The following is a 57,066-nucleotide window of genomic DNA, read 5'->3' on the forward strand; positions in this document are numbered from 1 at the left end:
AAATAAGGACCCGTTTCAGAAAACTCCGGAAGTTAGGGATGCCGGAAGCACAAGCCTTCACTTTCGCCAACACCCGTAAAGGGTACTGGCGGACGGCGCATAGCAAGACGCTCTGTTACACCCTGACGAATGAAAAGCTGGAGCATCTTGGACTGGTTAATCTTTCCAAGACACTCCAGCATATTCAGAGTGCTTAAGTTGTTGAACCGCCGTATACGGATCCGTACGTACGGTGGTGTGAGAGGTCGGAAATCGAAGATTTCCTCCTACTCGATTTGGTTTCAAGTAGCTGATGGGCAGTCCTGGGCACAAACCATCTGTTCGAAATTGAGCACGCCTTATATTAAGGGGACTGAATTCAACGCAAAATTGCGTTCGTTAACGGGCTCAAATCTGAGCCGCCAGATGCTATAATCAACAAAGGCGATAGATGAAGCATATGAGCGGACAGCGACACCCTTATAGATTGGGGGTGGCGCCAATGACAGTATTTCAAGCCTTAACACTGATGATTTCTTTCAGTGTGCTGGTACTCATGCTGTCAGACAGAAAAAAGAAATGATCCGCTTCATATGCCATCGCACTGGCTGAAGCGGATCGGGTAAAAACTATTCGACTGTGAAGCGCTGTTCCGCTCTGTGCGGATATTGCCATTCCGTCAGTGTTCACGCGCTGGCGGTTTTATTTTACGTTCCCTTTGTCTTTATTATACCCGGATTCGATGAAAAGATACAATGATCAGGGCTGCAGGGCTCAAGATTGAGCTGGTCGCTGGTTCAAATCTAGTTGGAAGCTTTTGTACAAAGCGTCGATGCATCAAGATCTTTAGATTATTGCTGACCTTGATGCATGTTATAGATGAAGCATATGAGCGGTCGCCCCCTTCCTTACCATGGAAGTGCTATGTTTTCAGACAGAAAGAAGAAATGATCCGCCTCATATGCCATCGCACTGGTTTTGATTGAAGCAGACCATTTCCCGAAAATGTAAGTCTTTAATTGAAGCGCTGTTCCGCTCTGCACGGATATTGCCATTTTCGTCTTTCCGCACCCGGCGTGCTGCCAGCAGATTGCTTCCGCGGGCAGATCATTTTAAACGGTCAATGCGCCGCGCCTTTTGTCTGTAATTCCTTAAATGTCCGCGCATACTTTGAAAAATTAGAAAAGCATTTTTCCAGCAGCTGGATTTCCTTTTGTCCTTTTAATCGCCCTTTGTCGTCAAAGGCCTACTGAACATTACCGAGCAAAAATTCGTTGCCACGCAATAAATTGGCCGTGACATCGGGGGACTCCAGGATTAGGATAGCCATTCAATGGTGCTTTTTAACACGGCAGGGATTGAATGATCACATTCCGGACAGCCGATAATCACGCCGTCTGACGCTTCGATCTTATGTGCCAGCTCCTGAACACGATCCTGATCAATGACCGATAAATCTTCATTAAAGGCCGGAATATCTTTGATCTCGCAGACGTCAATGTCTGCATCGCCGGCAAAATGTTTCTTGATATACTGCAAAAGAATCAGGTTATAGGAAAAGTCGGCATTCGTACCGACCATGGCACCATTTTTCGCCCGAATGTTGCGCAATACGTTTTCCCTTTCGATTTGAACCCCGCTAATTGTCTTGGTCCGGCTGTTCTGGATGAGATGACGTGCCGGTGAACGAAACCAGACGTCAATCTTGTTGGCACGATCCGTCACCTGTTTCCGGAGAATTTTCCACAGAGCAGTGTCATAGGGTACCGTCATGGACCGTCGTGAAGTCATAGGTCTTTGCCCCTTCGTATTCCGGGTATTCACAGAGATCTCTTTTAAATGGGATCTCCGAGCGGTGATTTAAATCATGTTTGACGCTGAGCGGGGGGTCACCTGCTGATAGTATTTCTTCAACTCATCGAAATCATCTCCACTGCCGATCATCTGCGCAGCATACCGTGTATTCCCGCCTTCGTGTTCTTCCGGAGCGGAGTCAACCAATAAGACCCTTCCTGTACGTGCTGCTCTTCTTTATGGCCTTTGAATTGATCCACGTACGCTAAGAAATCGGCGAAACATTTCTCCAGGAAAGCGATCGTTTGCTTGCCCTTTCTTGTCAGACGAGGATATGGCGGCTATTTATGCGTTAAATCAGGATCATCGCACAGGTCCGAATCCTGATCATTTTGATTTCTAATAGTTCCTCGTCTGCAAAATAAAAAATGTCTTCATTCTGACACAGCGAAGAATGAGGACATTTTTTTACCCGGAAGAAATTAGATCATTCATACGGATACTAGAAGTAAATGTGCACGGAAAGGAGCATGATCGCGAAAAAACAGAGCGCATTGATGATTTCAATGATGCCGATCTGAAGAATTTTTAATGGCTTTCGATAGGCGGCAATGGTGCGCACCAGCCCGGGCAGAAAGGCAACGCCGACGAGCGGATACCCGGCAATGATAAAGGCGACGACGGCCAGTGCGTGAAACAGCCATGAGTAATAATGAAAGAAGGTATTCTGTCGTTCACGGATCATCATCTTGACGTGCAGGGCAGCCCCCATGAAAAAGAGGACAGAAATGAAGGCAATCAGCAGAGCCGTCCTGTCAATCTGCCCCTGACCGACGATCGTTGCGGCGAGACCGCCAATCGAAAAGATGCAGACAGCGGCGAGATCATTGACCAGACTGCGTTCGTTTTTCGTCTTCACATAATATATCGAGATCAGGAATAAAGGAGATATAGCCAGTCCGACCAGTAGAATGGCCGGATAGAGGATCACCGTCCAGATCGCCAGAACCGCACAAATACCGGTGTACAGGGAAAAGCTGGCAAAAAGTGACCTTCTTCTCCGATGACGTTTAAATTTCCAGGCACTAATTCCTGTATAGACAGAAAGATACATCGCTGTCCAGGTAAGGAATACGACGATGTGCATCCAGGATATGCCGGATGCTGCGGCTTCCAGCCAGTAAGGGACAATTAGCATAGCCCATGCACCGTGCTGCTTTGGGACGACAAGTTTCATTTTACAATCGCTGCTTCTTTCATCAATAATAATTCCGGTTACACTTTGTTAGGATCAAAATCAGACTTAAGGCGTAGTGGTGCTTCAAGCTCAGGTACGATGGCATCAGGCACCTTATCTGATACAATCATACCATGAACTCATGGATCTCCCCCATTGAGGCTGTAATTGAAGCCTCTTTTTAATCGGTTATTTTTTTGCATGAAAAAAGAGCACCCGTCTCCGGTATGCTCTTCTGTAAATTTTTCAGCTTGTGTTTGGCTTATCTTGTGACGTGTACGCCACTGTGAAGAGCAGTACGCTCAGCCACTTTCTGTCGGGCTTCAAGCTTAGCTTCATGATTGTCGGACAGAAACTCGACAGTTGAACCTGCCAGAATCAGGGCAATGCCCCACAGCACATTCGGAGTGATGGCTTCGCCGAGAATGAACAGGGCAAAGACCGGAGCAAGTGCCGGTTTAATGAAGAAGACCATCGACGCGGTTGACGCGGACGTCTCCTCCATCGCAAGAAAATAGAAGCTGAAACCAAGTCCGGTAACAAATACGCCCAGATAAATGAGGATCGGCAATGTGCCCCATGAAATACCCTGAAGAATCGGCACATTGCTGAATGTTCCCAGTCCGACGCTCTTTAGCCAGACGGCAACCGGACCGATCTTCGTGATCAGGATCAGAACCAGCAGCTCGAGACTGCCTGTCAGGAAACTGAAGCTGCTCTGCGTAATCCCGTCATAACCGAATTTCAGGCTCCCCTTGCGGCCGACAATGCCATAGAGAGCAAAAGTGATTGCCGCAATCAGTGAAAGGGCGATTCCTGTCACATTGGTCAGATTCTCCGGATTAACAATAAACATCATACCGGCGAGGCTTACAACCAGCGAGATCAGTGACAGTTTCGTCAGCTTCTCCTTCAGGAAGAAATGCGCGAATGGAATGACGAAGACGGCATTGCAGCTGAAGAGAATAGCTACGATGGACGCCCTGGCATAGACAATCGCCAGCTGGAAGAAGGTCATGCTGACAACCACACACATAAACCCTGAGAACAGGAAGTAGAGCAGGTTGCTTCTGTTGATGCTGAATCCGCTGCCCTTCAAATGGCGGATCGCAAGTGGTGCGAGCATGATTGAACCAATCAGAAAGCGCAGGAAATTCAATTGAAGCGGATTGAACTCAGAAGCCACAAGTTTGATGGCAATTTCCATAGTACTGAAAAATAGTGCCGAAAAGGCGATAAATACGTACCCTTTCTTCATAAAAACAAAACCTCGATTTTTAAACGGATTCAGGTGATCTGATCGCTATTAAAAATGTTGGCCGCGAAAGACCGGCTTAACAAAATCAATGAAAACGTTACCAATTAATATCTTCAACGTTTTTTAGTTGCTTTATTAATATAACGCAGATATTAATAAAAGGTAAGTGACTTTCGTCAAAAACAAGTGACGAATGGGCTTTCAGCCAAAAAAAGTCATATTTTTGACGCAAAAATCCTTTTCCAGCCAATGGTAAGGCTTTCATAATTGCCGGCTCTGCGATAAAATAAATTTAATGAAGTATTGATGCTGATGTCGATTTTTCTGTGATGTCGGCGACCTTCGAAGTCATTTTTTATCCTGCATCGCGGATTTCTGCAGAAACTTGTATGCCGGCCGGCAGCAAGTCTGAAGATCCGATCGAGCAAAGTGAGGCGACTGGTGATGCTGTTTTCAAAAATTTTGATTTCCTATGATGATTCAGACCTGTCCAAAAAGGCGCTCCGGAAGGCGATTGAACTGGCAGAGCTGGATGAGCGGACGGTTCTGGACGTGCTCAATGTGGTCACGGTACCGACCAACCAGTTCATTGTCGGAGACGTCTATCGTGAAGTCCGCGAATCCACATTCAGATATGGAAATGAAGTTGTTGCCAAAACCAATGAATGGCTGGATAAGATTCCGAATTCAACGCACACCTTTGTTGAAGAAGGCCAGCCGGTCCGCACTATTCTGGAATTTGCCGAATCCGGCGGCTACGATCTGATCATTATCGGCAGTCGCGGACTAAGCGGTGTCAAGGAATTTCTGGGAAGCGTCAGCCATGGTGTTGTCCAGCGCTCAAAAATCCCTGTACTGATCGTTAAATAAGACAGAACCTGTTTATGTCTGTAAAGGGGCACCCGAGAAACCGCGGCGTGCCCCTTTTGCTGTTTAACGGCTGGATTTTCAAAAGATACACTTCTGCAGGACGGAACTGTTTGTGAATAAGTTTCCTGCCGAGTGGAGAAGATGAATGGGAAGAGGCAGATGTTCTTTACATAAACCTAAAATGATGATAACGGTGTCTCAACATTTTCAGATTAAAATAAAATCATGAAGGAAATGAAAAGGACAACGGACTTCGACACGAAGAAAGTTTTCATTGATAAAATCTAATCCTGCAGGAGGAAGAGAAGAATGGAACTGAGAGAGCATCGTCGGTTTGACATGGACAGTGAAGAAACCGGAAGTCAGGACACGGCGGATCAGATTGCAGTACGTCTGAACCGAAAATTGCTTGTTACCAATTTCATTCTTGCGATTTCGATTATTATTAATGTTAAATTGTTCTTTGGCTGATTTGCGATAAAAATTGATTGAAATGGATGGAGATGGCATAAAAACCATCTTTTTTTATGTCTTTTTTTATCGTTTTTTGAAATAATAAGAGTTAGTCAAATAAAGTAAGAGGGTATGAATATCGTTATGAAGTTTCGATTCAGCGGGTACTTGATCGTCATGTTGTTGATTTTTGTCGCATTGGCCGGGTGTTCGTTCCAGACGCCTGCAAAACAGGACAGCCGGTCGCACTCATTGTCACAGCCGCTTCATAAGACGCAAAGTAAAAAAGTAACCGTCCCGACTGTATCGTCAATGAACCGGAAAAGTATCCACACCGTTGCCAATCCGGACAGCACACTGGTTCTTGTCAATAAATTTTTTAAACTGCCGGACCATTATGTGCCGAGACACCTTGTTACTGCCGATGTTCGTTTCATCGACGGCGGGAAATCGGAAAAGGATAAAATGCAGCGGGTCGCAGCTTCGGCACTGAAAAGGATGTTCGATGCCGCCAAGAAGGATCATGTTCCGCTGGCCGGTGTTTCAGCCTATCGCTCATTTAAGATGCAGACGCGTCTTTTTGATTATTATTCCGATATTGATGGTAAGAAACAGGCCCTGAAGTACAGTGCCCTTCCTGGGACAAGCGAACATGAGACCGGACTCGCTATTGATGTATCCGGAATCAGCGGGGCTTATGCAGCCTCAACAGCATTCAATACGACACCCGAAGCCCGGTGGCTTGCGCGACATGCGCGCGATTTTGGCTTTATCGTTCGTTATCCTGAAGGAAAAGAACAGGTAACAGGGTATGAATATGAGGCGTGGCATATCCGTTACGTCGGTGTGAAGGCAGCACGTACGATTGCCGGCAGAGGAATGACACTTGAGGAATATCTGGGCAAAGTACCCGTTAAAAATAATTACCAGTGGCTGACATTGATTGTTTGAAACCGGAGCGGGCATGATAATATCGTTCACGCTTCGGTGTGAGCAGATCTGATGATGGTGGTGAACAGATCCGATGAGGAAAAGAACAGGCATGATGTCTCTGATTGCGTCGATCGGTGTCGGCGCAGCGGCTTACCAGTTGATGAAACCGAACAGCCGCTGGGGACAGGCGATCCGGGGAAGAATGAATAAGATGGCCGAGCAGAAAGAACTTTTCCCTGAGAGTTGACTGAAAAGCGGGAATCCGAAACGGGGGTTCCCGCTTTTCAGGTGCCGGGGGACAGGCGATGATGGATCGATCCGGCAGCGATTTGTTGGGATGAATGATTGTCCGGCAAAGGGGAAATAATTATCAGAAAATAAAGGTTTTTAATCAGCCCTTTACAAGCCTGTCCATTCTGTATATAATAAAAAGCGTCGATTGCGACGAACATGAAAATGGCCCGTTCGTCAAGTGGTTAAGACACCACCCTTTCACGGTGGGTTCGTGGGTTCAAATCCCGCACGGGTCACTGCGGAGGATTAGCTCAGCTGGGAGAGCGTCTGCCTTACAAGCAGAGGGTCATAGGTTCGAGCCCTATATCCTCCACCATAAGCCGACCTAGCTCAACAGGCAGAGCAGCTGATTCAGTCAGCAGGTTGGGGGTTCGAAGCCTCCGGTTGGCGCCGTCAATGCTTCGCCGTTATGGAGGGATAGCGAAGAGGCTAAACGCGGCGGACTGTAAATCCGCTCCCTTAGGGTTCGAAGGTTCGAAACCTTCTCCCTCCACCAATAATTATTATTTTTTAAATGTGGGCTATTAGCTCAGTTGGCAGAGCATCTGACTCTTAATCAGAGGGTCGAAGGTTCGAGGCCTTCATAGCCCACCATATGCGGGTGTGGCGGAATTGGCAGACGCGCTAGATTCAGGTTCTAGTGCCCTTTACCGGGCGTGGAGGTTCAAGTCCTCTCATCCGCATTATTTTTTTCTGTTTCATCCCGGAAAATATTCACTGTGCGGTTTTCTTATGCTGCCGGTGAGATATTTTTCTGTGCGGAAGTAGTTCAGTGGTAGAACATCACCTTGCCATGGTGGGGGTCGCGGGTTCGAATCCCGTCTTCCGCTCCACTATGGGGCCTTAGCTCAGCTGGGAGAGCGCCTGCTTTGCACGCAGGAGGTCAGGAGTTCGATCCTCCTAGGCTCCACTATATGATCAGCTGCAGACGGCATAAAGGCGGGACGCAATGACGCGTCCCGCCTTTATGCCGTTCGTTTGCCGGTTAATATGATCCGTGATTCAGCCGGACGAGCAGTTTATGGTATAATTTTTATATCTTTAAAGAACGGACCGATTTGTCGGCTTCCACGATCTTCCGACCATTCGCTCATACTTGTTCAGAAGACTGTCCAGACACCGGCTGATTCGCTGCATTCGGTTGGAAGACAGTGATTCATGTTCTGCAGCAAGGACAAGTTGTCGTCTGACATATTCAATTTTTTCGATAAGTTGTTGCTTGTTCATGAAACCACCTCCGAATTTTATGATTGACCGAAGAGACAGGTGTGACCGGTCATGTATCCATACCCTGTTTTTATCACAAACAAACATTGAATCATAGGAAAGCTCGTCATGCTCCGCCATTTGTAATGAGAATTCCGCAGCAACAGTCGGCACATCTTCTCTCAGGGTGATGCAGAGCCTTTTTACCGTCGTTTCACCGGTTTCCCGGCTGTTTGAAACTCGATCCTTGCTTTTGCCGTATAAATTATTGCAACAGAAGAGGAATGTTATGGATCAGAAAGAAAAACGACTGATCAAAAAAGTCAAAAAGGGCGACCATCAGGCGTTCGCAGATCTTGTCGATCGCTATAAAAACAGTGTTTGCTCCATCTGTCTGAGAATGGTGGGCAACCGCGAAGAGGCTGAGGATCTTTCTCAGGAGGCTTTTATTCGGGCGTACAATAATATTTCCAAATTTGACAGCGACCGTAAGTTCTCTACATGGCTCTTTCGGATTGCAACCAATCTGTCCATAGATTCTCTACGCCGCAAGAAGCCGAGTGTCTCGCTTGATGCGGAGATACCCGGAACGGAGGGGCTGGCGCTGAATACGCTTCTTCCTGGAAACACCGTGCCGCCCGATGAACAGATCGTCATGGCCGAGACAGAACAGTGGATCCAGAAGGAGATCGGGGCACTGCCGGACAAATATCGCTCTGCAGTGATTCTAAAATATGTGGAGGATCTCAGTCTGAAGGAGATCAGCGAGATCATGAGACTTCCGGTGGGCACAGTAAAGACCCGGGTACACCGCGGGCGGGAAATGCTGCGCAAAAACATGAAAGAATCAAGGGGTGGAAGAAATGACATGCCTGAATAAACGCTATGCATCTCTGATGAATAAAGTACTCGACGGTGATGCGACCGTGAAAGAACGTAATGAATTGTTTGCACATCTGGCGACATGCGACAGCTGCGACCGGCACTTTAAGGAATTAAAACGTTCGACAGAAATATTAAATCATCTGGCGCACCCACAATTATCCGCCGATTTTACGAAAAATGTCCTCGAACAGCTTCCTGCTGAAAAGCAGCATGTGCTCAGAGAATGGACAGCCCGCCATCCGGTGATTGCCACTGCGGCGATCTGTGTCGTCCCGATGTCGCTCCTGTTTGTCGCCGCAGGGCGTCAGAACAGTATGCCGAAGAGACATGGGGAAGACAGTTATATTCTCGTTAATCAGACGGGAAGCAGGAATTGATCGTTGCCTGCCTGCGGACATCTGAGCTATCTAAATGAAGACGGTCTTTTGGCGCATGCCGAGCAGTATGTTAGAATTTATTTTAGGGCAATCTTTAAATGCAATACCCAGTCTTCTGGGATTAAGATGAATGAATTGAAACACATGTCCGGGTACTGACGGAAAGATTACGGACCGGAGGGGGGTGACCCCCGTTCGCGTCGTTCTGAAATCCCGGACAAACTGTTTTTTCAGATAGAATCAACTGCTGGAGGCCGGCAAGCGGGCAGCTGATTTGGAGGATGAAAGCGATGCCTGTCTGGGCACATTTCAACGTTCTGAACTACTTAACGGATATTATTGATATTCTGATTGTTACTTATCTTATATATAAAGTCATCCTGATCATCCGCGGAACAAAAGCGGTGCAGCTGGCCAAAGGGATTTTGCTGATCGTTGCTGTCTGGTTTCTCAGCAGTCTGTTCCAGTTAAAGACACTGGAATGGATCCTGAATAACCTGATTACATATGGTCTTTTTGCAATCATTGTAATCTTTCAGCCGGAATTGCGCCGTGTGCTGGAACAGCTGGGACGCGGCCGGATCTTTTCGAGAGGTGCGGTGGTCGAAGAAGAGCATAAGCAGATTGTCGATGCCATCGTGAAAGCCTCAGTGTATATGTCCAAGCGGCGTATCGGTGCGCTGATGTCGATTGAACGGAAAACCGGTTTGAATGATTACGTTGAAACCGGCATTCCGATCAACGGGCATCTGACGTTCCAGTTGCTCGTGAATATTTTTATCCCTAATACACCGCTTCATGATGGCGCCGTTGTGATTCGTGGCAATGAGATTGCTGCTGCGGCCTGCTATCTGCCGCTGTCGGAAAGCCCGTTTATCTCGAAGGAACTGGGTACGCGGCACAGGGCGGCAATGGGCGTGAGTGAAGTGACTGATGCACTGACCGTTGTTGTGTCCGAGGAAACAGGGGGCATCACGGTGACGAAAAATGGCGAACTGTTCCGCGATGTGTCAGTGGAACATCTGACAGGCATGCTGCAGCATGAGCTGAAGGAACCGGAGAGTGCGGCGTCTTCGTTACGATGGAACTGGAGAGGTAAGCGCAATGGATAAGCTGCTACATAAGAACTGGCTGGTGAAGATCATCTCGTTTCTGACCGCACTGATGCTCTATACCATTGTTTCGGCAGGGCAGGAGCCTTCTCCGAGCCCATCGAGCATCGTCGTCAATCCGTCGCAGCAGGCGACAATCACAGAAAAACTGAACGTGAAATATAATGCCGATAAATACATCGTCGGCGGAGCGCCGAAGACGGTCAGCATCCGGATGACCGGGTCGAATAATGTCATTCTAAAAGCCCGGCTGATGGCTTCGAAAAGCGCCTATATTGATTTGAATGGAATGCAACCGGGAACCTATGACGTCCGTGTTCAGACCGCGGGTTTCCCTAGCGGACTGAAGATTAAATCTGTACCGCAGACGGTTCAGGTAACGCTTCAGGAGAAGACAAGCAAAGAATTCCCTGTGGCAATTGACATTTTGAATAAACAATCCGTAAGCAAGGGCTATACTGTAGGAAAGCCGGAAATTAATCCATCAACGATAACGGTCACCGGAGGGAAAGATGCAATTGATTCAGTGGCGTTTATCAAAGGTGTGATTGATATCAAGGGGGCGGACGCAACCGTCGACCGGATGATCACGTTGCATGCCTACGACAGCCGGGGAAATCAGCAGAACCTGACCATCAACCCGCAGTCTGTCGATGTGGTTGTCCCAATTGCCAAAGCGTCAAAACAGGTCGCCGTACAGGCGCTGACGTCAGGATCACCTGCCAGCGGCTATACGGTCAAGTCGGTTGATGTCTCCGATCCTAATGTCACGATTTCTGCACAGGGCAACAACATGCTCGGCGGCATCCCCGATTCGATCCCGGTAACGGTGCCGGTGGGCGGATTGAAAAAGGATAAGACGTTCCACGTAGCTGTTCCACTTCCGGCGGGAGCGACGCAGATATCGCCGGCAAAGGTCTCCGTAACGGTTCACATCGTGCCGGATCATTCCGGCGGGAGCAGCAGCAGTAGTTCCAGCAGTTCCGAGAGCAGCTCATCGGCAGTGTCAGGATCGACGTCCGGTGTGTCTTCAAAAACGTTTAATAATGTACCTGTATCTGTCAAAGGTCTGAATAATGGAGAAACGGCTAAGCTGGGTAACGGCGGCCGGGTGAGCGTCCTGATCACAGGCAAGACTGCGGATCTAAATCATCTGAGCAGGAGTGATATATCGGCGCAGGTTAACCTGACGGGACTCGGAACCGGAAATTACAAACGATCCATTGCCCTATCGGTTCCGAATGGCCTGGATGCTTCAGCATCGCCGGGATCACTGGACGTGACAATCAGCTGATCAGATACATGACACCAGACTTTACAAAAGCGCGGTATTGTCGTTTTGACAGATATAATGTCTCAGTTTACAATAAAACGGCGAGCTTTGATGAGTGGAAAGATAGGAGCGAGAAGAAATGGCAAAGTATTTTGGTACCGATGGCGTCAGAGGAATCGCCAACAGTGGACTGACTCCGGAGCTGGCCTTCAGGCTGGGCCGGGCCGGCGGCTATGTCCTGACCCGGATGACAGAGCATCCGAAGGTACTCGTCGGACGCGACACACGGATATCGGGAAATATGCTGGAGGATGCGCTGAATGCGGGCTTACTGTCTATCGGTGTTGAAATCATGCGTCTTGGCGTCATTTCGACACCGGGCGTCGCCTATCTGACAAAAGCGATGGATGCCAGTGCAGGAATTATGATTTCTGCGTCACATAATCCTTTCTCCGATAACGGGATTAAGTTTATCGGCAGCGACGGCTTTAAACTCAGTGATGAAGCTGAGGATAATATTGAAGCCCTGCTGGCCAAGGATGAGGATCATCTGCCGCGGCCTGTCGGCAGTGATCTCGGCACATCAAGCGACTATTTTGAAGGCAGCCAGAAATATCTTCAGTATCTGAAACAGACGATTCAGGACGACGATTTTTCTTCACTCAGCATTGCACTGGATTGTGCCAATGGGTCGACGAGTGCGCTTGCACCGCATCTTTTTGCAGATCTTGAAGCAGATATTGCCACAATCGGCACCTCGCCGAATGGGAAAAACATCAATGATGATGTCGGATCGACCCATCCGGAAGCTCTGGCAGCATTCGTCCTGGAAAAAGGTGCGGACTGCGGCCTGGCTTTTGATGGTGACGGCGACCGTCTGATCGCTGTTGATGAACAGGGTCATATTATTGACGGCGACAAAATCATGTATATTTGCGCCACTTATATGAAATCCAAGGGCTTGCTGAATAAAAACACACTGGTGACGACGGTGATGAGCAATCTCGGTCTCTATAAGGCGCTGAAAGCAGCCCAGATTGAGACGAAGCAGACGACCGTCGGCGACCGTTATGTCATGGAAGAGATGCGTGCCGGGGGCTATTCTCTCGGCGGCGAACAATCCGGACACATCATTTTTCTGGATCATGCAACGACTGGCGACGGTATGCTGACGGCACTGCAGCTGGTCAGCATCATGAAAGCGACGGGAAAGAAATTATCGGAACTTGCCGCGGGTGTGAAGACTTATCCGCAGAAACTGGTTAATATCCGTGTTGCCGATAAATTTCATGTTACCGATCATCCAGCCGTAGCCGAAGCAATCAAACAGGCTGAAGACGAAATGGCCGGGGATGGCCGTATTCTGGTCCGCCCGTCGGGTACGGAAGCGCTGATCCGGGTAATGGCTGAAGCGCCGACGGATGAAGCGTGTGAAAATTATGTGGATCGGATTGCACAGACCGTGGTTAAAGAGGTCGGCGGACAGATTCAGGAATAAGAAACGATAGGTATACATTGAGGAGAGGTTTCTCCTGTGGACTCATGTTCTTTTTTTCACAGGTCAGGCCTGCGTTGCATATAAATGATTTTATGAGAGAATCAGATTGACAGGACAGAGGATTCTAAAGTAAAATTGAGCGAAATCAGAAACCGGTACCTTTACTCAAATAGAGAAAAGAGGGCAGACTAACTGAATATGAAGCGCCTGGACTATTCCGGATGACGGAGAAAGACGGGAATAGTTGACGAGGAAGAGGTTCATCGAAAGATTCGGCGGATACCTCTCGGATCACCTGCAACCGTAAGTCCGCGTACAAAACGGGGAGGCAACTTTCCGGACAGAAACCGGACAGCGGGCAACTAAAAACAAGTGGGGCAAGAACTTGTCCCGACGGCTCTCTTGCCTCACAGGGAGGAATTCCAATGTGTGGTATTGTAGGCTATATCGGCAATGAGGATGCACGTGACATTTTACTGAACGGGTTAAGCAATCTTGAGTATCGTGGCTATGACTCAGCGGGTATTGCGCTGGTTAACAGCGAGGGCGTTCACGTTTTTAAGGAAAAAGGACGGATTGATGTTCTCCGTAAGAGCGTTGATCCTGCGGTGAAGTCGACACTCGGGATCGGGCACACACGCTGGGCGACGCATGGCGAACCAAGCAAACGCAATGCCCATCCGCATCAGAGTGCGTCAGGACGGTTCACAATCGTTCATAACGGGGTCATTGAAAATTTCAGTCAGCTGAAAGCAACCTACGTTCCGGACGTGGCCATGAAGAGTGACACCGACACGGAAGTTGTCGTTCAGGTGATTGAGCGCTTTGTCAAAGACGGGCTGGATGTCGAAGCGGCGCTGCGCAAGACACTGAAACTGGTCGAAGGATCGTATGCGATTGCGCTGCTTGATGCTGAAAATCCGGATATGATCTATGTTGCGAAGAACAAAAGCCCGCTCCTGATCGGGATCGGTGACGGTTTCAACGTAGTTGCCAGTGATGCGACGGCGATGATTGATCAGACTCGTCACTATGTCGAATTGCTGGATGAAGAAATTGTCGAATTGACGCGCGACAGTTATACGATCAAAGATCTTGACGGCAATGTCAGGGAACGGAAACCTTATACCGTTTCGTTTGATGCCGGAGATACGAAAAAGGGTGCCTATCCGACCTATATGCTTAAGGAAATCGATGAGCAGCCGGCCGTGATCCGCAGACTGCTGCAGAAGTATCGCGGCAGTGACGGTATGATTACTGTTGATCCGGCCATCGTTAAAGCGGTAGCCGATTGTGACCGCCTGTACATCATTGCCTGCGGCACAAGCTACCATGCCGGACTGGTCGGCCAGCAGTTGATTGAAAAGATCGCCGGAATTCCGACAGAAGTGCATATTTCCAGTGAATTCTCCTACAACATGCCGCTCCTGTCCAAGAAACCGCTGTTCTTCTTCCTGTCTCAGAGTGGTGAGACGGCGGACAGCCGCGCTGTTCTGGTAAAAGTGAAGAAGCTCGGCTATCCGACCCTGACGATGACCAATGTCGAAGGTTCCACTCTGTACCGGGAAGCAGATTACAAGATGCTGCTCTATGCAGGACCCGAGATTGCCGTTGCATCGACGAAAGCTTATACGGCTCAGATGGCCGTACTTGCATTCGTTGCGATCACCGTTGCTCAGAAAAAGGGCATCAAACTGGACTTTGATCCGGTTCATGAACTCAGCATTGCCGCTCAGGGCATGGAACAGATGGTCGACGACAAAGCACAGTTAAAGAAAATTGCCCGTGACTATCTGTCAATCACACGCAACGCCTTCTATATCGGACGCGGACTCGACTATTACGTCTGCCAGGAAGCAGCACTGAAGCTCAAGGAAGTGTCCTATATCCAGGCGGAAGGGTTTGCCGGCGGTGAACTTAAGCACGGCACGATTGCGCTGATCGAAGACGGCACACCGGTACTCGCGTTTGCCACGCAGAAAAATGTCAACAACAGCATCCGTAACAATGTCGAAGAGGTCTCGGCCCGCGGCGCCCATACCTGCATCATCAGTATGGAGGGTATTACCGCGCAGCCGGGAGACCAGATTGTACTTCCTAAAGTGCATAAAGCCTTTACACCACTTGTTTGCGCGATTCCGCTGCAGCTGATTGCCTATTACGCGGCACTGCAGAATGAATGCGACGTGGATAAACCAAGAAATTTGGCAAAATCGGTTACGGTTGAATAAAAATAATATTTAATTCATTTACAGTAGCGAAGGGTGCATCAAAAAAGCACTCTTCTTTTTTTTTACGAAAAATGTCTGCTGCGACAAGATCAGTTTGCGCTGCAAAACAGATCAATGTTTTGACAAAAGGAAAGCTTAAGTGTTCAATAAACAGGTGTATCAAAGAAAATTAATTTCTTGATGAAAAAATATTGGAGGTAAGTGTTTTGAGACGATCAACGGCGGTCGCTCTTCTTATTCTTGCTAACCTTTTCTGGGCTGGTAATTATATTTTCGGTAAGTATGTTATTAATACGATGGAGCCTGTCCAGATTAATTTCTTACGCTGGTTTATTGCTGCCGTGATCCTTTTTCCGCTCTCACAAATCATTGAGAAACCTGACTGGAAGGTCATATGGAAGGAATGGAGGATTCTGCTTCTTCTCTCTATTCTGGGCATCATTGGTTACAATATCTTATTATACGAAGCACTTTATTTTACGACGCCGTTAAATGCAGCGTTAATCAATTCGGTCAATCCGGCAATGATTGCCATTTTTGCTGCCTGGCTATTAAAAGAAAGACTGAGTAAGATGAATGTTCTGGGCCTGGCCGTTTCACTGACCGGCGTACTGCTGGTGCTCACCCATGGGGATCTGCTGAAGATTTTTTCCATTAAATATAATTCCGGCGATTTGCTCATGCTTGTCGTGATCATTTCATGGACCTTTTACACACTGCTCAGTAAACGCCTGAAGCATCTGCCGCCGATCGGAGCAACGGCCGTTACCGTCACTTTCAGCCTGCTGCTGATGCTGCCTTTTTTTGCGATGTCTGGCTTCAGCTGGTCCTTTACCCCTGCAGCAACCTATGGAATTCTTTATCTGGCAATTTTCCCCTCTGTTTGTTCGCTGGTATTCTGGAATGCCGCCGTACCAGTGGTGGGGGCAAGCCATGCGGGCATCTTCATGAACTTGATCACCGTGTTTACAGCAATCATCAGTATTATACTGGGAAGCGGGATTAATCTCTTTCAGATTATCGGCGGCCTTGTGGTTATTTTCGGAGTTTATCTGACAAATAGAAAGTCGGTCAGGGCATCTGATCTTGTTAAAAAGCCCGTTTGACCGGTGAATTGATCCAAGCTTGCTATCTATTTTCTGACCGTGATTGCTGCATCAAGCGTGAAACCAGTTTTTCACCGGCAGCTATGGTACATTGGTGACGGAAAAATTTTTTGCGGGAGGTCATTTGATGAATCAAGTAAAAATCGGAAAGAGTCAGGTTGAAACAGCTCCCCTTGGACTTGGAACGAATAAAGTCGGCGGCCACAATTTGTTTGCCGGTCTGTCGGAGCAGGACGGCCTGGAAATCGTCCGCGCCGCACTTGAATCAGGCATTCAATTGCTGGACACAGCTTTTATGTACGGCAAGGGCCGCTCTGAGGAATTGATCGGTGAAGTGATTGCTGATTTTCCAAGAGATCAGGTCATTATCGCCGATAAAGCAGCACAGGACTTTTCCAGCGGGGAAGCGGTGCTGAATAATGATCCTGAATTTCTGAAGAAATCGGTGGACGAGGCACTCCGGCGGCTGAAGACGGATTATATCGATATTTTTTATATCCATTTTCCTGATGAAAAAACGCCTAAGAGTGAAGCGGTCGGCGCGCTTCAGAAACTGCGGGAAGCGGGGAAGATACGGGCCATCGGTATCTCCAACTTCACGCCTGAACAGGTTAAGGAAGCCAATAAAGACGGTTATGTCGACGTCGTTGAAAACTACTACAGCCTGATTCATCGTGATGAAGAAGCAAGGCTTTTTCCCTACCTGAAGGATGCGGATATTTCTTTTGTTCCGTACTTCCCGCTTGAGTCGGGTCTGCTTACCGGCAAGTACACCAAGGATATGACATTTGCCGAGGATGATCCGCGCAGTAAAAATGAGAAATTCACAGGCAAAGCGTTCCAGAACACGGTGGCAGCTGTGGATACGATCCGCCCGATCGCACGGCAGCACCATGTTGACGTGCTTCAGATTGTGCTCGCATGGTATCTGGCGAACCCTGGCCTGACGGCAGTGATTCCGGGCGCCCGCAATGCCGCCCAGGTACCGGGCCTTGTGAAATCGCTCGATGTCAGCCTCTCCAAAGAAGAATATGATCAGATCGACCGGACGTTCACCAAGTAATAATTTGAAATATAACAGACAAAAACGGGGCATCTCAGAGAGATGCCTCGTTTTTGTCTTTCTCAGGGCATTTAGCCCCGGGGTTCCTTCTTGGGAAACAAGGTATAGCTGAAACTGTAAATGAAATCGATGGCCACAATAAAGGCCCATTGGAGGGCACGCCATAAGAACATTTCTGTGTTTTGTGGATGGCCGGCAAAATAATGGATCATCAGCATGAGTCCTGAACCGATGGCCCAGGCAAACAAATGACGGTACCAGCCCTGACGTTCCCGCTTTGCCCGTTCTTTGCCAAAGTTATTCTTCTTCCTGGGTTTCGTGCCTCCTGCGAAGCGATACGCAAATTGTCCGTCGGCCCATTTGATAATTTGCGCGCCGAATGCCACACTGACGCCGAGATACACAGCGGCAAGAACATGAGCGAGACCAGCCGCGCCGCCATTTCTCAGGTCGACAAAGGTGGCGATGAGTAAAATCAGATCCAGCACCGGTGTGCAGGCAAGAAAGAATAAACTGAGCTTTTCTTTTTTGAAAATGTACCTGGTGGCTAACCCGAGCTGAATGAACAGCCAGAAACCTGCTTCGTCAGCAACAATGAGCCAGAAAATCATCGGCGCTCCACCCCTCTTCAGCGTATTCGTACACTTGTATTTTATCAGAAGGAGAGCTGAGTCATCCTCTACAAAAATAAAGAGGACCTGCTGCAGCAACTGGCACTAAAGTGGCTGAACGCGACTTCAAAGGCTTTGTTTGAATGGCAGGCTTCGGAGAATACGGACAGTGAAACTGCCCTCCATGACTGGCTGTGGTAATGCTTGCTGCTCAGATTCAGGGAGATCCTTAACGACAATCGCCTTGGATTCTGGTAGATTGATGGGAGTCATGTTGATAATTTTATCAACAGCCTGTGTATCCAAAACGAATTTATTTTTCATTTTCAAATCCGTTGCCATCACTTCATCTCCCTGACGTTTACTCATTTCAATTATATTACCTCAATATGCTTTGATCACCGTTTTAAACATATTGAAGGTCTATTATGCGAATTTTGATTACCAATCCTGATCGATTTTTTCATGGAATTTCTCCAATGTGTTCTTCTCCATGGCATGGGCCATCAGATGTTCCGCCATCCATACGTTTTCAGGTTCATATCGCGTTTCTTCATGCCGGAGACATAGGGATTGCCTCCGACAAAAAAACGATAGGGGTCATAGGTGCTGTTGCCACGCCGACTGACACCGATTCGGGGAGAGGCGACGATATGTTCGGGCTCACGGCCGCCTTCCAGTTCGATAAACAGGGGAGCCGTGCCCATCGGTTTCAGATTCAGCGACTTGTCCAGAATACCGAACGCCTGTGTTAGTCGGCCCGGACCGCTTGTCAGTCCAAAGCCGGTTATTCCCCGGTTTCTTTCCATGATTTCACGGCCGCAATCCGGCTCGGCGGCGCGGATCAGGATCCCCTGCGGTGTGTTCGGATTCTGAGTGATCACATTCAGCATCATGTAGCCGCGCAGCGTAAAAATGTAAATGGTTCCCGGCGGTCCGTACAGCGCTTCATTCGCAGGTGTTCGCCGGCCCTGATAGGCGTGGGCCGTCGAATCCCGCTCCCCAAGATAAGCCTCGGTTTCAACGATATAACCACTCATGATCCCCTGTGGACTGTGATAGACAAGCTGTTTTCCCAGAATCGCCCGGGCGATCTCTTCGGTCGGCCGATGATTGAAGAAGTCGCGGTAGAGTGCCGCTTTTGATGGATGGATCAACGCTATCTGCTCCTGATTAAGTACTTAGTTCATCTTAGCATAGATGCTGCTGCTCAAAACAGGATACGCCGTCACGCGGCTTATTTGTATATCAAAATTGGATCAAATTTAATGGTGCCAATGCAGTATCTATCATATACAATGAAGAAAGAGGGTAAACACGATTCCAATATTGATCGCGGAGAGAAAAAATGTCAGTCGAACATAACGAGCTTGTTTTTGAAAATAGGTTGATCAAGCATCTTGAAAATATTGGCGGAGTTGCGCAGGCATCAATTTGGTATGGATGCCAAAGAAGTCTGCTATATCTGGCATACGACCGGCTCCGGGAAGACGATCAGTTCCTTTAAAGCGGCCTGGCTGGCGTCACGCCTGCCCAATGTCGCTAAGGTCATTTTTCTCGTTGATCGGATTGCGCTGACAAATCAGACCGTTGATGAATACAAGGCATATGACCCAGACTCCGGCGAAAATGGTAAGAACGGTGTCGTTGACGAAACAGCAAATAAGAATGTCCTGAGGCAAAGGCTGAAATCCAAGAGATCCGAAATCATCGTCACATTCACACAGAAAGTGGATGGCCTGGTCCGCCGCGAAAGTTTTAAAAAAATAGATAAACACGTTGTCTTTATCGTTGACTTGCAGCGATTTAAGCTTCTTCAGTGACAAAACTTTTTGACCAGTTCCTTCAGCCAAAATTGCTACTTCATGTTTCTTTCTTGTATTTAAAATTGTTGTGAACACATCAATGTTGTCACATGGTGTTTGAAATACAGGATAAAAGTAACTGATTATGCCCTTTTCTACTAAATGATTCACATTAAATTTAAAAATACCATTGTCCGAACGAGAACGATATGTAGCAAAGTATTTTGGGAGAACAAAATAACCAATATTTTCAGAGGAAGTGACTTGTCTGTCAGCAAAGTAATCTGACTGTAGCATTATTCCTTGCTGTGAAGAAGTCAAAACTGGATACTGATCTTGTACAGTCGTTCTTTCAATATGCTCCTTAATCCTCTCGCCAACTTTACGCTGCTGCCAAACGAGAGGAGCCAGATGCCTGTGATTGATAAGCAAATCCCGGTATGCCACGCTGGAATTTACTTAAACGTTTGTTTACATGAAAGATGAACATTTGTTCCTGATTCTGCTATGCAGAGACGCACTTCATCATTTATATTTGGAATGGGGAAGATGTGTAGCAAAAGGATTCCTTTTATCTCAACCGCTGGAGGACATTGGAAATGGATAAAGTGGATTACAAGAAGAGCTTCAAGGATTTATACTTGCCCAAAAAGCAGCCGGTCATTCTCAATGTACCCGCGATTCATTTTATCGTCGTTGAGGGCAGTGGAGATCCCAATGGTGAAGCATTTGCTCAGGCAACTGCCGCAATTTACTCACTCAGTTACGCAGTGAGGATGTCCTATAAGAGTAAAGACGTTCCCAAGGACTATTATCAGTACACTGTATTCCCGCTTGAAGGGGTCTGGGATCTGGTTGACAAGAGCTTGCCGCCGACGGTCAAAAGTAATTTCAAGTATCAGTTGATGATCCGTCAGCCTGATTTTCTGACCGATGAATTATTCGAGCGGTTTCTCTCCGAAACGAAAAAGAAGAAGCCCAATCCGTTTCTGGATCAGGCGAAATTCCTTGCGATAAATGAAGGCCTATGCTGCCAGATGCTCCATGTCGGAAGCTATGATGACGAACCAGCCAGCTTTGATATTATGGCGCACTACTGTGAGGAAAACGGCTATCAGCGGACGGCGAAAACGCACCGGGAAATATATTTATCGGATCCGCGGCGAGTTGAGGAGAGCAAACGTAAAACGGTTTTACGGTTTAAAGTACAGTGAAGTCAACGTTTGGCTGGTGATCAGTGATCTAGATTTGATCGAGTATATTGTTAGCGGTTTCTCAAATCATGAAATGATGATCGGGGAATGCATGATGGGTGTAACTGTACATAGGGAACTGCATAAAAAGAATCCACCCGGTGTTGCTTTGGTGGATTGATGTTACTTTCTGACAGCTGAAAGTGGGGGAGGCTGTCTTTCATGCAGATCGTAGAAAGTGGATCTACGGTCTAATGACCGGGAAGAGAATTGCACTCTTCGGCTATTCGCTGACGATTTGCCAACGGGTTAACTTCTTCAGCCCGGATAGCACATGATCCATCCAAACTTATATTTTGCCTGGTCTGCCAGCCGATCGATGATGAACTTAATTCAGGAATGTCTGCCTGGCCGTTTCCTGCTGCATACTATTTTTGCTGGATGAAATAATAGATTTGTGTCCCGGGAACAAAACCTTGAGCAAAATTCCAGTTACTGGACTGAGTTTTAATACGGTAGTTATAATGCTTATAATCAAACTCAAAATAGTATTTTTGCTTGTGCGGGCTTTGAAGGGTTATGGTACCATTGGTTCCGCATTTCAAGGCAATTGTGCTGATTTCATCACTCCCTTTCATGGCGGCGTATTTGTTATTCCTTTTTTCAACAATGATGACGCCGAACCCGTACTTTGCTCCCTTGCGCTGAAAGTAATAGGGAATGGCGCGTTCTCCACTATCTGAGTAATCCGTTCCACTCAGTACTCCTTTAATATAAGGCTTGTTCTTTATTAATTCGTGAACAGCCTGGTGCTCGGACGTGTAAAAATGTTCCTTTCCAGCCGAAGAAAGCGTGCCGTAGATGATAAAAGAAACCATCATTATAAGTAAGACCGTGCCAATGAAATAGAAGAATTTCCTCATGTCATACACCTGCCCAAAAGGATACTTTTCTACCATAAGCGTACACTCTGGAAAGTGAATTGCGTAAAAATGTCCGGAACGCATCATAGTCTGTCGCAAACGTTGATTTTAAGGATTTATCCGCAGTCACGATTAGTGATGCTGTTTCCACCAGTTCAGAAATACCTCCCAGATTGAACTGCCGCTGCTTTCAGGTCCGCTACTTTTAATAGTGATTGTGTTTCCGCGATCTATGTGCTCTTGAGCTGCACTGACTGGATTGCCAAAAACCAACGCGAAAGAAAGGGTAACAAGAATCAATATCAGCTTTGTCTTATTATGATGGAGCATACAGCCCACCTCCTTTAAGACAAGAATATACTTTAAGAGAGCAAATGAGTGAAAAGTGTCCGGAACGCATGATTTTCCGTCCGGAACGCTGGTGCTCTGACTCTTGACAATCGATCTGTTCCGGGATCTGTACGCATAGGCTACTGGTGCATTATGGAAAGGCGTATGTTATGATCGAGAAGAAATAGGGGAACAGGCTTATAGATTTATCACGTTTTTAAAGAGGGTGCATGCATGCTTATCAACCCTTTTGAACTGTTTGTCCTGGATGCGGTCAATATGCTGATCATCCTTGGCGCTCAGGATTATCTGTATGGAATAGCGAAGAGCGAAAAGAGAATCCTCTTAAAGATACTTACCTGCCTCCTTGCACTTTTCGGGATGGTCTTCTCCGACGGGCTCGGCTGGATTATCTTTTTTCTCGGCGTGTTTGTTCTGTTCTTTAAGTCAAACGACCGGCAGCGCTATTTTCTGAATATAGTACTGCTCGTAATCAATAATGTTATCGCATCCAATCTGTCGGCGGGTATCATCATTCGGCTATTTCAGATAACCCCGCAGAATTCGCTTCGAACTTATACATGGACTGTTTTAGGGGTGAGGGTGCTCACCCTTGTGCTCATCTTCACGGTGATTACGCTTCTGATTAAATGGCTGATCAGCAGCCGCTTTTTTCAAGCATTGCTGAACGATCCGAATTCCCGCTTTGCTGTTCAGGCCATCGCTCTTACCTGTCTTCTGATTCAGATTATTGACCTGGCAGCCAAGCACTACGGCGTGCTGGTGGCCTATCTCGGGCTAACGGTCATGCTCTTCATCCTTTTAGCCGTATTCAGCGTTGCGATCCTCTATTTTTATTTCCGGACGCGTCGGAAAGAGCAGGATATACGGCTGGAGATTGAGCAGAAACGGATCTATGAACGCTATTTAAAAGATCTGGAAGAGAACTTCAATCTGCTCCGGTCTTTTAAACATGACTATCAGAATCTGCTGCTGTCGATGGAGATGTACATCGAGGAAAAGGATCTTGATGGGCTGCAGCGCTATTTCAATGAGCTGAAGATCAGCAGCAACAGGGAACTTAACCAAATTCCTGAATATTATAAAGCGCTGACGGCCGTCTCGGATAAAGCAGTGAAAGGGATTCTGCTTGCGAAAATTGTTAAAGCGAACGATTCAGGTGCTGCCGTATCACTCGAGGTGACCGGGACCCCGTCATTCCCGGAAAAAGATTACGAAATGGTCCGGATCCTCGGCATCCTGCTCGATAACGCCATCGAAGCCAGCATGCAGTCTGATAAGCCAATAATTCGGGTCGCAATCATCGCAAAGAAAGACGACGTGGAATTATCGATCGCCAATAGTTATCGACGGGACGGAGAAATCGAGATCAACAGGATTTTTCAGCGCGGCTATACAACGAAGAAAGATAATTCAGGTATCGGTCTCTATACGGTCAAGCAAATCATCGATCATCATCCGGATATGTTTCTGGAAGCCGAAAAGGATCCGGCGCTGTTCAAAATCACTGTAGCCATCTCGGGCTGAAGGTCGCTGAGTGTTGTGCTTCATATTTACCTATGCGAAGATAATCAGCAACAATTGAATGTATATGCGCAGATCGTAAACAATCAGATCATGATCTTTGAATACGATGCACGCGTCGTCGAAAAAACCGGTGATCCTGCGGAGATCGTCACCGCCGTCAGGAAGAACAGGGAACAGGGCGGCCTTTATTTGCTTGATATTGAGTTTGCGGGACAGCTTGTTAGTGGTCTTGATCTCGCGGTGATGATACGAACACTTGATGTCACGGCCAAAATCATTTTTGTGACCACACACTCGGAAATGGCTTTTCTGACGTTTAAAAGAAAAGTGGAACCGTTTGATTATATTCTAAAGGATCAGGGCTTCCATTCAGTGAAGAAGCAGCTTGAAGAGGATCTGCGCCTTGTCTGGCAGCGGACGAATGAGGCGGGGAAAAAGCTGGGTACGTTCTTTTCTTACCATATGGGTAATCTTGTTCGCCGCATTCCGATGGATGAGTTGCTGTTCGTGGAAACTTCCGCCGCGCCGCATCGGCTGATTGCCCATGCTGTTCATGCTCAGAGTCAGTTTAATGGCAACCTGGCGGAGATTGAGCGCGAGTATCCCGAGCTCTTTCGCTGCCATAAATGTTTTCTCATTAATCTGGACAACGTTGTGAACGTCGATATAAGTACACGCACTGTCGAGTTCATCAATCACCTCAAATGCGATGTGGCATTGAGGAGGATCAGGCAGCTGAAGCAAATCCTTAGCCGGCATCCCGAATAAGTTGTCCGGCAACGCTAAGCTGGATAAAAAAAACACTCGATTCATCAGTGTGAATCATGTGCCTCTTTTGATTACTTCCGGACCAGATCCATCACATCGCGCCGCATGCTTTGCGGCACATTCTGAGTCGGAGTGCCGACCCGGACAAGCATCTGGATGGTTTGTCCGTCCGGTGCATATTTGTCATGGATGGCTGCGTATTGCTTTTGCATCTCCGGGTACTCTTCCAGTGCCTGGCTGACCGGTTGTACAGCGAGGCCGAGACGCGAAGCAGTCAGGTTCAGGCGGCTATAAACCATGCCGCTCCGGACCTGGTCTGACCGGCTGTTGCTGGCGGATAAAATCATTGCGTAGGCAGGGGTGTGCGCCAGCTCGGTGCGCGTCGACTGAATCATCAGATCAGAAGCCGCACTGCTGCTGTTCAGGAAGGGAAGAAGCGTGATCAGACCCTGCATGAAGTAGAGTTTGAGTCCGGATGTGCCCTGACCTTCGAAAGAGAATCCATGGCGTGTCTGATTCTTCTGGTACTCATTCGCTCTGAAAATCGCTCCGGCTTCTTTCATGACCCGAGCAGTATGCGCCTCAATAACAGCGCTGTCGAGAGCAATTTTTCCCAGAGCATTGACGCTTTTCTGATCGTCATAAACAATGGTTTTGACATCGGTTGCTTGCAGCGCTTCGAAGGCCCCTTTCTGCGCTGAGGTTAAAGGCGTTGGCCGGTAAGCTGTCCGGTTTGTATCGGGAATGTAGACAGCATCAAAGAGTGGGTTCTTTTGTGCCGCCGCACGTCCCAAAGTGATTTTGGCGACAGGCTTTGCGGTCATGCTCTGCGCCAGATGCTGCTCATCATAAGTGCCGTCCGGAAACAGATCGATCGTCGCCGGATAACCGAGCGCCTGCCCGGCAACAGAAACGTATTCCAGAAAAGTACCCTGGGTGACCATCATCTGGCGGGCATCCGGATCGGCCATCGGCGACATCCGGTCGGCATCGGCGTACAGGTAAAACACATTTGCATTGCCGCGGTCCAGCCTGATGATCCACGGCTGCATGTTGTGGCCGTTGGCGGCGAGCAGACCGTATGCCACCAGGCGGATGCGCGGATCGCTGAAACGCTTCGCGTATTGTTTATCCCATGGCTGCAGATAGTGGCGCGGCTGCAGCCAGCCGCCGGCGATGAAGAGCGCGGTTGAGGCAAGCAATAAGAGAGCAAGCAGGCTGGATATGCTGATGACAACCATTTTTTTCACCTTGTTTCGATACATTTAAAAGGCACCTCCGGGATCGCTGCAAATCGATCGAATGATGAAGGCAATCGCCTGGTCGGTCAGCGACCGGGCTGAGACGTTATGAATCGTTTCGAGGTAATTCTTTTTTACGCTAGCGGTATTCAGAATGCCGTACAGGCAGGACCACAGGATCAGTGCAGTCTGCACCGCACCGGTGTCGCGCCGGAAAACACCTGAATCCTGCCCTTCTTCGATCAGGCCGACCAGTTTTCCAAAGACCTGTTCACCGAGGGCATAGCATTCTTCTCTGGATGCATCGGGAACGCCGGTTTCAAAGTCGGAGGAACTGTTTTCATAGGAAAAGATGGCAGTGAAGTAGTTCGGATACTGTGTGCTGAAACGGTCGATCGTATACGCCATCTGCTTCAGACGGTCAAGAACCGGCAGCGGGTGCGGGGCTTCCTCCAGCATGGCGATCAGCTGTCTGTAGCCCCGAATCATGATTTCAAAGTAGATCTGTTCTTTGCTGCTGAAGTAGACATAGAGCGTGCGTTTGCTGATCTGGGCTGTATGACACAGGTCATCCATTGTCGTCTGCGCCGGTCCCTTTGAGAAAAACAGCTGCTCTGCTGCATCAATGATCGTTCTTCTGCGGATTTCTTTACCCTGTGCTCTTTTTGAAACCAAGGGGAGCCTCCTTAATAAAAGTAAACCAATAGTTTACTTTTATTATTCAATGATTGCCGCTTCCTGTCAATGCATAATGAAAAAAAGATGGATTCTTGGTATGATTAAACATAGCCGGAACACTTAAGGAGTGGGTTGCATGACCGTTTTTGCAGATTATCTGGCACGCATTGACCAGCCTGAACACCAGGAACGAATGGAGAAGGTTCTAGCCTGGGTCACAGAGCAATTCCCGGAACTGAAACCGAGAATTGCGTGGAATCAGCCGATGTTTACCGATCACGGGACGTTCATTATCGGTTTCAGTGTGGCGAAGCATCATTTCGCAGTGAGTCCGGAGCTTGCCGGGATTAGTCATTTTTCCGACGAGATCAAGAAAGCCGGTTATGAGCATACAAAGATGCTGATCCGATTTCCGTGGGACCGTCCGGTGGATTTCTCCTTGCTTGAAAAAATAATTGCCTTTAATATTCAGGATAAAGCAGACTGTGCGACGTTCTGGCGGAAGAGAGGGAATACAGATGACTGAATCATCACCAGATTCTCAGAAGGTGAATGAAGAACCCATGTATCACAGAATCCTTGTTGCCGTGGATGAATCGAAAGAAGCCGAAAGAGCATTCCGGGCAGCGATTGATCTGGCAAAGAAGTATCACTCTTCCCTGCTGATTGTCTCGTTTTTAAACACCTCATCACTTGAAGCGCTGAAGACGTTTACGTCGCAAATCCATGCGATGCGGGCGGAAATTGCGCAAAGGGCAGACCATTTTAAGCAGAGAGCACAAGACAGCGGTGTGAAAGAAGTCATGTGTTATACGGACGAGGATTCACCGGGTTCGGCGATCATTGAAAAGGTGCTGCCTCAGTATCATTGTGATCTGATTGTCTGCGGAGCAACAGGAACCAGCAGGCTGGACCGTTTTCTGATTGGGATCGGCAGCCAGTCTTCTTATCTTGCAAGGCTGGCTCCCTGCTCAGTGCTCATCGTCCGGTGATTCAATAAAAAACCGGGGGCAGGCGTATGGATTCGCCATACGCCTGTCCCCAGTTTAACTTTTTCCATTTATCTTTATTTTGCCGGCAGTTTGTCGTGATCCACGTAGCGTTCGCCTTTGAGCTCGCTAATCAGATTGATCGCCTTTTTGGCGCCGTCGCCGCTTGTCACGATTGTGTGGACACTGACACCGGCGGCAACACCGGCCGCCCAGATTCCGTCAATGTTTGTGTGGCCGGCTTCATCGGCTTCGATGACGGTTTTGACATACTTCTCGCGGCCGTCCTTTGTTTTCAAACCGATGGCCTGAGCAAGCTTCGCATTCGAACCGGTCGCCAGAATCACCTGCTTCGCGGAATAAGTGCTGCCTTCCTCTGTCTGCAAGTCAAATGACTCAGCATTTTTGCTTACATTTGTCACCTGGGCTTTGACAAACTCGGTGCCGAAGCGTTCCGCCTGCTTTTTCCCGGTCTTGACAAGCTCCGCTCCACTTGTCTCCTCAATGCCGTAATGATTTTTGAGCAACGCACGTTGCGTCAATCCTTTTTCATTATCGATCACCAGTGTTTTCAGTCCCGCTTTGCTTGTGAAGATGGCGGCACTCTGACCGGCCGGCCCGCCGCCAACGATGACTACATCATACATATGACGTTCCTCCATTTCAAAAATGAACTTTCTATGTCTATGATAACCATTTTCGAAAGTGAAAGCTTGTATCTTGCTTTCGACGGGCAGGGAATCACCAAAAAGGATAAGGGTTGCTGATACGGTCTTTTCACCCTTTTATTTATCATTTGTCCGTCTGGTATTACAATAAAGGGGAAGTCCGGAGCCCGGACAATGTCAGGATCGCTAAAATCTGAGGAGGAGATCAGTTTGATTAAAGTTTATGGATCAAAGCTTTGCCCCGACTGCCGGAATACCATTGTCCAGTTTGACGAGGCCGGGATAAACTACAAATTTTTTGATATCTGTACCGATTTGTCTTTACTGAAAGAATTTCTGAGTATTCGAGATCACAGCACGCTGTTCGATCAGGTCAAAAAGAATAAAGGCCTTGGCATTCCCTGCATCATTCTTGAAGACGGAACGGTCACGTTAAATCCGGAAGACGTGGTAAAAACGAAGACCGTCAGTCGGTGAATGAAAAAAGAATCATGATCATATAAAAAGAACCTTATCTGATTTTTTCAGAATAAGGTTCTTTGTTTTACTGATGTTCCTTATTGAGCACTCATGCGGAATCTTTGAAAACCCGCCCTTATTTCTTCGGCTCTTCTTTCTTCACCGAATGACGGACTTCAAGCTGGCTGAGTCGCAATACTTCCGGATCATAGAGAATCAGAGGAACCGGTTCTTCGACAACTTCACTGAATTTCAGACCATACCACACGGCCGGGGAGGTTGTGATATTCTGCAGGAAGATCCGTCCGCCGATCAGGAAATGGTCGATCCGGCTCATTTGCGAGTCACTGGCCAGATCCATTAGTTGTTTGGTTGTGATCACGAATTTGAAATCGCCGACCCGCCGGTTTTTAAGTGTCGTGTATTTCGGATACTGAGTATCGATCACTTTCTGATCAATGAGGTCATTGACGATCTGGCGGATAAAGACATTGACATGCTGCGAATTTTTAAATCCGATGTAGAGCTGGACGCTGATGATGTTGCGCGTGCCGAGCATATCCACCGTGTATTGATTCGTATAGGGTGCATCCGTTTCATTAACGGTAACGAACCAATAAACCTTTGCCCGTTTCGGACGTTTGTCGAGAATCGAGTACAGGACGGTTCGTTTGAGGCTGTAGCCTTTCCCAACCTTGGTGAGGTAAACCAGGTTTGTGGCATAAAGCGGTTCGGCATCATCGTGGCTCAGCTGAATCAGCTGCTTCCGGTAATCCATCAGTGAAACATATTCGCTGGCCTTCTCGTATTTATCCCGCTCTTTATTACCGAAGTACCAGATGACCATGACAGATAAAATCAAAAGGGTAATCAGTATCGTCAGGTAACCGCCATGAACGAACTTGACCAGGCTGGCGAGAAAGAAGAGCGTCTCGATCAGCCCGAAGAAGAGCACCATACAACCGGCCACAAGTGTATTAATCTTCATCCGAAGATACTCAAAAAGCAGTAACGTGGTCATCAGCATGGTCATGGTAATGGCCAGGCCATAAGCAGCCTCCATATGTTGGGATGTCTGGAATAACCAGACAATGCCAAGCGTAAAGAGACAGAGCAGCCAATTGACTGTTGAGATATAAATCTGATTCCGGATGTTACTCGGATGGCTGATCCGCATTCTTGGCAGAAATTTTAAACCAATAGCTTCATTCACCAGTGTGTAGCTTCCGGTGATCAATGCCTGGGAAGCGATGATTGCGGCCAGAGTTGCAATCACAATAGCGAAGATGCGTAATTGCGCCGGAAGCATTTCATAAAAAGGATTGATATTCGCCCAATTGCGAAAGGCGGCATCCTGATAGTGGCCGATCACCCAGGCACCCTGACCCAGATAGCTGAGCATAAGCATCAGGCAGACAAACGGCCAGCTGCCATAAATATTTTTCCTGCCGACGTGTCCCATGTCCGAATAGAGAGCTTCCGCACCGGTTGTGGCGAGGAAAACACTCCCGAGAATAAACACGCCGACTTTATTTACAGGACTGAACAGAAGAGAAATGGCGTAATAGGGCGATAAGGCTTTTAAAATTTCCGGATGTGCCCATAAGTTCGTCAGGCCGACAAGGCCGATAAAAAGAAACCATGCCAGCATAATCGGCCCCAAAGATCGGCCGATCACAAACGTTCCGAAGTGCTGGATCAAAAAGAGACCCAATAAGATGACGGTGACCACAAGAACGACAATCAGCTGACTGTTACTGAATTTCAGCGGGCCGAACTGTTGCCCCTTTAAGCCTTCGACGGCCGAGGTAACGGACACAGCCGGAGTCAGCGTTCCATCTGCCAGCAAGGCTGCGCCGCCGATCAGAGCCACAGGAACCAACCAGCGTGCACGGTTGCGGATCAGGGCATATAGGGCAAAAATACCGCCTTCCTGATTATTATCTGCCCGCATGGCAATGCCGACATATTTGACGGTGGTGATCACCATCAGGGTCCAGAAGATCAGTGAAACGGCACCGGTAATATATTCAGGTACGGCATTCTGCATTTTTCCGGCGTCCGTGATAATCGCGTTCATAACATACAGTGGTGACGTTCCGATGTCCCCGTAGACTATGCCCAGTGTCACCAGCATTCCTGCAAGGGAGCAGCGATTAACCGTTTTGTTTTCCATGAAAATTAGGCTCCTTATTGATCTTCAGAAAGTAATGCTAACCAAATTTCTAGGTTAAGTAAAATTGTATTAAATTTCCTGTTTATCGTTGTTTGTCGCCAGACAATCTGTGATGATCACTTAGCCTGCCAACCCTTCGTAACCAGGTGTATCCTCTTGAACAATGGGCATTCGCCGTTGAATATGGATAGATAACTACATACATTAACCTTGTCGTTAATCTTAACAAGGAGTGATCATTCCGATGAGTTATGATTTTTATGACCCGTATCGGGCGAATCAAAACCCGAATTACACGAATCCTTACAACCTGCCAACACCGATGCCGAACCTCAATCTGAACCCTATGCCGTATGCCAGTCCTAATCCGAATTTAAGCCCGTATGCCAATCCTAACCCGAAACCTGCCCCGGGTCCGAAGAGCCTGAAGGATACGGTGCTTTCTGCTGTTGATCCCGCAGTGAAACACGGCCTTAAAGAGGGAAAGTATACCTCGTTTCCGCATGCACTGCGTGAGACGGCAGCGATTGCCTATCTCATGGGCATGGGGTTACCCCTTTGCCAGGGCAAAACAAACGGTTGAGTCATGGGAAATTGATGAAATGTTTTACGGTCATGAGTCTTTTTGATTGAAGAAAGGTCATCCATCCCATTTTCAGGTTGCAGAGTGACAAACTTTTGTTAATAATCATGCATCTGCATTCAGTTGCAATAATTAAAAAAGCGGTCCGGTTTTCATTGGAAAACAGAGCCGTTTTTGTCTTGTCTCCTGAAATGGATGGCAGACATTATCATTTCGCATTTTTAACCATTATTGGCTGCTGTGATGGCTTCGATAACGGCATTTCTGAATCCGTTTTTTTCCAGTGCGGCAATACCCTTGATCGTTGTCCCGCCCGGAGAAGTAACGGCGTCTTTTAAAACCGTCGGATTCTCACCGGACTTAAGAGCCAGCTTAGCAGTGCCGAGCAGTGTCTGTTCGGCAACCTCATAGGCTTGTTTTCGCGGCAGTCCGTGCAGGACACCGGCGTCGCTTAGCGCTTCGATAAAGACATCGATGAATGCCGGGCTGCAGCCGGCGACGGTTCCGAGGATACCAAGCTGATCGTCGGTTGTCTCAACAATTTTTCCAAGTTTGCTGAGAAACTGGTTGATCAGCGATTTATCTGCATCGCTGAGCTTGCTGCCGTAGCTGACGCCGATCACGCCTTCACCGACACTCACCGGGGTGTTGGGAATGGCGTGTGCGACGGTGATCTGATCACCCAGCGCTTGCTGCATACCGGCAATCGAGGAGGCGGCAGCAACGGAAATGACACTATTTTTTTTCGTAACGATCTGACTGAGTTGCTTAAAGACAGTCTCAAGTGCGCTGGTACCGACCGCGACGACGATGATCCGGCAGGCTTTAAAATCCTGGTATCGGTCGGTCAAAGTGAACTTCAGCTTTTCCTGCAGTCCGGCGGCAGTTCCGTGTGTACCCCCCTTAACAACAATGTCTCCGGGATCCGTCCCGCTGCCGATCAGGCCTTCGATCATGGCACCGCCCATACTGCCGGCACCGATAAAACCTATGGTCATGAATGTTCTTCCCTTCTGAATCGTACATAGGATGTCTTGAAAAAGTGATTTTTACTACTATAACATTACCTTTCTATTGTATACAGTAATCAATGTGACAGCAAAGAGCATCCTCATTCACTATGTCTGATTCCAAACAATTTTAAAAGCGGTGAAGTTATTGGAATAAATAGCCGGATGTTCTGCCTATTTCAGATTGCTTCCCTGTAGATTCTCTCGTCTTCGGGAAATTGAGGAGGTATACTGGAATTATCGAATTTAATGGGTTAATTTTGTAAATCCGTTTAAAAGCATTGCGATCCTCGGCGGAAGCGACAGGGTAAGCCGATTTGTGGCACAAAAAGCATTCGAAAGAGGGTATCAGGTTCGGATGCTTACATGGAATCCGCAACCGTCAACTGTGCCCGACGGCTGTATCGAACTGAGAAAAGGAGATGCTCAGGATCTTTTCGCCGTTCGGGAATTGCTTACGGGATGTGATGCGGTGAGCCAAAGGAGGGATGGCCATGGCAACTGATAAGGAAAGGATGCTGGCCGGTAAACTTTATAGAGCCGGCGGGAGAGAATTGGCCGGGGATATGAAAAAGGCCAGGGTACTTACCCGATTGTTTAATAACAGCACCGAAGAACAGCAGGAGTACCGCACTGAATTACTCAGAAAACTTTTTGAAGCGACGAAGAAGAATGTGTATATCGAGCCTCCATTTCACTGTGATTATGGCTGCCATATCACTATAGGAAACAATTTTTACGCAAATTATGATTGCATCATTATTGATGTTGCACCGGTCGTTATCGGGGATAATGTACTCTTCGGACCAAGAGTCGGCCTGTACACAGCGGGGCATCCAATTGACGCGGGTGTTCGCAATTCACAGCTGGAGTATGGGAAATCTATCAAGATCGGCGATAATGTCTGGATTGGCGGCAATGCAGTCATCAATCCAGGGGTGACCATCGGCAACAATGTCGTGATCGGTTCGGGATCGATTGTGACTCAGGATATTCCCGATAATGTCGTTGCTGTGGGGGATCCATGCAGGGTGTTACGGAAAATAACGGATGAGGACAAGAAATTATGGCAGGCGCAAAAGGCTGAGTATGACAGAGACATTGACCGGTGACGGTCCTGTCATACTCAGCCTTCTCGATTAGTCCGGACAGACTCATCGTATCATTGAAATTCACCAGAGCAATCAGGACGTTGCCGCGGTATCTGCATGTTTTTTCAGCTGATTCGAAACGTCTTCGGCCACGTGCATGGCATTATCGACGCAATCCGGCAGTCCGACACCGTGCAGCATCGCACCGCAGGCATACACGCCGTCGATCTTCGCCAGTGCCTGCTCAAATGCCTGCACCCGCTCGTTATGATTCACCGTATATTGCGGCATATTGTCGATTTGACGGGTGATCACTGAAAATAGCGGCGTACCGACGCGGCCCACCCGGCGCAAATCATTCAGTGCTTTTGCTTCAATGAACGAATCGTTCTCACCGACGATATCGGCATTTTCAGCTGTGCCGACATAAGTACGGATCAGCGTGCAGTCTTTAGGCGCAGTATAGGACCATTTATGGTCCATCCAGCTGCACGCGGTAATGTTCAGGCCTTCTTTCCGGGAGACGACATAGCCTGTCCCGTCCGGCGTGTCCACATCTTCTTTTTTAAAGGCGAGCACGACAGTCGCGGTGGTTGTCCGTTTATCACGGCTCAACGCCCGGGCTTCGTCAAAATCAAGCAGGGGTCCGAACTGTTTCGGCGAGCTTGCCAGGATAACGGCGTCGGCTGATCGTACGCTGCCGTCCGCCAGTGTGACCTGCCCCGGACGAATGCGGGTGACGGGCGTGTTCAATTGAATGTCATCTGCGTAGGAAGCGAGTTTGTTCACCAGAACGTCGAGCCCGCAGGACAGAGATAAAAATCGTCCGGCCGATTTCTTTGAAGCACCTGCCTGCTTCGGCGGCTGAATACTTTTCATGCCCAGAATGAGGCTCCTGTGTTTCTTCTCGATGGCCGCAAACTGCGGCAGCGTCGCCTTCAGGCTCATGTCGGCAAGATCACCGTTGTAGATTCCCGACAGCAGCGGTTCGATCATATTGGTAACCAGTTCAGATCCGAGCCGTTTCTGGAAGAAATCCCGCAATGAAATATCCTTATCTTTATAGACATGCGGAATGAACAGATCCAGAGCGGCGCGGAGTTTTCCAATCGGGCTGATCAGGCCGGTAGTGACCATCGGCAGCATACGGGTCGGAATCCCCATAACGGACCCTTTCGGCATTTTTCTGAGCTTTTTATTCACATAGATATAATAAGTACCTGGGCTGGAATGTACCAGTTTGTCTCCGAGACCGACCTCTTTGATCAGATTCGTCAAGGTCGGTTTGCGTGCCATGTAGCCTTCAGGTCCGCATTCAATGACAAATCCGTCGCGGCGTACGGTACGGATTTTTCCTCCGATTCGGTCTGAGGATTCCAGCAGTGTGACGCTGGCTTCGGGCATCTGTTTTTTTATGTAGAAAACCGCAGCCAGTCCGGAAATCCCGGCACCGACGACAATAACTCTTTGTTTCTCAGACATGGGCAACCTCCTGTTTTACGGCTTGTTCCCAAATTCACATAATAAATCTTAACACGGATCAAAGTAAAAATCGATGGTACCCATTCAGTCGGCTTACGATCTGCCGACAAGCCGACTGGTGACTGATACGAATGCCTTTGCAGCCGGAGAGGGGTGGAGGCGTGTGGCCAGCTGAATGGTTCTGAAACTATTCGTCTCCAGAGGGATGGCCCGGAGCGGTGCAATATCTTGCGGAAGCACCAGCTCCGGAAGAATACTGATACCGAGGTGATGTGCCACCATCGCCAGGATGGCATCCTCTTCCATCAGTTCGAAGCGGATCCGGGGACGGACATGATGCGCCTCGAGAATCCGCCTGATTTCGTGATGGCCGCCGAATGCCGGCATGATAAAAGGTTCCTCGCCGATCTGGCTGAATGAAACTGTCTTCTGATGATAGAGCGGGCTTTGCGGCGACACGATACACAGGATCCGGTCTCTTTTGATCGGCGTCAGCAACAGCTGATTTGAAAGCGGGTTGGTGACGAATCCACAGTCCAGCCGGCCTGCAATCAGCTGATCCTCAATCTGCTGATAGTTTCCTTCCTTTAGAGAGATGCGGATCAGCGGATAGTTTTGCTCCATGGTCTGGATGATCTGGGGGAGCAGATGCTTGGAAATACTGGTGAAAACACCGATTCGGAGACTGCCTCTGGTGACGCCGAGAATGGCGGAGGCTTCCTGGTGGATTTTCTCGTCATCTTGAAGCAGATGATGGATGGAGGGAAGCAGCTGTTCGCCTTCAGCGGTCAGACGAATACCGGCGCGGTTCCGGTTGATCAGACGGAAGCCAAAAGTTTTCTCGAGGTTGTTCACGGCATGGCTGACGGCGGACTGAGTCAGTCCCAGCTGTTCGGCCGCCTGGGTAAAGCTGTTCAGTTCGGCGACTCTGGCGAAAATTTCGTATTGAATCAGGCTCAATAGAGACTCCTCTTACATGAATATATTTCATGCTATTTATTATAAACATTCATTTTATTAATGACAATGAGCCGTCTATACTATAAAAGAAGAATCGATTCAGGACGGTGTCATCAATGAGCAGACAAAAAGCGGACTTGATACTTGCAGTTGTTTCCGCACTTTGGGGTTCCTCATACCTTTTTATGAAAATCGGTATCGAGTCGCTGGCGACATTTAATCTGATTGCGCTCCGTTTTCTGCTGGCGTTTGTCGTCACACTTCTCTTCTTTGGGTGGAGACTCATTCAGCGAACAGACCGCCGCTCGCTTTGGTACAGCTTTCTTTTGTCTCTGATTCTTCTGGCCGTATTTTCATCGATTCTGATCGGGCTGCACGCCACGTCGGCTTCAAAAGCCGGATTTCTGCTCGCACTGACCGTTGTCTTTGTGCCGCTCCTTAATGGAATTTTTTTTAGGGTGCTGCCCGAACCGAAAATGATCGCAGGCGTTCTCCTGGCACTGATTGGTATTGGCCTTTTGACCTGGAACGGCGGCTTGTCCCTGGAATCGGGCGACGCGTTCTGCATGCTCGGCGCACTGGCGAATGCCTTATATTTCCTGCTGGCAGATCGTTTTACAAAGCGTGAGGATCCGGTGACGCTTGGGGTCTGGCAGATGGGCATGACCGGCGCACTGGGCCTTTTGATCTCGCTGATTTTTGAAATACCTCATTTACCTTCCACGCCTTCCTCATGGTTTGCTGTAGCCGGACTCGGGATTCTTTGCAGTGCGGCCGGCTATACCTTGCAGAATATTGCTCAAAAATACACGTTATCGACACATGCCGGCCTGATCTTTTCACTGGAACCTGTTTTCGCTGCATTCTTTGCTTTTGCTTTCTTTGGTGAGGTGCTCCCGTCCCGAAGCTATCTCGGGGCCGGACTGGTGCTGATCAGTGTCGTGCTGATGGAATTGCCGCTGAAAAAGCGGGCTTATCCGGGTCGCCTGAGGCAGCATCAGGCCCGCTGAACATTTGCTGGAATGACCGGTGCTTTTGATTGCCAGGACTTTTTACAACACGGGTTCAAAAGCGTTCATTATAATGAAAGTGAAGATCAGCAGAGGCACATTATTTGTGTTCCGGGCCAAGTTTACGTGTTGGAGGGGTTTTGAGCGTGAAAGCAGTCATTGTGTCTGAGTTCGGCGATCCGTCGGTACTCGACTATATAGATCTGGAAATGCCAAAAATCGGCGCGGATCAGGTGTTGATCCGTGTCGTTGCCACAAGTGTCAATTTTGCCGATATTATGTCGCGTCAGGGAAGATATCATTCCGGCAGCAAGCCGCCTTTTACACCGGGACTTGACGCAGCCGGGGTCGTTGAGGGAACAGGGGCGAATATCCGTCATTTGAAAATCGGCCAGCGCGTGATCGCTTTATTAAAGAACGGATCTTATTCAGAATATGTGGCATCGGATGAAAATCTGACGTTCCCGATTCCGGATTCAGTGGACTTTGAGACTGCCGCCGCTTGCCCGACGGTCGCCTTCACATCCTATAAACTGCTTGCCGATGTAGCCCGTGTTCGTCCGGGCGAAACGGTGCTGGTTCATGCAGCAGCCGGCGGTATCGGTACGACGGCAGTACAGCTGGCCCGCCTGCTCGGTGCGGGCAAAGTGATCGGGACCGTCGGCAGCGACCGGAAGAAACCGATTGTCGAAGAGGCGGGAGCCGATGCGGTGATCAACAATCAGACGGAAGATTTTGCAGCAGAAGTCAATCGTCTGACCGGAGGCAAGGGTGCCGATGTGATTCTTGATTCGCTGTCCGGAGCAATTGCCGAGAAAAGTCTGACCTGTCTTGCGTTGTACGGCCGGCTTGTTAATTTCGGCAGCGCCGGCGGAGATACAGGTCACTTTAAGACGACGGATCTTCATTCCAGCTGCCGTGCTGTCCTCGGTTTCAGTCTCGGAACGACCATCCGGAACCGGCCGGACCTGTTGACCGATGCGGCAAAGCGCATTTCTGAGTTTTTAAAGGACGGCCGGTTGAAAATGAAGATCGGCAGACACTATGCGTTGAAAGACGCCGCAAAGGCGCAGGAGTGGATGGAAAGCCGGCAGAGTACAGGAAAAATCCTGCTGGATGTCGCCGAATAAGGGGCGGGACCCCCGGGCGACATCTTGACAGATTCAGAAAACTCTGTTTTAATAGATTCACCAACCGCAAGGAGTTCTTAACAATGATCAGCCGTCAGGCGTTCAGAAGTCGCCAATCAAATACGTATTATTTCTACTTTCGGTTCTTTCGGTAGTGTCTGTATTCGCATGACGGGGTGCAGACACGAAATCAGCTGTTTGCATCCATGCAAAGGCCGGAAGCAGAACATTTTGTCTTGCGGAAAAGACCACATGGATGAACGATTCAATAGTCCGTGTGGCGCATCATTAATTTGAACCGATGATCCGATCACTCGCAGCTATTGAAGCCGCGGGTGATTTTTTTTACACAGGTTTTGTTAAACTTGTCTGCTGATTTCCGCTGCAGGCGCTCGCTTTCCGCGGGCGATCCGTGAGCCTCCTCGTTCGTTACACTCGCTGCGGGGTCTCACTTGCCTCGCTAATCCCTCAGGAGTCTCGCGCCTTCCGCGCCAATCATTGGAGTGACAAAAGTCAACGATAGTTTCAAACAGAGCCAAAATAAAAAAGAAATGGAGAGAAGACGATGGGCAATCCACTAGCAGCAAAAATGAAAAAGGAACTCGACCTCCTGAAACCCTCGGATATCCTGAAATTTGATCAGGAAGCTTCTGCCATCCCCGGGATTCTTAAACTGACACTCGGCGAACCGGATTTCAACACACCGGAGCATATCAAGGAAGCCGGCCGGCGAAGCATTGCCGCCAACCGCAGTCACTATACGGCTTCGGCGGGCACGCCGGAACTGCGCCGGGCGATCAGCCGCTTCATGGACAGCAAATATCATGTTCACTATGATCCTGAAAATGAAATTCTCGTTACCGCCGGTGCGACGGAGGCGATCTTTGCGACACTGACGTCGGTCATCAATCCCGGCGACAAAGTACTGATTCCGACACCGATCTTCCCGCTCTATATCCCCGTTGCGATGCTGAATCGCGCCGAACCGGTCTTTATGGATACGTCGGATAACGGATTTGTGCTGTCCCCGGAGAAACTGGAGAAGGCACTCAAGGAGCAGGGTGACGCCGTCAAAGCGATCATTTTCAATTTCCCGACGAATCCAACCGGCGTGACCTACCGTCGCGAAGATTTGAAAAAGCTGGCGGATATTCTGAAAAAGCATGAGATCTTCGTCATTTGTGACGAGATCTACAGTGAACTGACTTATGGCGCGGCTCATGTATCGATGGCGGAATTTCTGCCGGATCAGACGATCATCCTTAACGGTGCATCAAAGTCGCATGCGATGACCGGCTGGCGGATCGGCTTTATCTGTGCGCGGCAGGAGATCGTCCGGAAACTCGGGACGATCCACCAGTTTATGATCACTTCAGCCACCACCATGGCCCAGGATGCGGCGCAGGAAGCGTTTGAAAAAGGCATGGACGACGGCGCAGTAATGCGGGTCGAATATGAGAAACGCCGTGATTTTGTTTACAAGAAAATGCAGGCATTAGGCTTTGATTGTCCGAAGCCCGAGGGCGCTTTCTATCTTTTCCCGAAGATCCCGGATGACTTGATCCAGGACAGCATGACGTTCTGCCGGGATCTGGCGCGTAAAGCGAAAGTGGCAGTCATCCCCGGGGACTCATTCGGTCCCGGGAGCAAAAGCCATATCCGGATCAGCTATGCAGCGAGTATGGATGTGCTTGAAGAAGCGATGAATCGAATTGAGAAGTATGTTAATGAAATCAGAAATGCAAAAGGGAGCGTCATTAAATGAAAATCATTATGTTCACCGTTCGTGATGATGAAGAACCGGCCGTCAGGGAATGGGCACAGAAAACCGGTATTCAGGTCGACATCAATCGGGTGGAACTGACGGAAGAAACCGTCGGCATGACAAAGGGTTATGACGGCGTGGTCGTCCAGCAGCGGACACCGCTCAAGAGTGATGCCCTGTTTGCCGCTTTGAAAGCTAACGGGATCCGGCAGCTTGCTTCAAGGACGGCCGGTGTCGATATGTTCGATACGAAAAAAGCAGCTGAATACGGCCTGGCCGTCACGAATGTTCCTGCTTATTCACCCAACTCCGTAGCTGAACTGGCAGTGACTCAGACGATGCGGCTGATCCGCAATCTTGCTCAGTTCGAAGCACGGGAAGCGCAGCAGGACTTTCGCTGGTCCGGCCTGATGGCGAGGGAGATCCGTTCGCTGACGGTCGGTGTGATCGGTGCCGGAAGGATCGGCGGTACGGTAGCCCGCCTGTTCCGGGGACTCGGCGCCAAAGTGATCGCCAACGATATTGTGGAACGTGATGATCTGAAAGATGTGCTTACTTATGTATCCAAAGAGGAACTGCTGAAACAGGCGGATGTGGTGACGCTTCATGTGCCGCTGCTGGAGTCAACGGTCTGCCTGATCGGTGCACCGGAACTCGCGCTGATGAAACCTGATGCATTCATCATCAATGCGTCGCGTGGTCCTGTGCTGGATGTTAACGCCCTGATTGATGCTCTGCAGAAGAAGAAACTTGCCGGTGCCGCACTGGATACGCTGCCTGGTGAAGAGAAGTTCTTTAATCTTGATCTGCGCGGGAAAGCACTGCCAAGTGAAGCGCTGAAAAAGTTGCGTGCCTTGCCGAATGTACTGATCACCCCGCACATCGGTTTTTACACCAATCTGGCAGTAAAAAACATGGTGGAGATCAGTCTGAATGATGCTGTTTCTATTCTGAAAACAGGCAAGAGCGAACATCAGGTAAACCGCACTCCGGCACGGGAGCAATAAACAGGAAGAAAGCTAACAGATAATCGAAGATCACGCTGTGCAGGTCTATGTGCTGCACAGTATTTTTTTACAATAATTGTTAAGCGGCTGGATTTTGGGCTGTGACGGCTGGATTTTGGGCTGTGACGGCTGGATTTTCGACTTTTACGGCTGGATTTTAAAATCAGACGGAGGATAGCCCGTCCTTTTCATTGACGAATCTTGAATCATATTTGACAAACTATGTCAGTATCGGTCATTATTCACCACTGGCGGACAAAAATCGTTTATACTATTCAACTGAAAGCTAACTAAAAGTAAGCAAGGGAAAGGAAGCTGGGTTTATGGCATTCTCAAAGAAGAAAACAAGAAGATCTCCAGATATAAAAGCCGCGGTCAAAGCGGGCATTGTCGCAGGAATCGTTTCCGGACTGGTTAAGTTGGGCTGGGAGAATGTCCTTCCGCCGCGGACACCGGAACGCGATGCGACAAATCCGCCGCAGAAGCTGCTTCAACAGCTGGGTCTGCCCGAGTCTGCATCACATGCTACATATAAATTCTCCGGCCACGACCTGCCGTGGGTCAGTTATCTGGTACATTTCGGATTTTCCACGTCGTTCGCCGTACTTTACGAACTGCTTTCCAAGTACGAACCGAAGATTAAAGCCGGGGGCGGTTCCGTCTTCGGGCTTGCCGTCTGGTCCGCCTTTCATTTGGGTGTGATGCCGGGGATGAAAACTGTACCATCCGCGAAAGATCAGCCCGCAGAAGAACATGTCTCCGAAGCGCTCGGGCATATTGCCTGGATGTGGACAAATGATGTCGTTGGCGATGAAGTATACCGCCGCCTGACGGAGCACAAAAAATAATCGATTTCGACGTCAGGCGGACGAGTGATTTTCTGACCTGTCTGGCCGGCTGAATGGAGGCGGCTTATGGAACAAAAATGGCAGACAAGCTGGCCGGAACGTATCAGTTACGGATTAAGCGATGCGGCCGACAACCTTGTCTTTCAAATGTTAACGACCTATCTGTTGTTTTTCTATACCGATGTCTACGGGCTCGATCCAAGCGCGGTAGCGATTCTGTTCATCGTCGCCCGGGCTGCAGACGTTGTCGAAAGTTTTATTATCGGTGTGATGATCGACCATACGCATTCCCGCTGGGGTAAGAGCCGCCCGTTCTTTCTCTGGTATGCTCTGCCTTATGTTGCCTTTGCGGTTCTCACCTTCACCACACCTGACTTCTCACCGACGGGCAAGCTGATCTGGGCTTACGCGACTTATCTGGGCCTTGGCTTCCTGTACACAGCGGTGAATCTGCCGATTACGTCCATACTGCCGACACTGTCCCGGAACGAGCATGAACTGACATTGCTTGGGGTGATTCGTCAGTTCTTCGGCAGTTCGGTTCAGATTATTGTTGCTGTCTTCACGCTGCCGCTGGTCGCTTTCTTTGGCCGCGGGGATCAGCGCCAGGGTTTTCTTCTGACGATCTGTCTCTTCGGGCTGATATCGCTGCTGCTGATCATTAATACGTTCTTTCACGTTCATGAACGGTTCAGCAATCCGGAAATTGCTCACCAGCCGTTCCGGGTTGTTGTAAAGATGCTGCGCCGCAATCGGCCGTGGCTGATCATTTCGATCGTCATTTTTCTTTACTGGCTGACCACGGCCATTAAAAACCAGACGACCATTTATTACTTCAAATATACACTGAATCATCAGGATCTGGTGCCTCTGGCCAACAGTTTCACACTGGCGGCGCTGGTCGGTGTCGTTCTGATCATTCGGATGGCCGGGTCGCTGGGGAAAAAGCAGACGATGTTGACCGGAATTGTCACAGCATTTACCGGTCAGATCATTCTTACCGTCGGTGTTTATACGCAGTCTCTGGGGACGTTATTTACCGGTGTCTTTGTGAATTCGGTCGGGCACGGCATCATCATCGGTCTGGTCTCAATTATGATCGCCGATACGATTCGTTTCGGAACTGCTATGGGGATTCAGGCGGAAGGCATTCTGGCGTCAACCGATGACTTCGGTGTCAATATGGGTCTGGGTATCGGCGGCCTGGTGACCGCCTGGCTGTTTCATCTGTCCGGGTATGTACCGAATCATGCGCAGAATGCCGGCACACTTTCGATGATTAACGTGAACTATGTCTGGATTCCGCTCGTTCTCTATGTGCTGATGTTTCTGACACTGCTGACCTACAACGAGAAGCGGCTGCTCGGTTCGATTGCCGCTCATGAGCAGGCCGTCAAGGTGAAAAGCTAAGGATTATTATATGAGACAATAATCGACAACCGGAATGCAAAATGCAGAGAGTCGGAAGGCCAATCATGCTTTCCAACTCTTTTTTTGTTGACAGATCAGAGTGCAGCCATGCTCTTTGTCATCTGAATGAGATTCAGAGGTGTTAATGAAGGCGCTTTTATATTATATAGAAAATCACGGAATATGATTCGTGAGAAGGGAAAGACGCCGAATGAAAAACGTTGACCGAAAAAAATTGGGGAAGTCATTTATGGCTTTTTTATTGTGCCGGTGATTCCCGATAACACGTTACGGGTGGTCTTTGATCGTTGGCCAGAAGACTCTTTTTGCCCATATGATGTACAACTATGCCAGATCGATCGGACGGATTAAAGAAGATGCACCGTTCATTGACTTTAACTGTGCGGATTATTTCAATAATCCGCAGCTTCTGATCGGCCGGCTCAAATCCAATGTTCAGCTCGTTTGTGCGCAGGGATTTGGACAGTATGAATCATGAATTTGTTCCGCTTAATGTCAAAATGCTGCCGATGGAAATGCGCGAGGGGCTGCACCGCATTTCTCACAATCCGCGCATCAATCAGCGCCTGAATACTTCTCCGCTCTTTCTTTTTGGGTTCATTGACGGGTCGAGATAAGTTTGCGGTACCGGTGAAAAATGTTATCATAGTTTCTATCAATTGAAGCAAATGGGGATTGATTCATTGAAAAAGATACTTGTGCTGGCAACCGGCGGAACGATCGCATCGACACCCCGGCAGGGAGGACTGGCTCCGGGGCTGCCCATCGATCAGTTTGCCGGTTATTTCGAACACAGCAAAACGGTGTCCGTCGACTTTAAGGTGCTTATGAATAAAGACAGTACGAATATGCAGCCGGAAGACTGGGTGACGATGGCCCGGACGATTCAGGAAAATCTGGTATTCTACGACAGCTTCATCATCACCCATGGGACGGACACCATGGCCTATACTTCCGCAGCCCTTTCTTATCTGCTGCTGGGTATTCCGAAGACGGTGGTGATCACCGGATCCCAGGTTCCGGTAAGTTTTAAAAAGACCGACGCCCGAAAAAATATCAGGGATGCGCTCACGTTTGCTCAGAAGTCGGATATTCCCGGGGTTTTTATCATTTTTGATGGAAAAGCGATTCTTGGTACGCGGGCAATAAAGATGCGTACCAAGAGTTATGATGCATTTGAAAGTGTCAATTATCCTTATATTGCGGCGATCGATGGACAGAACATCAGAGTGACATGCCGTCCGAAACCGGAGCAGGTGACGTTTAAGACCCATTTGGGGATCTGTCCGGAAGTTTTTCTTCTGAAGGCCTTTCCCGGACTGTCCCCGGATTTTTTTGATTACCTGAGTGAGCATATCAAAGGTTTGATCATCGAAAGTTTCGGTAACGGCGGCCTGCCGTTTCTGAGCAGAAATCTGGTGAACGGTGTGGCCGGACTGGTCCGCAAAGGTATCCCGGTGATCATCACGACGCAATGCCTTGAAGAGGGACAGAACATCAATCTGTATGAAGTGGGCAAGCGTGTCGCTGATGCCGGCGGAATCACCGCCGGCGACATGAACACGGAGACGATTGTTGCCAAACTGATGTGGGTACTCTCGCAGACTGCCGACCCGAAAACGATCAGGCAGATGATCCAGACATCGCTGGCTCACGATCTGGACTACATCTGAAGTGTGTGAAAGAAGATGAGTGTGATCAAGTCTCCACTCCGGACAGTTTGGCGAAAATAGCTGAGGCGGACAGCGTAAATATACCGAAAAACAGCAAAACATAAGAAAGACGAGGGCTTAATGATTTCAAGGGAATCACTCCTGAAGCAGTTGATCAACGAAACAAACAGAGAAAGCATATCGCTTTCCCTGTTCACTGACCATTTTTTGCATTAAGTTCACGATGGTGTGCTGTGGATTGAAAACAGTGCGACGCACCAACCATCGAGTGTTTCTTCAGATCATCAATTGGTCTGATTGTCTGAATGGACAGGTTTTTCCATCAGAATGAGATCGTTGTATCTCCTAACTTCGCAATCAGTTTCATGTTTTCACTGTAGTCAACCGGACAGACAATGACATGGACATGTTCCGTATCATTCAGTGCCGTCTCCAGCGCCGGTCTTAATTCATTCGCATGACGGATACGATACCCCTTCGCACCAAAACTTTCCGCGTACTGGACGAAGTCGGGGTTTTTGAAGTCGACCTCAGAATGGCGGTCCAGTTCCAGGTCCATTTTCCATTTGATCAGGCCGTAGGAATTGTCTTCCCAGATCAAGTTCACAATATGAATGTGCTCCCGTACGGCCGTTTCAATCTCCTGCGAATTCATCAGAAAACTGCCATCTCCCATAATGGCGACGACGCGCTGCCCGGGATTAGCCAGTTTGACGCCAATTGCCCCCGGCAAGGTCCAGCCCATCGTCGACAGCCCATTGTCAATGATGCACGTCTGCGGCAGATACGTTGGATACAGCCTGGCCATCCACATCTTGACCGCTCCGGTATCCACCAGCGCAATATCGTCATCCCTTAATGCCTTGCGTGTCTCATAAACAATTTTCTGCGGTTTAAGAGGGAACTGATCATCAGTGGCGCCGACTTCCAGTTCCTGATTGACCCGTGCCTTGATCTTGGCCGGTTGTGAGTCGAAATGAATGCTTTTACCTTTCAGAGCTTCGATCAGGCAGGAAAGGCTGGCATTGATGTTGGCCACAATGTTCAGGGTGGCATTGTAATGACTGTCTGTGTCTTCCTTATAAGTATTGATATGAATGATCTTCTTGTTGCCTTCAGGATTTATTTTGACCGGATCAAATTGCTGGATCGAAAAACCGACAGTGATAATCAGATCCGACCGGTCAAAGGCAAAATTACCGTAATCATGGCGCATGAATCCGACAACACCCAGTGCGTTGGGCAAGCGGTCACTGATGACGCCCTTTCCTTCAAAGGTTGTGGCAACCGGGACATTCAGCAGTTTACTTAACGCGACCAGATTTTTTTCAGCCTGAATGCGGACGACACCATTACCGGCTAAAATGATCGGGTGCTGCGCACTCTGGATAATCCTTACCGCCTGATCAACGTCCTCCCGGGTCGGCATTGTTTTTGAAATGGGGGCCACAGGTATCGGGCGAACGGTTGGGTCGACGCTCATTTTCTCCACATCCTGGGGCAGGCTCAGATAAGAGGCACCGGGTTTGTTTCGTTTGGCCGCGGAAAACGCCTTTCTGACCAGCTCCGGGACAGATTGCGGGGTCAAAACCGTTCTTGAAAACTGTGTGATCGGTTTGAACAGCGAAACCAGGTCAATGACCTGATGGGATTCCTTGTGAATCCGGTTCAGGCCGCCCTGGGCACTGATCGCGACGATCGGTGTCGTATTTAGTTCGGCATCGGCGACACCGAGAACCAGGTTCAGGGCACCGGGACCCAGCGTCGCGATACAGACCCCGGGAATTCCGGTAACCCGTCCATAGAGATCAGCCATAAACGCTGCGCCCTGTTCGTGACGGACGAGAATGAATTTTATTTTCGAGCGGTTAAGTGCATCAACAAGCTGTATATTTTCTTCGCCGGGGATGCCGAATGCGTACTTAACTCCTTCATTTTCCAGACATTCGACAATCAGATCGGCGACTGTTTTATCAGCCATTCTTTCAATCCCCTTCCTGACAGGCAGGTCCTGTGTAATCATTATATACTGCTTTACCGGTACATCCACAATAGCGAATCCCGCAAATTTTTGCAAAATAGTTTCCATACTTTTTCCAGGCTGGTCTTGCATTAACAGGGAAAATATGATTTAATCAATAAGTCAAATCGTAATTATTACGATTTGTGGGTTCGTGACATCATTTTATTATTAATATCCTAAGGAGTCCCAAAGAATGAAAAAATTTATCCATCAAGTGGAGTTCATGTTCGGCTGCTTATTATTCATCAGCCTCCTTTCCGGTTGCGGCCAATCAGGGGCAGCTGACACGAGCGGCAAAATCAATGTTGTTGCAGCTGAAGACTTTTACGGCGAAGTGGCTAAAGCAGTCGGAGCAAATCATGTTGCAGTCACCTCAATTATTGACAAACCGAGTGTGGATCCGCACGACTATGAACCGACCACGGGAACAGCACGGTCTGTCAGTCAGGCAAAACTGATCATCAGCAACGGTCTGGGTTACGACGGCTGGATCGACAAACTGGTACAGAATAGTGAAGATCAAACCGTTGTCCGTGTCGGTGAAGGGCTAATGAACAAAAAAGACGGGGATAATGAACATCTCTGGTATCAGCCGGACACCATGCCGAAACTGGCTGACGATCTGGCGGAGAAATTCGGGAAAATCGATCCAAAACATGCCTCTGTATTTAAAGAAAACGCGAAAAAGTATATTCAAAGCATCAAGCCTGTGAAAGATGAAATTGCTCTACTCAGTAAGAAATCAGATGGCAGACGGGTCGATGTGTCCGAACCTGTTTTCGACTATACATTGCAGGCGATCGGCTATCGCGTCGCAAACACACATTTCTCCCTTGCTGTCGATCAGGGATCAGATCCGTCCCCGAAAGATATTGCCGGAATGCAGGCAGATATTAAGGGGAGACGCATTGCGTTCTTCGTCTGCAATACCCAGAACATTGACCCGATGGTGAAAAAGATGGTTGCATTGAGTAAACAGTATCACGTACCGGTTGTGAGCGTCACGGAGACACTTCCGAAGGGGAAAGATTATAAAGCGTGGATGATGGATCAGCTGAAACAGGTTGAGGCGGTTCAGAACAAATAACCGTATACCCTTACAGAAGCAGAGAGAAACTTATTTATTCTCTCTGTTTTCTTTTGAATAGACTCCGTTTAGTCATCGTGCTGATTTTGTCACGTCATCGTTTGGAGCGGAAGGCGCAAATTGGCGCAGTTGAGGTAACGTGGATCAAAACTCAGCATTTTAGGACTGCCGGTTTCTTTGCTTTTTTATGATGTCCGGTCAGTGTATAGGACAGAGCGATGAAGATCATCAGGATACCAAGAATCTGCAGCCAGGATGGCGTAAAACCAGTAATAAACACATCAAGCAAAATGGCAACAAGCGGATCCAGATAGGTGAGCGCCGAGATCACTGGGGTCGGCAGTGCCCGAAGGCTGCTGTAGAAGAGCAGGTAAACGATGCCTGTGTGAACGACACCGGTGAAAATGCTGTAGAACCAGTTGGCTGCCGTCAGGTGCAAATAGAGGGAATAATGGACGAAAGGCAGCAGCATCAATACGCCGATTAAGGTCTGAATGATGGTCACCAGATAGGGACTGGCCTCATGAATATATTTTCCGGTAATGATCACCAGGGCGTAGAGACACGCGGCGATCAGGGCGAGCAGCGGACCCTGAACGGACATTCCGCTTTTCAGATCTGCAGGACTGATTCCGGAGATCAGTACCGTACCGGCGAAGGCCAGAAGGACCGCACCAAAGCCGATCAACCGTATTTTATCTCTGAAGATGAACCAACCGATAAGCAGCACGATGATCGGTGCCAGATTATAGATCGAAATAGCGACCGTAATCGCTGTCTTCTCAAATGCGGCGAAGAAAAAAATCCAGTTCAGCACGAGAAAGATACCGCCGACGATGATGACGCCCATTTCCTTAAGCGCCCAGGTTTCATGCCTGTATTGGCCGCTGATCAGCCAGTATAGGCTAAGGAACACCGTGGCGCAGATGCAGCGGACAAAAACAAGTTCCATGGAAGGAAGCCCGGTCAGCCGGGAGAAAAAGCCGATCGAACCGAAAATAGACATGGCGATACTCAATTTGATAAAAGCGGCTTTATTCACTGTTTGATGCCTCTTTGATTTTACTTAATTGAAAGAATCCGATCATTCAGGTCAATAGATTATTTTCTATCATACTACCAATGGCAAATCCGGTGAAAGCGGAAAGGATTCCGAAAATATAAGTGCATCCGATATAAAGGAAGAAAGTCCGGTTCTTTTTCCGGCGAATCAGCTCGATATTCTCGACATTGAATGTGGAAAAAGTTGTATATGTGCCGATAAAGCCAGTGCCGAGAAGCAGCGCAGCCTGAGTGCCGATGTTCATTCCTGTTAAGCAGCCAAGAACGAGAGATCCGGAAAGATTAATGAGAAACGTCGCCAATGGAAATGCATGTCCCCATTTGCGGGAGATATATTTCGTGGCAAGCACCCGTGCAAGAACACCGAATGCCGCACCGGCGGCAACCAGCAGAAAGTTAACGGCCATGGCGGAAAGCCCCCTTAAAGCGGATCAGCAGCAGCTTGCTGGCACGGTAACCGAGAATGGCCGCCAGCAGTCCGCCGATTGCGCTGGTCAGTATGTAACTGATGGCGATCAGCGGATGGACGCGAATGAGCTGTGCGGATTCCAAAGCAAAAGTTGAAAACGTGGTGAAACTGCCGACAAATCCGGTCCCCATCAAGGTGATCATTTGCGCGGACAGCCAGGGCATCCAGGTAAGAAACCGGACAATGAAGGCGAGCAGAAAACAGCCGGCAAGATTAATGATCAAGGTTGCCAGCGGAAAGGATCCTGTATGTATCAGAAGCTCGACGGCATACCTTGCCACGGCACCCATCATACCAAACAGGACCAAATAGACGTGATTCAGAACAGTTCGGTTCAAAATGACTCCTCCTTAATTAAAATAAAAACGTCTACCCAAGAGTACCGATAAGCGGCCTCAGGGCAGACGTTATCAACTGTATCGAAGCAGTAGTTCACGGCGAACGTCATCGCCTGTGAAATGGTTAAATCCAGATTAACACAATCAGAAAGTGTGTACAAACTGGCGTCGATTACCTTGACCATACGGACAGAAGAATCGCTACAGTGATGATTCCGATGACCACCATCCATGCGCCGGGCCGGGCCATGTTTATGGTATAGCCGATGCCGACTCTTTTCTCCACAAAAAGCGACGGATCCGAACGATTGAAATAGAATTGCCCCCACAGCCATTTTGCATCGTCATCAAGAATCGGTCCGGAAGGGGTCTTTGATCGTGCAAAGCGAAAATAGATCAGCATCATCACCGGTAACAGGATGATCACGGCAATGGTCGGAGCAATTAACCAGATTTGTGAGACCGGATGGATAAAACTGATGACAATCACAAGGAAAATCAATTCAGTAATCAGTCCCGTAACGATCATGAGCAGAGTCATCAGTTTGCGAAAACGAGCATAATCAGGTGCGGCCTTCGGATTGCCTTTTACCGAAGCGGGAGCCCGACGTATAAAGAGGACGAGTACGGCCAGCATGAGTTCAAAGAAAACCGGTGAAAGGACAGTCATCCATGACTTTGGTGCCCAATGGTCGGGGCCGGTCAGGCCGAAATGCGTCGGAATCGACGATGGCATATAAGGGTAACCAAGGATAGCAACGATAAATGTGGCGATCATTAAAGGTAGCAGTATCAGCAGCCAGGAGAGTGGAAACAGTGTCTCCTTATCTCCTTTAACAGCGACAATGACATTTCGGGAGCTCAGTTCAGGATCCGGTTTGTTCATTTGTTTGTAAGCCCTAGTTTTTCGCGTGGCGGCATAGAACACCAGCGTTTCGACAAGAATCAGCAAGGCGAGGGACAGATTGAACGCAAGCATGTCGTTGGTCCATCCTGCCGCAACCAGCGGAGCAAGGATGATCAGAATCGCAAATACGGCGAACACAGCGGAAATCAGGTAAGCCCGGATGATTTTTCTCACATTGTCATTCTTCCAGATCTGATCATCGGCGAAAACGACGCCGAAAACCACATTTCTGCGTGAAAACCAGGGCTGCGCAATAAAAAGAGCAGAGATAAAAAAGTAGATACCCAAAAATGTGATGAGATTCATGACCCTTTTCCCTCCAGTTCATCGTAGTAATGGTCAATCATATGATGCAGGACTGTCCGGTCAATCTTCAGGGACAGGGCATCGGAAACCAGTGCCTGAATCCGTCTGCCGGATGACTCGATAAAACCGGCAGCATTCTTCGCCGTATCCCCGGCCCGCACAAAGGTACCGCGGCTGCGCTGAATTTCAATGAAGCCGTCACGCTGAAGCAGCTTGTATGCCTTATTGACGGTGTGCAAATTGACACCGATCTCTGCACCAAGCGTTCGTACGGACGGAAGCGGATCTCCATCCCGGAGCTGACCGGAAGCGATACCACTGACAATTTCATCCCGAATCTGCTGATAAATGGGTTGATCCGATGATCCCAGATCAATCGAGAGCTGCATGACGAATCCCTTCCTTCTGTTCTAACTGTTCTATATTATATATAACACAAAAGGATTTGTCTGTGCAAGAGAATGTACCGTTGTTCACCAGCCCATTTGACCGGATTCTTTGGCAAAACCGAGATTCATATGATCGTCCCGGGGATATTCGTCGTCATATGTAGAACAAGCTGATGATTAATACCGGCGTCAATCAGACGGTTCCGGGGCTCTTTTTTGTTCATAAATTGTTCATATTAAGGGTATAGGCTGATTGATGTGCCTGTAAAAAAGTTGGCATTCGTTTCATCTGTGGTAAAAAGAGGCTGGAAAGTTTGATTTTTTAGAAGTGAGGAGATTTGTTCATGAATACAGCAACACGGCCGGTTGATATCGACGGCAATCCGTACAACAGAATGTTTCTGATTATTGTCCTGCTTGTCGGGGCCTTTTGTACAATTCTGAATCAGACACTTCTGGCCACGGCCCTGCCGGATATTATGAAAGATTTTAAGATCACGGCGTCGACCGGCCAGTGGCTGACGACGGCATTCCTGCTGATGAACGGCATCATGATTCCGGTGACGGCGCTGCTGATCAATAAGATCAGTTCCAAGACATTGTATATTGCATCGATGACCATCTTTCTACTGGGTACCATTCTCGCAGCGGTCGCTCCGAATTTTACAGTTCTGCTGATCGGACGGATCGTTCAGGCTTCAGGAGCCGGCATTATGATGCCTCTGATGCAGACAATTTTTCTGCTGATCTTCCCCAGGGAGAAGCGCGGTATGGCCATGGGTCTTGCCGGGCTGGTCATTGCGTTTGCGCCGGCGATCGGACCGACACTTTCCGGATGGATCGTCGACACGTATACCTGGCGGGATCTGTTCTATATGATTATCCCGATCACTGCGATCGTGATCATTCTTTCTTTTATCGCAATGAAAAAGGTCGTTCCGCTGACATACCCGAAGCTTGATTTCCTTTCGATCGTGCTGTCTACGGTTGGTTTCGGCGGACTGCTCTACGGTTTCAGTGTCGTCGGAAATGACGGCTGGTCGAGTAAAACGGTGATTTCTTGGCTGATCATCGGCATCGTGTTTGTTGCGCTGTTTGTCTGGCGGCAGCTGGCCATGAAAGAGCCGATGCTCGAACTCCGTGTATTTAAGTCACCGATTTTCTCCCTATCAGTTGCGATCAGCAGTTTTGTTATGATGGCGATGATCGGTGCGGAACTTGTCCTTCCGCTTTATATCCAGAATGTCCGTGGTGAGAGTGCTTTCCATTCGGGGCTGATGCTTCTGCCCGGTGCGGTTGTGATGGGGATGATGAGTCCTGTGACCGGGATGATTTTCGACCGGATCGGTGCCCGCAAGCTGGCGATCACAGGTATCTTTGTACTGACTGCAGGAACCGTTCCATTTATGTTTCTGACCGACCATACCAGCATCATTTCGATTGTGATTGCTTATGCGATTCGGTTCCTGGGGATCTCAATGGTTATGATGCCGATCACCACTGCAGGGATGAACGCACTGTCCAACACAATGATGAGCCACGGTACGGCGGCAAACAACACGATCCGGACGGTTGCCGGTTCGATTGGTACGGCGATTCTCGTCAGTGTCATGACCTCAGTAACCAACAATCAGTCTCCGGCATCCAGTATGAGAAAGCTGGATCCGGCGCAATACGGGCAGAAAATGCTTGACGCGGTGATGAATGGTATGAACGCGACATTTCTTGTGGCTGTCGGTTTCTGTCTCCTGACGCTCGTTCTGACCTTTTTTGTTAAAGGGAAACAGAAACAATTTTCAAAGACCGGTTCGGCAGCCGACTAATCACAACTTGTGTCACGGCTTATCGATAATAAAGATCAGGAAGTGGAACTATTGATATTAGTAACCTTAATCGCCGGTGCGGCCTTCTTTGTTTACTTCATTCTGGCAAGCGGCGGAAAATGGTTTTCACAGCATAAATGGGTGGACCGGATGCTCATCGCCCTGTCGCTGATTGTCTTTCTGGGAAGTGAAACGCTGATGATTCTGAATGAGTATCACCATTTCGGAATGAAAAGTCAGGTGACTGTGAGGCGGACAGCCATTCAATCAGTGGTGCCGGCAAGCGGGAAGCAGTCTTCCGCGGTTCCGTTTATCCTGCTTCGCCGGAACATCGGGAAGGACCCGGTTTATCTCTATGTGCAGCAGGGCCGGACAAAGCTGAATCATTCCGGACTCACTGACAGAAACCGCTTCGAAACAACGACGAAGACGCCTTATCTGCTGATTCAGAAAAAGCAGCGCGTATTTAAAAACCGGTTCTATCATCAGCTGTTTTCGTTCAGCGGACAGAATCACGTGACCGTCTCTGTGACCAATGTATTCTATCTGCCTGCGCGTCACCAGGTGATGACCGTTCAGGAACTGAAGAGGATGCAGAAGGCGATGAAAAAGCAGCAGGCCGAAATGCAGAAAGCGGCACAGCAGCAGGCCGCGTCGCACAGTAAAAAATAAGGTGCCGCTTGACGGCATCAGGCATTGAAAGAAGACCGGAGGAGAAGCATCCTTCCGGTTTTTTTGTGCTTTCCGAACTTGACTGCTAATATCTGCCGCATCGTTGATTGGAGCGGAAAGCGAGTGCCTGCAGCGGAAATCATCAGACAGTTGGAGAGTCCTATACAGAAAAGGCTTCAGTGATGGACCGCTCAGGATATCCCGTGAAAATTCTTCAATATGGTGTCAATTCCCTGAAATCGATTGACACGGTTCATGCAGTCTTTAGAATGAAAGGGAGACGTACCGCTTACAAAATGGAAGAAGTCATATTGATTCACTGGATTACCGATCAGTGATCGAGCAGCATAACGGGATTTATACGATTTGAAAAAGAGGCGTTTATTATGGCAATCATGCGGGATTACAACAGGAATCCGTTTATCGTGATCTGGGAAGTGACACGGATGTGTCCGCTGCACTGCCTGCACTGCAGGGCGGCAGCACAGCTGCATCCGTATCCCGGCGAACTGACAACGGATGAAGGAAAAATGCTGATCGATGAGATCTACTCGATGGATAATCCGCTGCTTGTGTTCTCCGGCGGCGATCCGCTGATGCGCAAAGATATTTTTGAACTGATTGATTATGCGGCTAAGAAAGGGCTCCGCGTGTCAATTACCCCTTCGGCCACACCGAAACTGACACGCAAGAATATTCTCCGCGCCAAGGAAGCAGGCATTGCCCGGTGGGCGCTCTCACTGGATGGGCCGGATGCAAAGACGCACGATTATTTCCGCGGATTCTCCGGGACCTTTGACCGGACAATGAAAACGATTGAGATGCTGAATGAGCTTAAAGCACCTTTCCAGATTAATACAACAGTGACGCAATACAACGTCGATAAGCTGCCGGAAATTGCCGACCTGATGGCCAAATGCGGCGCTGTGGTCTGGACCCTGTTCTTTCTGGTGCCGACTGGCCGCGGCAAATTGCTGCAGCCGATCAGTCCGGAGCAGCATGATCAGGTGATGCACTGGGCCTTTCAGCTGCAGGAGCATGCACCGTTTCATATTACCACAACAGAAGGCCAGTTCTATCGCCGCGTCATGTTTCAGGAAAACGAGAAAAGACGTGCTCATGGTCTGGCTCCGATCGGACGTTTTCAGGATGACCTGGCGAAAGCACCGCGGGGTACTAATGACGGCAATGGATTTATTTTTGTCGGGCACACCGGTGAGGTTGAACCTTCCGGATTTCTCCCGTTGACCTGCGGCAATGTCAAAGAAACGCCGCTGCCGGAGATTTACCGGAAAAGTTCGATTCTGCGCAACCTGCGCAACCCGAACAGTTACAAGGGCAAGTGCGGTGTCTGCGAGTTCCGCAATCTGTGCGGCGGATCGCGTGCCCGGGCTTACGCGCTGACCGGTGATTATCAGGCATCGGATCCATATTGCATTTACGTGCCGCAAAGACTGAGAACGGCCGATGCAGCAAGGTAATTGGAACATTCGAGGAAAGGCCCCAGGCAGAGCGCCCGGGGCCTTTTTTTGAGGAAGTCTTGAGATGTGTGCTCCTGGCGGATGATTAAACTGAGGTAATTTTTCCCACAATAAATAATGAAATCGAGTCATTCTTGGAGGGAAAAAAGATGTATCCGGATTTAGCAGGAAAGGTGGTTGTGATCACCGGAGGATCACAGGGTATCGGCGGCGCCATTGTCCGGCGTCTCTCCCTGGAAAACATGTCTGTTGTTCTCGGCTTTCAGGGGGATGATCGGCAGGCAGAAAGGACGGTTGAGGCATTGAACCGGTCCGGCAGCCGGGCGATTGCGGTCCGTGCGGATGTCGGAACGGAAAAAGGAGCACGGGCGCTGCTCAATGCGGCGATTGTTGAGATGGACGGATTGGATGTGTGGGTGAACAGTGCAGGCATCGAAAAACGGTCGCCGACGCATAAGTTGACTCTTGAGGACTGGAACCGGGTTATGAATATCAATCTCACGGGCACCTTTCTCGGGACACGGACAGCGATCAAGTATTTCCTGCACCAGCATCAAAAGGGCCGGGTGATCAATCTGACTTCAGTATTCCATAAACACCTTTTGTCGGAATTTGCTCCCTTTGCCGCAAGCAGAGGCGGTGTCGGCATGTTCAGTGAAACAGTTGCTCTTGAATATGCCGGTCAGGGGATTCGGGTGAACAGCATTGACCCGGGCACCGGCCTTGCAGCAAGGCCTTCAGGACTTGAACGGGCAGCAGCGGTTGCCGCCTGGCTCGCTTCCGGTGAATCCGAATTTGTCACCGGAGCAAATATTGTCATTGACGGCGGTTTGTCGGGCCGGTGCTCTGAACGCGCCGCAGGGTGCTGAGACGGCCTGCGGAACGCGTCGGTAAGTGGGCTTCTGCCTGGACAGCAATTTGCTGGATAAAAAATTTAAAAAAAAGTTTTTTTTATGTGTTTAACTGATCGCCATGCGGGTATATATATTAATGTGACAGGAACATCCGATGAGAAAAGCTACCGCATACCGGTGAACCTGAGCTTTAAATTTCCTGCCACATGAAAAATGCTGTTCAGCTGCCGCTTATGACGGATGAGCGAATGGAACACCGGAGTGCAACGCAGGACAAAGCAAGAGAAGCGATCGTCCTGCAAACCCTAACCTTATCAGGGAGGACATGCGGATGGATGATGCCGCCGAGGAAAACCCAATGGTCGCGAAAACGGAAGGACAGGATCTGCTCATGGAACGCGGTTTCGCGGCACCGAGAGATCTTGTATATCAAATGTTTTCCGACCAGGAACATTTGACGAACTGGTGGGGTCCTGAAGGATGGCAGACGGAAATCCGCAGGTTCGAGTTCAGGCCGAACGGTGTCTGGCATTACTGCATGCGCTGTACGGATGAACGTCAGGGTGATTTTTTCGGTCAGGAGTCTTGGGGTATGGCAGTCTATCACGAGCTCAGTCGGCCCGAACGGATTGTCTATACCGACATGTTTGTGGATGAGGAAGGTCATTTGTTAGCTGGAATGCCCAAGATACTTGTGACGATGGAGT

Annotated in this window: 58 protein-coding genes, 7 tRNA genes, 1 pseudogene and 1 riboswitch (1 of these 67 only partly in view); of the genes and pseudogenes, 44 read left to right on the forward strand and 22 right to left on the reverse strand. The window is 48.8% G+C overall.

Features of this window, described 5'->3' with window-relative positions:
• A pseudogene (locus D889_RS14930) lies at positions 1-197 on the forward strand (group II intron reverse transcriptase/maturase); the annotation flags it as partial.
• 1,099 nt (positions 198-1,296) lie between these two features.
• Here D889_RS14930 and D889_RS0108940 read toward each other — a convergent pair.
• The 4 genes from D889_RS0108940 to D889_RS0108955 all read right to left on the reverse strand — a co-directional run bounded on the left by D889_RS0108940 (position 1,297) and on the right by D889_RS0108955 (position 4,268).
• Positions 1,297-1,770: an NADPH-dependent FMN reductase gene (locus D889_RS0108940; RefSeq protein ID WP_010631737.1), complete on the reverse strand. Its 474-nt coding sequence runs from the start codon at positions 1,768-1,770 to the stop codon at positions 1,297-1,299.
• A 69-nt stretch (positions 1,771-1,839) separates the two neighbouring features.
• Positions 1,840-1,980, reverse strand: coding sequence for a hypothetical protein (locus D889_RS15735; RefSeq protein ID WP_010631738.1), 141 nt, complete (start codon positions 1,978-1,980; stop codon positions 1,840-1,842).
• 295 nt (positions 1,981-2,275) lie between these two features.
• Positions 2,276-3,010 carry a YwiC-like family protein gene (locus D889_RS0108950; RefSeq protein ID WP_010631739.1) on the reverse strand — a complete coding sequence of 245 codons (735 nt, stop codon included), beginning with the start codon at positions 3,008-3,010 and terminating at the stop codon, positions 2,276-2,278.
• A 262-nt stretch (positions 3,011-3,272) separates the two neighbouring features.
• A complete protein-coding gene (locus D889_RS0108955) occupies positions 3,273-4,268 on the reverse strand; it encodes a DMT family transporter (RefSeq protein ID WP_010631740.1) in 996 nt (331 codons plus the stop codon).
• A gap of 444 nt (positions 4,269-4,712) precedes the next feature.
• On the opposite strand from D889_RS0108955, the gene D889_RS0108960 reads away from it, so the two are divergent.
• From D889_RS0108960 to D889_RS0109015, 11 genes are all read left to right on the forward strand, one after another.
• The gene (locus tag D889_RS0108960; protein WP_010631742.1) at positions 4,713-5,138 is read left to right on the forward strand and encodes a universal stress protein; all 426 of its coding nucleotides are present in this window, start codon (positions 4,713-4,715) and stop codon (positions 5,136-5,138) included.
• A 309-nt stretch (positions 5,139-5,447) separates the two neighbouring features.
• On the forward strand, positions 5,448-5,609 hold the full coding sequence (locus D889_RS15620) for a hypothetical protein (protein ID WP_018962289.1): 162 nt from the start codon (positions 5,448-5,450) through the stop codon (positions 5,607-5,609).
• Positions 5,610-5,735: 126 nt separating this feature from the next.
• Positions 5,736-6,542 carry a M15 family metallopeptidase gene (locus tag D889_RS0108970; RefSeq protein ID WP_018962290.1) on the forward strand — a complete coding sequence of 269 codons (807 nt, stop codon included), beginning with the start codon at positions 5,736-5,738 and terminating at the stop codon, positions 6,540-6,542.
• A 73-nt stretch (positions 6,543-6,615) separates the two neighbouring features.
• Positions 6,616-6,771, forward strand: a complete 156-nt coding sequence (locus D889_RS15625) for a hypothetical protein (protein WP_154649988.1) — start codon at positions 6,616-6,618, stop codon at positions 6,769-6,771.
• 211 nt (positions 6,772-6,982) lie between these two features.
• Positions 6,983-7,054 (forward strand) — tRNA-Glu (locus D889_RS0108980).
• Between the two features lie 4 nt (positions 7,055-7,058).
• Positions 7,059-7,134: transfer RNA gene (locus D889_RS0108985), tRNA-Val, on the forward strand.
• Between the two features lie 95 nt (positions 7,135-7,229).
• A tRNA-Tyr gene (locus D889_RS0108995) sits at positions 7,230-7,314 on the forward strand.
• A 22-nt stretch (positions 7,315-7,336) separates the two neighbouring features.
• Positions 7,337-7,412, forward strand: a tRNA-Lys gene (locus D889_RS0109000).
• Positions 7,413-7,415: 3 nt separating this feature from the next.
• A tRNA-Leu gene (locus D889_RS0109005) sits at positions 7,416-7,501 on the forward strand.
• A 75-nt stretch (positions 7,502-7,576) separates the two neighbouring features.
• A tRNA-Gly gene (locus D889_RS0109010) sits at positions 7,577-7,651 on the forward strand.
• A 4-nt stretch (positions 7,652-7,655) separates the two neighbouring features.
• Positions 7,656-7,728, forward strand: a tRNA-Ala gene (locus tag D889_RS0109015).
• A 131-nt stretch (positions 7,729-7,859) separates the two neighbouring features.
• On the opposite strand, the gene D889_RS0109020 is transcribed toward D889_RS0109015, so the two are convergent.
• On the reverse strand, positions 7,860-8,045 hold the full coding sequence (locus D889_RS0109020; RefSeq protein ID WP_010631744.1) for an aspartyl-phosphate phosphatase Spo0E family protein: 186 nt from the start codon (positions 8,043-8,045) through the stop codon (positions 7,860-7,862).
• Between the two features lie 268 nt (positions 8,046-8,313).
• On the opposite strand from D889_RS0109020, the gene sigW reads away from it, so the two are divergent.
• The 8 genes from sigW to D889_RS0109060 all read left to right on the forward strand — a co-directional run bounded on the left by sigW (position 8,314) and on the right by D889_RS0109060 (position 17,569).
• The gene (gene sigW / locus D889_RS0109025) at positions 8,314-8,904 is read left to right on the forward strand and encodes an RNA polymerase sigma factor SigW (protein WP_010631745.1); all 591 of its coding nucleotides are present in this window, start codon (positions 8,314-8,316) and stop codon (positions 8,902-8,904) included.
• Entirely contained in the window at positions 8,888-9,286 is a 399-nt protein-coding gene (locus D889_RS0109030) for an anti-sigma factor family protein (protein WP_010631746.1), read from the forward strand. The genes sigW and D889_RS0109030 overlap by 17 nt, the downstream gene beginning before the upstream one ends.
• A 290-nt stretch (positions 9,287-9,576) precedes the next feature.
• Positions 9,577-10,398 carry a diadenylate cyclase CdaA gene (gene cdaA, locus D889_RS0109035; RefSeq protein WP_010631747.1) on the forward strand — a complete coding sequence of 274 codons (822 nt, stop codon included), beginning with the start codon at positions 9,577-9,579 and terminating at the stop codon, positions 10,396-10,398.
• Positions 10,391-11,692, forward strand: coding sequence for a CdaR family protein (locus D889_RS0109040; protein ID WP_010631748.1), 1,302 nt, complete (start codon positions 10,391-10,393; stop codon positions 11,690-11,692). The genes cdaA and D889_RS0109040 overlap by 8 nt, the downstream gene beginning before the upstream one ends.
• A gap of 118 nt (positions 11,693-11,810) precedes the next feature.
• Complete coding sequence (glmM, locus tag D889_RS0109045; RefSeq protein ID WP_010631749.1) at positions 11,811-13,169, forward strand: phosphoglucosamine mutase; 1,359 nt, start codon at positions 11,811-11,813, stop codon at positions 13,167-13,169.
• A 425-nt stretch (positions 13,170-13,594) separates the two neighbouring features.
• The gene (gene glmS / locus D889_RS0109050; protein WP_010631750.1) at positions 13,595-15,400 is read left to right on the forward strand and encodes a glutamine--fructose-6-phosphate transaminase (isomerizing); all 1,806 of its coding nucleotides are present in this window, start codon (positions 13,595-13,597) and stop codon (positions 15,398-15,400) included.
• Positions 15,401-15,606: 206 nt separating this feature from the next.
• On the forward strand, positions 15,607-16,506 hold the full coding sequence (locus D889_RS0109055) for a DMT family transporter (RefSeq protein ID WP_010631751.1): 900 nt from the start codon (positions 15,607-15,609) through the stop codon (positions 16,504-16,506).
• 127 nt (positions 16,507-16,633) lie between these two features.
• Complete coding sequence (locus D889_RS0109060; protein ID WP_010631752.1) at positions 16,634-17,569, forward strand: aldo/keto reductase; 936 nt, start codon at positions 16,634-16,636, stop codon at positions 17,567-17,569.
• 71 nt (positions 17,570-17,640) lie between these two features.
• On the opposite strand, the gene D889_RS0109065 is transcribed toward D889_RS0109060, so the two are convergent.
• The 3 genes from D889_RS0109065 to D889_RS0109075 all read right to left on the reverse strand — a co-directional run bounded on the left by D889_RS0109065 (position 17,641) and on the right by D889_RS0109075 (position 19,337).
• Positions 17,641-18,180 carry a 2TM domain-containing protein gene (locus D889_RS0109065; RefSeq protein ID WP_010631753.1) on the reverse strand — a complete coding sequence of 180 codons (540 nt, stop codon included), beginning with the start codon at positions 18,178-18,180 and terminating at the stop codon, positions 17,641-17,643.
• A gap of 126 nt (positions 18,181-18,306) precedes the next feature.
• The gene (locus tag D889_RS0109070) at positions 18,307-18,522 is read right to left on the reverse strand and encodes a hypothetical protein (RefSeq protein WP_010631754.1); all 216 of its coding nucleotides are present in this window, start codon (positions 18,520-18,522) and stop codon (positions 18,307-18,309) included.
• A 164-nt stretch (positions 18,523-18,686) separates the two neighbouring features.
• Positions 18,687-19,337, reverse strand: a complete 651-nt coding sequence (locus D889_RS0109075; protein ID WP_010631755.1) for a DNA-3-methyladenine glycosylase — start codon at positions 19,335-19,337, stop codon at positions 18,687-18,689.
• 243 nt (positions 19,338-19,580) lie between these two features.
• On the opposite strand from D889_RS0109075, the gene D889_RS0109085 reads away from it, so the two are divergent.
• Positions 19,581-20,003 carry a DEAD/DEAH box helicase family protein gene (locus D889_RS0109085; protein WP_238537636.1) on the forward strand — a complete coding sequence of 141 codons (423 nt, stop codon included), beginning with the start codon at positions 19,581-19,583 and terminating at the stop codon, positions 20,001-20,003.
• 581 nt (positions 20,004-20,584) lie between these two features.
• Complete coding sequence (locus D889_RS0109090) at positions 20,585-21,199, forward strand: GyrI-like domain-containing protein (RefSeq protein WP_010631757.1); 615 nt, start codon at positions 20,585-20,587, stop codon at positions 21,197-21,199.
• 407 nt (positions 21,200-21,606) lie between these two features.
• On the opposite strand, the gene D889_RS0109095 is transcribed toward D889_RS0109090, so the two are convergent.
• The gene (locus tag D889_RS0109095) at positions 21,607-22,137 is read right to left on the reverse strand and encodes a hypothetical protein (RefSeq protein WP_010631758.1); all 531 of its coding nucleotides are present in this window, start codon (positions 22,135-22,137) and stop codon (positions 21,607-21,609) included.
• A 528-nt stretch (positions 22,138-22,665) separates the two neighbouring features.
• On the opposite strand from D889_RS0109095, the gene D889_RS0109105 reads away from it, so the two are divergent.
• Together D889_RS0109105 and D889_RS0109110 are read left to right on the forward strand one after the other, a co-directional pair.
• The gene (locus tag D889_RS0109105; RefSeq protein WP_010631760.1) at positions 22,666-23,979 is read left to right on the forward strand and encodes a sensor histidine kinase; all 1,314 of its coding nucleotides are present in this window, start codon (positions 22,666-22,668) and stop codon (positions 23,977-23,979) included.
• 15 nt (positions 23,980-23,994) lie between these two features.
• Positions 23,995-24,747, forward strand: a complete 753-nt coding sequence (locus D889_RS0109110; protein ID WP_026039073.1) for a response regulator transcription factor — start codon at positions 23,995-23,997, stop codon at positions 24,745-24,747.
• Positions 24,748-24,818: 71 nt separating this feature from the next.
• Here the strand turns inward: D889_RS0109110 and D889_RS0109115 are convergent, their stop codons facing one another.
• Together D889_RS0109115 and D889_RS0109120 are read right to left on the reverse strand one after the other, a co-directional pair.
• Positions 24,819-26,012, reverse strand: coding sequence for an Acg family FMN-binding oxidoreductase (locus D889_RS0109115; RefSeq protein ID WP_010631762.1), 1,194 nt, complete (start codon positions 26,010-26,012; stop codon positions 24,819-24,821).
• Positions 26,013-26,663, reverse strand: coding sequence for a TetR/AcrR family transcriptional regulator (locus tag D889_RS0109120; protein ID WP_010631763.1), 651 nt, complete (start codon positions 26,661-26,663; stop codon positions 26,013-26,015).
• 139 nt (positions 26,664-26,802) lie between these two features.
• Here D889_RS0109120 and D889_RS0109125 point away from each other — a divergent pair, with 139 nt between their 5' ends.
• Together D889_RS0109125 and D889_RS0109130 are read left to right on the forward strand one after the other, a co-directional pair.
• On the forward strand, positions 26,803-27,192 hold the full coding sequence (locus D889_RS0109125; protein ID WP_010631764.1) for an iron chaperone: 390 nt from the start codon (positions 26,803-26,805) through the stop codon (positions 27,190-27,192).
• Positions 27,185-27,658 carry a universal stress protein gene (locus D889_RS0109130; protein ID WP_010631765.1) on the forward strand — a complete coding sequence of 158 codons (474 nt, stop codon included), beginning with the start codon at positions 27,185-27,187 and terminating at the stop codon, positions 27,656-27,658. Before D889_RS0109125 ends, D889_RS0109130 begins: the two co-directional genes overlap by 8 nt.
• A gap of 74 nt (positions 27,659-27,732) precedes the next feature.
• Here the strand turns inward: D889_RS0109130 and D889_RS0109135 are convergent, their stop codons facing one another.
• Positions 27,733-28,302 carry an NAD(P)/FAD-dependent oxidoreductase gene (locus tag D889_RS0109135; RefSeq protein ID WP_010631766.1) on the reverse strand — a complete coding sequence of 190 codons (570 nt, stop codon included), beginning with the start codon at positions 28,300-28,302 and terminating at the stop codon, positions 27,733-27,735.
• 231 nt (positions 28,303-28,533) lie between these two features.
• Here D889_RS0109135 and D889_RS0109140 point away from each other — a divergent pair, with 231 nt between their 5' ends.
• Positions 28,534-28,800, forward strand: a complete 267-nt coding sequence (locus D889_RS0109140; protein ID WP_010631767.1) for a glutaredoxin domain-containing protein — start codon at positions 28,534-28,536, stop codon at positions 28,798-28,800.
• A gap of 118 nt (positions 28,801-28,918) precedes the next feature.
• On the opposite strand, the gene D889_RS0109145 is transcribed toward D889_RS0109140, so the two are convergent.
• Complete coding sequence (locus tag D889_RS0109145; protein ID WP_010631768.1) at positions 28,919-30,958, reverse strand: KUP/HAK/KT family potassium transporter; 2,040 nt, start codon at positions 30,956-30,958, stop codon at positions 28,919-28,921.
• Positions 30,959-31,202: 244 nt separating this feature from the next.
• On the opposite strand from D889_RS0109145, the gene D889_RS0109150 reads away from it, so the two are divergent.
• Positions 31,203-31,541: a hypothetical protein gene (locus tag D889_RS0109150; protein WP_010631769.1), complete on the forward strand. Its 339-nt coding sequence runs from the start codon at positions 31,203-31,205 to the stop codon at positions 31,539-31,541.
• Between the two features lie 221 nt (positions 31,542-31,762).
• Here D889_RS0109150 and proC read toward each other — a convergent pair whose 3' ends face one another.
• Positions 31,763-32,539: a pyrroline-5-carboxylate reductase gene (gene proC, locus D889_RS0109155; RefSeq protein ID WP_010631770.1), complete on the reverse strand. Its 777-nt coding sequence runs from the start codon at positions 32,537-32,539 to the stop codon at positions 31,763-31,765.
• Between the two features lie 506 nt (positions 32,540-33,045).
• Here proC and D889_RS0109160 point away from each other — a divergent pair.
• Complete coding sequence (locus D889_RS0109160; protein WP_010631771.1) at positions 33,046-33,663, forward strand: sugar O-acetyltransferase; 618 nt, start codon at positions 33,046-33,048, stop codon at positions 33,661-33,663.
• Positions 33,664-33,735: 72 nt separating this feature from the next.
• Here D889_RS0109160 and hemG read toward each other — a convergent pair whose 3' ends face one another.
• Both hemG and D889_RS0109170 read right to left on the reverse strand, forming a co-directional pair.
• On the reverse strand, positions 33,736-35,124 hold the full coding sequence (gene hemG, locus D889_RS0109165; protein ID WP_010631772.1) for a protoporphyrinogen oxidase: 1,389 nt from the start codon (positions 35,122-35,124) through the stop codon (positions 33,736-33,738).
• A 93-nt stretch (positions 35,125-35,217) separates the two neighbouring features.
• Entirely contained in the window at positions 35,218-36,084 is an 867-nt protein-coding gene (locus D889_RS0109170; protein WP_010631773.1) for a LysR family transcriptional regulator, read from the reverse strand.
• 116 nt (positions 36,085-36,200) lie between these two features.
• Between D889_RS0109170 and D889_RS0109175 the strand changes: the two genes are divergently transcribed.
• From D889_RS0109175 to D889_RS0109215, 9 genes are all read left to right on the forward strand, one after another.
• Entirely contained in the window at positions 36,201-37,094 is an 894-nt protein-coding gene (locus tag D889_RS0109175) for a DMT family transporter (RefSeq protein WP_010631774.1), read from the forward strand.
• A gap of 146 nt (positions 37,095-37,240) precedes the next feature.
• Positions 37,241-38,224, forward strand: coding sequence for a quinone oxidoreductase family protein (locus D889_RS0109180; RefSeq protein ID WP_010631775.1), 984 nt, complete (start codon positions 37,241-37,243; stop codon positions 38,222-38,224).
• A gap of 565 nt (positions 38,225-38,789) precedes the next feature.
• Positions 38,790-39,989, forward strand: coding sequence for a pyridoxal phosphate-dependent aminotransferase (locus tag D889_RS0109185; protein WP_010631776.1), 1,200 nt, complete (start codon positions 38,790-38,792; stop codon positions 39,987-39,989).
• Complete coding sequence (locus D889_RS0109190) at positions 39,986-40,996, forward strand: D-2-hydroxyacid dehydrogenase (protein ID WP_010631777.1); 1,011 nt, start codon at positions 39,986-39,988, stop codon at positions 40,994-40,996. Before D889_RS0109185 ends, D889_RS0109190 begins: the two co-directional genes overlap by 4 nt.
• Positions 40,997-41,319: 323 nt before the next feature.
• On the forward strand, positions 41,320-41,844 hold the full coding sequence (locus D889_RS0109195) for a YagU family protein (RefSeq protein ID WP_010631778.1): 525 nt from the start codon (positions 41,320-41,322) through the stop codon (positions 41,842-41,844).
• A 66-nt stretch (positions 41,845-41,910) separates the two neighbouring features.
• Complete coding sequence (locus tag D889_RS0109200; RefSeq protein WP_010631779.1) at positions 41,911-43,254, forward strand: glycoside-pentoside-hexuronide (GPH):cation symporter; 1,344 nt, start codon at positions 41,911-41,913, stop codon at positions 43,252-43,254.
• Between the two features lie 301 nt (positions 43,255-43,555).
• A complete protein-coding gene (locus D889_RS0109205; protein WP_010631780.1) occupies positions 43,556-43,753 on the forward strand; it encodes a transcriptional regulator in 198 nt (65 codons plus the stop codon).
• Positions 43,743-43,892: a hypothetical protein gene (locus tag D889_RS15630; protein ID WP_018962296.1), complete on the forward strand. Its 150-nt coding sequence runs from the start codon at positions 43,743-43,745 to the stop codon at positions 43,890-43,892. Before D889_RS0109205 ends, D889_RS15630 begins: the two co-directional genes overlap by 11 nt.
• Before the next feature lie 66 nt (positions 43,893-43,958).
• A complete protein-coding gene (locus D889_RS0109215) occupies positions 43,959-44,948 on the forward strand; it encodes an asparaginase (protein WP_010631781.1) in 990 nt (329 codons plus the stop codon).
• A 322-nt stretch (positions 44,949-45,270) separates the two neighbouring features.
• Here the strand turns inward: D889_RS0109215 and D889_RS0109220 are convergent, their stop codons facing one another.
• Entirely contained in the window at positions 45,271-46,929 is a 1,659-nt protein-coding gene (locus tag D889_RS0109220) for an acetolactate synthase large subunit (RefSeq protein WP_026039075.1), read from the reverse strand.
• 235 nt (positions 46,930-47,164) lie between these two features.
• Between D889_RS0109220 and D889_RS0109225 the strand changes: the two genes are divergently transcribed.
• Positions 47,165-48,058 (forward strand): metal ABC transporter solute-binding protein, encoded by an 894-nt coding sequence (locus tag D889_RS0109225; protein WP_010631783.1) that lies wholly within the window; start codon positions 47,165-47,167, stop codon positions 48,056-48,058.
• 151 nt (positions 48,059-48,209) lie between these two features.
• On the opposite strand, the gene D889_RS0109230 is transcribed toward D889_RS0109225, so the two are convergent.
• The 5 genes from D889_RS0109230 to D889_RS0109250 form a co-directional block, all read right to left on the reverse strand.
• Positions 48,210-49,100, reverse strand: a complete 891-nt coding sequence (locus D889_RS0109230; RefSeq protein WP_010631784.1) for a DMT family transporter — start codon at positions 49,098-49,100, stop codon at positions 48,210-48,212.
• 46 nt (positions 49,101-49,146) lie between these two features.
• Positions 49,147-49,527: a fluoride efflux transporter FluC gene (locus D889_RS0109235; protein WP_010631785.1), complete on the reverse strand. Its 381-nt coding sequence runs from the start codon at positions 49,525-49,527 to the stop codon at positions 49,147-49,149.
• Positions 49,517-49,927 (reverse strand): fluoride efflux transporter FluC, encoded by a 411-nt coding sequence (locus D889_RS0109240; RefSeq protein ID WP_010631786.1) that lies wholly within the window; start codon positions 49,925-49,927, stop codon positions 49,517-49,519. The genes D889_RS0109235 and D889_RS0109240 overlap by 11 nt, the downstream gene beginning before the upstream one ends.
• A gap of 56 nt (positions 49,928-49,983) precedes the next feature.
• A riboswitch (Fluoride riboswitch) is annotated at positions 49,984-50,050 on the reverse strand.
• 49 nt (positions 50,051-50,099) lie between these two features.
• Positions 50,100-51,140 carry a DUF1648 domain-containing protein gene (locus D889_RS0109245; protein WP_010631787.1) on the reverse strand — a complete coding sequence of 347 codons (1,041 nt, stop codon included), beginning with the start codon at positions 51,138-51,140 and terminating at the stop codon, positions 50,100-50,102.
• Positions 51,137-51,529, reverse strand: a complete 393-nt coding sequence (locus D889_RS0109250; protein WP_010631788.1) for a GntR family transcriptional regulator — start codon at positions 51,527-51,529, stop codon at positions 51,137-51,139. Before D889_RS0109250 ends, D889_RS0109245 begins: the two co-directional genes overlap by 4 nt.
• Before the next feature lie 344 nt (positions 51,530-51,873).
• On the opposite strand from D889_RS0109250, the gene D889_RS0109255 reads away from it, so the two are divergent.
• The 5 genes from D889_RS0109255 to D889_RS0109280 form a co-directional block, all read left to right on the forward strand.
• Entirely contained in the window at positions 51,874-53,352 is a 1,479-nt protein-coding gene (locus D889_RS0109255; RefSeq protein ID WP_010631789.1) for an MDR family MFS transporter, read from the forward strand.
• A gap of 42 nt (positions 53,353-53,394) precedes the next feature.
• Entirely contained in the window at positions 53,395-54,024 is a 630-nt protein-coding gene (locus D889_RS0109260) for a DUF4811 domain-containing protein (RefSeq protein ID WP_238537639.1), read from the forward strand.
• A gap of 395 nt (positions 54,025-54,419) precedes the next feature.
• Positions 54,420-55,505, forward strand: coding sequence for a TIGR04053 family radical SAM/SPASM domain-containing protein (locus D889_RS0109270; protein WP_026039078.1), 1,086 nt, complete (start codon positions 54,420-54,422; stop codon positions 55,503-55,505).
• 149 nt (positions 55,506-55,654) lie between these two features.
• Positions 55,655-56,374, forward strand: coding sequence for an SDR family NAD(P)-dependent oxidoreductase (locus D889_RS0109275; RefSeq protein ID WP_010631792.1), 720 nt, complete (start codon positions 55,655-55,657; stop codon positions 56,372-56,374).
• Positions 56,375-56,690: 316 nt separating this feature from the next.
• Positions 56,691-57,066, forward strand: partial view of an SRPBCC domain-containing protein gene (locus D889_RS0109280; protein ID WP_010631793.1) — the 5' portion only. 173 nt of this gene lie beyond the right edge of the window; only the first 376 of its 549 coding nucleotides appear in the window; the start codon lies at positions 56,691-56,693; its stop codon lies beyond the right edge, outside the window.

Origin of the sequence: Sporolactobacillus vineae DSM 21990 = SL153 (assembly GCF_000377985.1) — a bacterium.
Taxonomy (GTDB): domain Bacteria; phylum Bacillota; class Bacilli; order Bacillales; family Sporolactobacillaceae; genus Sporolactobacillus; species Sporolactobacillus vineae.

What these genes read in the sequence shown, in the direction of transcription:
- D889_RS0109185 (WP_010631776.1), top strand. Translation starts at nt 38,790, where the DNA reads ATGGGCAATCCACTAGCAGCAAAAATGAAAAAGGAACTCGACCTCCTG.
- proC (WP_010631770.1), bottom strand. Translation starts at nt 32,539, where the DNA reads ATGACCATAGGTTTTATCGGTGCCGGCAGTATGGGCGGTGCCATGATC.
- D889_RS0109255 (WP_010631789.1), top strand. Translation starts at nt 51,874, where the DNA reads ATGAATACAGCAACACGGCCGGTTGATATCGACGGCAATCCGTACAAC.
- D889_RS0109145 (WP_010631768.1), bottom strand. Translation starts at nt 30,958, where the DNA reads ATGGAAAACAAAACGGTTAATCGCTGCTCCCTTGCAGGAATGCTGGTG.
- D889_RS0109135 (WP_010631766.1), bottom strand. Translation starts at nt 28,302, where the DNA reads ATGTATGATGTAGTCATCGTTGGCGGCGGGCCGGCCGGTCAGAGTGCC.
- D889_RS0109245 (WP_010631787.1), bottom strand. Translation starts at nt 51,140, where the DNA reads ATGAATCTCATCACATTTTTGGGTATCTACTTTTTTATCTCTGCTCTT.
- D889_RS0109020 (WP_010631744.1), bottom strand. Translation starts at nt 8,045, where the DNA reads ATGAACAAGCAACAACTTATCGAAAAAATTGAATATGTCAGACGACAA.
- D889_RS0109090 (WP_010631757.1), top strand. Translation starts at nt 20,585, where the DNA reads ATGGATAAAGTGGATTACAAGAAGAGCTTCAAGGATTTATACTTGCCC.
- D889_RS0109130 (WP_010631765.1), top strand. Translation starts at nt 27,185, where the DNA reads ATGACTGAATCATCACCAGATTCTCAGAAGGTGAATGAAGAACCCATG.
- D889_RS0109060 (WP_010631752.1), top strand. Translation starts at nt 16,634, where the DNA reads ATGAATCAAGTAAAAATCGGAAAGAGTCAGGTTGAAACAGCTCCCCTT.
- D889_RS0109250 (WP_010631788.1), bottom strand. Translation starts at nt 51,529, where the DNA reads ATGCAGCTCTCGATTGATCTGGGATCATCGGATCAACCCATTTATCAG.
- D889_RS0109040 (WP_010631748.1), top strand. Translation starts at nt 10,391, where the DNA reads ATGGATAAGCTGCTACATAAGAACTGGCTGGTGAAGATCATCTCGTTT.
- glmS (WP_010631750.1), top strand. Translation starts at nt 13,595, where the DNA reads ATGTGTGGTATTGTAGGCTATATCGGCAATGAGGATGCACGTGACATT.
- D889_RS15625 (WP_154649988.1), top strand. Translation starts at nt 6,616, where the DNA reads ATGAGGAAAAGAACAGGCATGATGTCTCTGATTGCGTCGATCGGTGTC.
- cdaA (WP_010631747.1), top strand. Translation starts at nt 9,577, where the DNA reads ATGCCTGTCTGGGCACATTTCAACGTTCTGAACTACTTAACGGATATT.
- D889_RS0109225 (WP_010631783.1), top strand. Translation starts at nt 47,165, where the DNA reads ATGAAAAAATTTATCCATCAAGTGGAGTTCATGTTCGGCTGCTTATTA.
- D889_RS0109125 (WP_010631764.1), top strand. Translation starts at nt 26,803, where the DNA reads ATGACCGTTTTTGCAGATTATCTGGCACGCATTGACCAGCCTGAACAC.
- D889_RS15630 (WP_018962296.1), top strand. Translation starts at nt 43,743, where the DNA reads ATGAATCATGAATTTGTTCCGCTTAATGTCAAAATGCTGCCGATGGAA.
- D889_RS0108940 (WP_010631737.1), bottom strand. Translation starts at nt 1,770, where the DNA reads ATGACTTCACGACGGTCCATGACGGTACCCTATGACACTGCTCTGTGG.
- D889_RS0108955 (WP_010631740.1), bottom strand. Translation starts at nt 4,268, where the DNA reads ATGAAGAAAGGGTACGTATTTATCGCCTTTTCGGCACTATTTTTCAGT.
- D889_RS0109070 (WP_010631754.1), bottom strand. Translation starts at nt 18,522, where the DNA reads ATGGCAACGGATTTGAAAATGAAAAATAAATTCGTTTTGGATACACAG.
- D889_RS0109160 (WP_010631771.1), top strand. Translation starts at nt 33,046, where the DNA reads ATGGCAACTGATAAGGAAAGGATGCTGGCCGGTAAACTTTATAGAGCC.
- D889_RS0109195 (WP_010631778.1), top strand. Translation starts at nt 41,320, where the DNA reads ATGGCATTCTCAAAGAAGAAAACAAGAAGATCTCCAGATATAAAAGCC.
- D889_RS0109095 (WP_010631758.1), bottom strand. Translation starts at nt 22,137, where the DNA reads ATGGTAGAAAAGTATCCTTTTGGGCAGGTGTATGACATGAGGAAATTC.
- D889_RS0108970 (WP_018962290.1), top strand. Translation starts at nt 5,736, where the DNA reads ATGAAGTTTCGATTCAGCGGGTACTTGATCGTCATGTTGTTGATTTTT.
- D889_RS0109235 (WP_010631785.1), bottom strand. Translation starts at nt 49,527, where the DNA reads ATGGCCGTTAACTTTCTGCTGGTTGCCGCCGGTGCGGCATTCGGTGTT.
- D889_RS0109200 (WP_010631779.1), top strand. Translation starts at nt 41,911, where the DNA reads ATGGAACAAAAATGGCAGACAAGCTGGCCGGAACGTATCAGTTACGGA.
- D889_RS0108960 (WP_010631742.1), top strand. Translation starts at nt 4,713, where the DNA reads ATGCTGTTTTCAAAAATTTTGATTTCCTATGATGATTCAGACCTGTCC.
- D889_RS0109115 (WP_010631762.1), bottom strand. Translation starts at nt 26,012, where the DNA reads ATGTATCGAAACAAGGTGAAAAAAATGGTTGTCATCAGCATATCCAGC.
- D889_RS0109105 (WP_010631760.1), top strand. Translation starts at nt 22,666, where the DNA reads ATGCTTATCAACCCTTTTGAACTGTTTGTCCTGGATGCGGTCAATATG.
- glmM (WP_010631749.1), top strand. Translation starts at nt 11,811, where the DNA reads ATGGCAAAGTATTTTGGTACCGATGGCGTCAGAGGAATCGCCAACAGT.
- D889_RS0109275 (WP_010631792.1), top strand. Translation starts at nt 55,655, where the DNA reads ATGTATCCGGATTTAGCAGGAAAGGTGGTTGTGATCACCGGAGGATCA.
- D889_RS0109190 (WP_010631777.1), top strand. Translation starts at nt 39,986, where the DNA reads ATGAAAATCATTATGTTCACCGTTCGTGATGATGAAGAACCGGCCGTC.
- D889_RS0109065 (WP_010631753.1), bottom strand. Translation starts at nt 18,180, where the DNA reads ATGATTTTCTGGCTCATTGTTGCTGACGAAGCAGGTTTCTGGCTGTTC.
- sigW (WP_010631745.1), top strand. Translation starts at nt 8,314, where the DNA reads ATGGATCAGAAAGAAAAACGACTGATCAAAAAAGTCAAAAAGGGCGAC.
- D889_RS0109150 (WP_010631769.1), top strand. Translation starts at nt 31,203, where the DNA reads ATGAGTTATGATTTTTATGACCCGTATCGGGCGAATCAAAACCCGAAT.
- hemG (WP_010631772.1), bottom strand. Translation starts at nt 35,124, where the DNA reads ATGTCTGAGAAACAAAGAGTTATTGTCGTCGGTGCCGGGATTTCCGGA.
- D889_RS15620 (WP_018962289.1), top strand. Translation starts at nt 5,448, where the DNA reads ATGGAACTGAGAGAGCATCGTCGGTTTGACATGGACAGTGAAGAAACC.
- D889_RS0109175 (WP_010631774.1), top strand. Translation starts at nt 36,201, where the DNA reads ATGAGCAGACAAAAAGCGGACTTGATACTTGCAGTTGTTTCCGCACTT.
- D889_RS0109220 (WP_026039075.1), bottom strand. Translation starts at nt 46,929, where the DNA reads ATGGCTGATAAAACAGTCGCCGATCTGATTGTCGAATGTCTGGAAAAT.
- D889_RS0108950 (WP_010631739.1), bottom strand. Translation starts at nt 3,010, where the DNA reads ATGAAACTTGTCGTCCCAAAGCAGCACGGTGCATGGGCTATGCTAATT.
- D889_RS0109030 (WP_010631746.1), top strand. Translation starts at nt 8,888, where the DNA reads ATGACATGCCTGAATAAACGCTATGCATCTCTGATGAATAAAGTACTC.
- D889_RS0109270 (WP_026039078.1), top strand. Translation starts at nt 54,420, where the DNA reads ATGCGGGATTACAACAGGAATCCGTTTATCGTGATCTGGGAAGTGACA.